Below are 56,280 nucleotides of genomic sequence, written 5' to 3' on the forward strand. Positions count from 1 at the left end.
CGCGCTCGGCGAGGTCAAGGCCCTGGAGGACTGGCTGAAGCAGCCCGACGTGGGAGTGGCCCTCGACCCCGAGTGGGACATGGGCTCCGGCCAGACCCCGGGGGAGACCTACGGCCGCACCAGCGGCGGCGAGATCAACGACGTCGCCGACTACTTGTCGGAGATCGTCGACGAGCACGATCTGCCGGACAAGCCGCTCGTCTTCCACCAGGTCTCCACGTCCGTCGTCAGCGACGAGAAGAAGCTGCGGTCCGCGGACGGCGTCCCGCTGATCATGAGCGCGGACGGCATAGGGTCGCCCGGGCTCAAGCGCGGCACGTGGCGGCAGCTCGTCGAGGACCTCCCGGACGGGCTGCACACGGGCTTCAAGCTCTTCTACGAGGAGGACACCGAGAACTCCCGCCTGATGAAGCCGCCGGAGGTGCTGAAGCTGCGTCCCGAACCGGAGTACGTGATGTACGAGTAGGCGGCAGGTACGCGGGCCCGGCAGGCGGGAGCGGCCGGGCCCCGCTGCCGGGCCCGCCGTGCCGCCGGGAGAAGCGCGTCGTGCTCCCGTCCGGGGGCGTGGCGGGCCGCCCGCGCCGGGCCGTACCGTCTGCACATGCCGATGAACCGAGCGCACCGCAGATTGTGCAGTTCCGAGAAGTGGGCGCAGGGCGTGCGCGACCGTCTGCTGCCCTGGGCGCTGGAGGGCGTCGAACTGGGCGACGAGGTACTGGAACTCGGCCCCGGCTACGGCGCCAACCTCCGCGTACTGGTGGAGCAGGTTCCCGTCCTCACCGCCGTGGAGATCGACGAGGACACCACGAGGCTGCTTCAGAAGGGCTGGGGCGACCGCGCCCGCATCATCCACGGCGACGCGTCCGAACTGCCGTTTCCGGACCGGGACTTCTCGTCCGTGGTCTGCTTCACGATGCTCCACCACGTGCCGACGGCCGAGGCACAGGACCGGATCTTCCGTGAGGCGTTCCGGGTGCTGCGGCCCGGCGGGGTCTTCGCCGGCAGTGACAGCCAGCCCAACTTCCGCTTCCGGCTGCTGCACATCGGCGACACGATGAACACTCTGCCTCCGAAGACCCTTCCGGGACGGCTGGAGGCGGCGGGTTTCACCGATGTCGTGGTCGACCGGTATCCGGAGAGAGGCGGCGGCGTGCGCTTCCGCGGCCGCCGTCCCGAGTGAGCCCCGGTCCGCTCCGGGCCCGGTCCGGCGCCGTCCGGTCCGGGACCGCTCGGTCCGGTGACGGAGGCGCCGCCCGCTTCCGTGACGGAGGTACCTCGCTCCCGTGACGGAGGCAGCGCTCGCTCCGGCGACGGAAGGGCGCCCTGGCCTCCCCCAGGGGAGAGTCGCCTCGGCCGGGGCGGGCCGGAGGCGGCCAGGGCGCCGCGTGGCTCTCGCGCGTTCCCGGGCCGCGGAGCCCGGGTGCGAGCGCTCCACCAGCGTCTCCGCGCGCCGCGCACGGGTCAAAGCGAACCTCCCTATGCCGGATAGGCGGCGCCTATGACTCCAGGTGGGCGCTGAGCAGTTCGTCCAGCGAGTCCCGGACGCGCGCACCTTCCGCCACCTCCAGCAGTGCTCGCACCATCGCCGGCCGCGGCTCGTGCGCCGCGAAGACCAGTCCGACGCGGGGCCTGCTGACGCCGCCGTCGTCGTGCAGCCGCACCACGCGCATGCCTGCGGGGATGCCGAACATGTGCAGCCAGGCGTGGGAGATCACGCTCGACCACCGTCCCGAGGCGAGGTGCGCGTACAGGCCGTCCACCGTGTCGGACTCGACGGCGGGGGAGGCCGTGGCGCCGTCCGCTGCGAACAGCCCGTCGAGGATGCGGCGGTTGCGCATGCGCGGCGAGAGCAGGCACAGCGGGAGCCGCGCGGCCCGCGACCAGCTCACCGCCCCGGCGTCGCCGTTCGGGCCGCCGGCTGCGTCGCCGTCGGTTGCGTCGCCGTCGCGTCCGGCCCCGTGGACGGGTTCGTCCTCGGGAGTGAGCAGGACGTAGCGCTCCTCGTACAGCGGCAGCCTGTGCACGCCCTGCAGCGTCTCGTCGTCCAGGTACGTCAGGGCGGCGTCGATCTCGAACTCGGCCAGCCGGCGCATGATTTCGCGCGACGAGAGGGACTCCAGGCGCACGCCCGCCCCGGGGTGGCGCTCGCAGAAGGGCGTCGTCAGCAGCGAGGTGACGGTGAGTGCGGTGGGGATGGCGCCCAGGCGCAGCGTGCCGGTGAGACGCCCGTGCATCGCGGCGATCTCCTGCTGGAGGGCGTCGCGGTCGCCGAGTATGCGGTGCGCCCACAGCAGGACGCGCTCGCCCTCGGGCGTCAGGCCCTGGAAGCGCGCGCCGTGCTGGACGATCGGTATGTCCAGCTCGCGTTCCAGCTTGCGTATGCCCGCGGAGAGCGACGGCTGCGACACGAAGCATGCGGCCGCCGCACGCGCGAAGTGACGTTCCCTGGCAAGGGCGACCAGGTATTCCAACTGGCGAAGCAGCATGCCCCACCATGACCCGGCGCCCCGGGAACGGTCCACTCCCCGCTCGCGGCTGCGCCGGGCCGGGGGCCCGGCTCACCCCTCCCTGGGCAGGACCGTCATCGGGAGGCTGTCGGGGTGGGCGACGGCCGAGGCGACCTCCTTCACGGTGTGGCCCGGAACCCGCTGGAAGCGCCAGCGCCGCAGGACGGTCGCCAGGGTGATGACGATCTCCGTCCAGGCGAAGCCGTCGCCGATGCACTTGCGGTTGCCCGCGCCGAACGGGATGTAGCCCTCGCGCGGCACCTTCGAGCCCTGTTCCGGAAGCCAGCGGTCCGGGTCGAAGCGCTCGGGGTCCTCGTACAGTCGCGCGTCGCGGTGGAGGGCGTAGAGGCTGAAGGCGAGCTCCGTGCCCACGGGCAGCTGCGCTCCGCCGAGTTCGACGGGGGCGGTGGCCTGGCGCATCAGCAGCGGAACCGAGTGCATGCGGGAGATCTCGCGCAGCACCCGGTCCATGTATTCGAGCTTGGGGACGTCCTCGAAGGTGACGGGGCGGTCCCCGAGCACCGACTCGATCTCGGCCAGCAGCGCCTCCTCGACCTCGGGGTGCGTGGCCAGTTCGTGGAAGGTCCAGGCGAGCGTGGAGGCCGTCGTCTCGGTTCCGGCGAACATGATCGCGACGAGCTCGTCGCGCACCTCGCGGTCGCTGAGCCTGTCGCCGGTGTCGGCGTCACGCGCGGCCATCAACAGGGAGAGCAGGTCCTCGTTGTCCTCCTCGCCCTGCTGGTGGGAGAGCGCGATGACGTCGTCGATGACCTTGCGCAGCCGGGCGGCCGCGGTGTCGAAGCGCCGGTTGGCGGGGATCGGCATGCGGTCCATGAGCCGGGGCGTCACGGCCCGCACGAGTGCGTTCTTCAGCAGGATCGGCACATCGCGGATGACGGCCTCCGCGGCGGGGCGGCTGATCTCCGCGGAGAACATCGTCTCGGCGAGCGTCGCCACGGAGAACTGCGCCAGTTCCTCGTCGACGGCGACGGTCTGCCCCGGTTTCCACGACTCGGCCATGGCCTGTGCGCGGGTGGCCATGACGTTCGCGTACCCGGCGATGCGGGCGTGGTGGAACATCGGCTGCATCAGCCTGCGGTGCCGTTTGTGGATGTCGGAGGGGGCGGTGGGAAGCGCGTCGCCGACGAGGGTGCGTGCTCGTATGAAGAAGCGGCCCTTGTCGAAGTTGCGCGCCTTGGTGACCAGCAGCTCGTGGGTGAGCTCCGCGCTGGTGACGAAGTAGATCGGGAGGGTGCCGACGTCGACGCGCACCAGGTCGCCGGTCTCCCGCAGCGACTTCATGAAGTCGAGGGGCTGCCGTAGCAGGGTGAGGGCGTGGCCGATCAGCGGGAGTCGGTTCGGGGCCAGGGGTACGGCCTTCAGTGCGGCACTCACGTTCGCAGCTCCTTCGGGCAAGAGGTGGGGACCGGGGTGGAGGTGCAGCCGATGTGGTTTTCGGTGGTACGTGACGAGGGCGGGCGGGAGTCGAAGGCGTGCGGGCGCACGGGGCCCTCGGCGCCTGTGGGCGCGTCGGCCCCCGGGTGCCGGCGTTGCCGGGCGTGCTGGGGCGTGCTTCGGACTGTTCCGGGCGTGCTCCGGAGGTGCGGCGCTGCGTCCGGTGGGGTGCCTGGTCGGGTTCCTGGTCGGGCTCTGGGTCGGTTTCTGGGTCGGGTCATGGCCGGGCCGGGGCAGGGGGTGCGGCAGTGGAGGGGCCGTGCTCGGTCGGTGCTCCGTGCCCGGCCCCTGTGTGGTGTCGGCATCACCCCGGTCCGGGCCCCCGTGTGACCTCGTCCGCGGTTCCGCTCGGGCTCAGACCGTCGCGGACGTACGGAACTCGCCAGGTGACGGCTGAAACGTTTCCCTCTCGGGAAGCACGTCCCACCACCACGCGACGGCAGGGATGTCGAGGGCCTCGTGGCTGTCGTCGGTGGGGGTGTCGCGGAACGTCGAGGGCAGGTCCGCGGGGTCCTCGGGCGTCGTGTAGCGGTGCGAACTGATGCCCCAGTCCTGGGCGCCGCGGATGAACGTCCCCAGATTCTCCAGGTATTGGCGAAGCTGCGGGCTCCCCGTGGTGGCGAGTTCGTCCCGCACCCGCAGGAACAGGCACATCACGCGGTCGCGTTGGGCCACCGCGAGGGACAACGCCTGGGCGGGGGTGAGCTGTTGCTCGTGCTCCAGCACCCGCAGCACGTTGAGGTAGTACTGGTCGGCGCGGCTCTCCTTGTGGTACGAGAAGAGGTCGTTGTCCCAGGTGATGATGAAGTACGCCATCTCCGCCGCGGCGCGAACCGCCGTGCTGTCGCGCTCGTTCGGGTGCAGTTCGTACCCGTGGCCCATCTCCAGCAGCGGCAGGACGACGGACGTCGCGCCGTCGTAGAGGCGCATCAGCGTGTAGTCGTTGAGGTCGGGGACCGTCTCGTGGCTGCGGTGGGACGCCTCCCACACCACGGACAGGAAGTACTCGCGCAGCGCGTCGACCCAGCGTGCCTCCTGGCCGGGGGTCGCGTACCGCGAGACGCGACGGCGCAGATCCCTCAGCCCCGCCGCGAGGGGGTTGCGGGAGAGCATCGGCACGTCCGGGTTCTGCGCGATGCGGAGCATCCTGGAGAGCTCGCCGACCAGCTCCGAGGGATCCTTGCCGAGTTCCCCCTCCTCGCAGAGGCCGTCGTCGACCCCGAAGAGCCAGATGATGAAGTCGGCGAGTATCGAGACGACTTCCTCGCGGCCCTCGGGCAGGACCCGGGCGGCGAAGGTGCCGATGTCGTGGGCGACCAGCTTCTCCCGCAGCTGCGGGGATCCGATGGCGAAGGCGTTCGCCCAGGCGGTGGTCCGCTCGTTGATCGCTTCGTGACGGGGGTGTATCGCGGGTGGGATGGGAGAAAAAACGGGCGGCACGATCAAGCCGTGCTCCACTGTCGATCACCTCAGTAATCCGGCGGCTCTCGCCGCCTTCCACTCAACCTCTCGGCAGTTGGCCTCTCCATGGCCCCCTGCACCCGGGTAGAACCGGCCAAACCAAGTTCTGCCTGCGGAGACGACGCCCTCCCGCACTGCGGGAGACCGCTCCGTCACCGTCTGCTACATGGACATCACCGCTTCATCAAGGGGCTATCCGGTCGCAGGAAAGCAGGCGGATTCTCTGCCGACCCGGCACGGCCACAGGAAGGCTTCCCCCTGGTCACCCGCGATTACACGTTCAACTAGCGCCGCCGCACGGCGAGTTGACGCCAGTGGCCGAATAAGGCCGGGCATTGCCGACATCCCGGGCGCGCGTGGTCCCTGCCGCCGCGTCACCGCCCCTGCATCTTCTGCTTCAGCCTCGTCCACCAGGAGGCGGGCTCGGGCGGCGGTGCCACCGGAGGCATCGGCACGGACGCCGGCTCCCGCGGTTGCAGCGGCGGAAGTTCGACGGAGGGGACGCCCGGGCCCTGGCGCGGCGCGGCGTTCTTGCGGCGCGCGGCGAACTCCACGGGCAGGGCCACCAGACGGCGTGACATCAGAGCGGTTTCCCACGTCAGGCGCTCCTCCGGGACGGCCAGCCGCAGATCCGGCAGGCGTGTGAGGAGCGTGTCGATGCCGGTGTCCACGATGGCCCTGCCGAGGTCCTGTCCCGGGCACTCGTGGGGGCCGCCGCTGAACGCGAGATGCGAGCGGTTGCCGTGCATGGGCGTGGACTTGTCGGGCCGGATCTGCGGATCGGCGTTGCCGGCGGCGAGGCCGAGCAGCAGCATGTCTCCGGCCTTGATCGTCTTGCCCGCGAGCTGTGCGTCGCCCGTCGCCCACCGGCCGATATTCGTCGTCATCGGCGGCTCGTCCCACAGCACCTGCTCCAGCGCGTCGGGCAGTGTCATATGCCCTCCGGCCAGAGTTGCACGGAAGCGCTGGTCGGTCAGGACGAGACGGAGCGTGTTCGCGATCAGGTTGACGGTCGGCTCGTTCGCGGACACGAGCACGACCCGCAGGTGTTCGCGGACCTCGTCGTTCGTGAGCCGGGCGGGGTGCTCGATCAGCTTGGACGCCACGTCGTGTCCCGGCGAGGCGCGCTTGCGGTCCACGAGTTCCTGCAGGGCCTCGGTGATGTAGTCGTTGCTCGCGACGGCGGTCTCCGAGCCGCGGATCATGTCCTTGGCCGCGTCGATCAGCCGGGGCCCGTGGTGTTCGGGCATGCCGAAGAGCTGGGTGATCACACGCAGCGGCAGCTGGTCGGCGAACTGCTCGACCAGATCCGCGCGCCCCTCCGGTTCGAACTCGTCGATCAGCTGGTGCGCGAAGCGCGTCACGTACCGGCGGATGCCGCGTGCCTCGAAGCGCGAGAGGCTCTCGGTGACGGCCCTGCGCAGCCGCTCGTGCTCCTCGCCCTCGGCGAAGACGCACAGCGGCTGCCACATCGTCAGCGGCGCCAGCGGATGGTCCGGCGGCACCTTGCCCTCCTGCATGTCGCGCCACAGGCGGGAGTCCCGGGAGAAGAGGGACGGCGTGCGCGAGACCTCCAGGTTCTCCCGGTGCCCCAGCACCAGCCACGCCTCCCGGTCCCCGGGCAGCAACACGGGGGCCAGGGCCCCGTGTTCGCGGCGCAGCCGCTCGTACAGCGCGATGGGGTCGGCGTCCGCCTCCGGCCCGTACAGGCGGCGCAGCCCGCCCGGTCCGAGACCGTGGGCGGGGCAGCCGGGCGGCGGCATGGCGGAGGGATCGAACCCGTCGAAGCCGGAGCCTGCGACGGGCCCGCCGGGTGTGGGCGCGGAGGACGTCCCGCGGCCGGGGGCCGCAGCGGCGGGGCCGGGGCCGTCCGGGCGGCCGGGGGCGTCCCGGTCGGGTGGTGGAGAGGTCACTTCGCCTCCGGGGTCAGTGCAAGGGAGCGCAGGTAGTGCATCAGCTGCAACAGGACGTCCTGGCTGGAGGAACGCTGCCGTGCGTCGCACACGACGATCGGGACCCTCGGGTCCAGATCCAGGGCGCTGCGCAGCTCCTCCACGGGATAGGCCGGGGCCTCCGGGAAGGCATTGACGGCGACGACGAACGGGACGGCGGACTCCTCCAGCCGGCCGATCACGTCGAAGCTCACCTCGAGACGGCGCGTGTCGACGAGGACCACGGCACCCAGAGCACCGTCGAACAGCCCGTTCCAGAGGAACCAGAAGCGCTGCTGTCCCGGCGTGCCGAACAGGTACAGCACCAGTTCCTCGTTGAGGCTGATGCGTCCGAAGTCCATGGCGACGGTCGTCGCCGTCTTGCGTTCGACGCCGGCGGTGTCGTCGACGTTCTCGCTCGCCTGCGTCATCGTCTCTTCCGTCGTGAGCGGACGGATCTCGCTGACGGAACGGACGAGGGTCGTCTTGCCGACCCCGAAACCGCCGACGATGACGATTTTCACGGCGGTGCTGGCGGAGGAGGGCAGTCTGTCTTCGCTCCTGGGCCCCGCGGCTGTGTCAGAGATTCCGGAGTCCATGGATCACCGCCTCAATCAGTTCGATGTCGGGAAGAGCCGGGACGGGCGAACGCGCCTCGACCCGCTCCTCGGTCAGCAGGTCTGCCAGCAGGACGGTGATCACGCTCACCGGCAGTCCCAGATAGGCGGAGATCTCCGCCACGGAGAGAGGGGAGCTGCACACGCGTAGAATCGACGCGTGCTCGGGCTGCATCCCCACCTGGGGATCCGTCCTGGCCACGATTAACGTGACGAGGTCGATTCCCGTCTGCTCGGCGGGGTCGCTGCGTCCGCCGGTGATCACATAGAGCCGTTCGGGCCCGATGTCGTCGTCCCATCCCGGAATCCGGCTCATACGGCCAATCCGCCGTCGCGCGGGGGGCTGGTGAGGTGCTCGCCGATGCGGGCCACCAGGTCCCTCATGCGCCCGCCGACGAGCCCGGCGTCGACGCCCTCGTCGGCGAGCACGGCCAGGTGCGCTCCGGCTCCCGCCGCCATCAAGTACATGAAGCCGCCGTTGACTTCGATGACGACCATGCGCATCCGCCCGTCACTGTGCGGGAATTCGGCCGCCACGGCGGAGGACAGGCTCTGCAGGCCCGAACCGATCGCGGCCAGCCGGTCGGCGGTGTCGGGGTCGGTGCCGTGCTTGGCCATGCACAGACCGTCGGAGGACAGCACGATCACGTGGCGGGTCTGGGGGACGGTCTCCGCCAGATCCTTCAGCATCCAGTCCATGTCGGCACGTCGTTCCATCGTTCACTCACCCTTATCCGACGACGTGTCTTTGTTGCGGTCCGTGGTGGAGCTCTCGTCCGCTGTGCCCGACAGTCCGCTCTGCAGGTCTGCCATCCACAGTCCCGGCGCCGGTTCGTCCGGTGCGGGCTGTGCGGGAGGCTGCGGTCTTCCGGAGCTCCGGCCGGCGACGCCCCCCGGGGACGCGTTCGCGTTCGGGGTGCGGCGGCGGCGCTGCGGCAGCCCGTTGGCGTTGCGCTCGACCACTGGCGGTGTCTCGTCCTGCACTTCGTCTTCCTGCCGTGCGGGGCCGGTTTCCGGAAGCCAGGGGTCGTGACGCGGCGGCATCCGGTGCCCGGCGGCAGGCGCTTCCGCCGCCGGTGCCGAGGGCGCGCCGGAGAACGGCGTGCCCGCGGACGGCGTGCGGGGCGCTTCCTCCCCCGCGGACCGCGGCGAGGACGGGATCCCCGCGCCGCGCGACGCGACGGATGCCGGCGCCCCGCCGGACGAGGGCGCGTCGAACGAGGCCGCGCCGTGCCCCGCGGCCGGGGCTCCGGCGGCCGGAGCGGCGGCCGCGGGGGCTTCCCGGCGGGTGGCTTCCTGGCGGGGGGTCTCCTGGCCGGGGCCGGCGCCGATGCCGTGGGCACGTCCCGTTGCGGGCGCCGTGGTGACCAGCTTCTTCGGTACGACGAGGACGGCACGCACGCCGCCGTACGCGGAGGGCGGCAGCGAGACCTGGAAGTCGTAGGCCTGGGCGAGCCGGCCGACCACGGCGAGGCCGAGGCGCGGCGACTCCCCGAGGTCGTTGAGGTCGATGCCCGCCTGGGCCTCCTTGAGCCTCAACTCGGCACGCTTACGGGCCTCTTCACTCAGACCCACACCGCCGTCCTCGATCTCGATTGCGATGCCGGCGTGCACTTCGCCCGCGGTCAGATGGACGCGTGCCTTCGGCGGCGAGTAGCGGGTGGCGTTGTCGAGAAGCTCCGCGAGCGCGTGGATGAGCGGTTCCACCGCCGGGCCGACGATCGCGACGTCCGCGACGGAGTGCAGCTCGACGCGCTGGTAGTCCAGCACGCGCGACATCGCGCCGCGCAGCACGCTGTAGACCGGGACGGCCTTGCTCCACTGCCTGCCCGGGCGGGCGCCGCCGAGCACGGCGATGCTGTCGGCGAGACGGCCGATGAGGGCGGTGCCGTGGTCGAGCCTCAGCAGGTCGGCGAAGAAGTCCGGCTGCTGGCCGTGCCGGTCCTCCATGCCCCGCAGGTCGGTCGCCTGCCTGTGGACGATGGCCTGCACACGGCGTGCGATGTTGACGACGCCCCGCTGTGCCGAGTCACGCAGGGTCTCCTCCGCCTGCACGGCCTCGACGACGGAGCGCAGCAACTCCTGGTGTGCGGCCTGGAATTCGCTGCTCAGTCCCTCGGCGCGGGGCATGGACTGCAGCACGTCCTCGGCGAACTCGCCCTCCTGGAGGCGCTCCACCGCCTCGGGCAGCCACTCCTTGGCCAACTGCACCGTCACGCGCTCCTGTTGGTGGAGGCGGGACTGCAGCACCGAAAGCTGCGCGGCGTGTTCGGCCCGGAGCGAGGCCAGTGCGCGTCCGCGGCGTGCGACTTCGGCCGCCACGACGGCGACGGCCAGCGTCGCGACGAGTCCGCACACGGCGACCGCGATACGGGCACCTTCCGGCACGAGGGGGACTGCGATGCCTGTGGCCGCCGCCGTCAGCACGGCGGGCAGCAGCCAGACGAGTACCGGGCCGGACCCTTGGTCTCCGGGTGACGATCCAGCACGAACCATCAGGATCCTCAAATCAATCGAAAAGCTGGTGAGCTGGCGGTGCGCGGCTGCAGTGGCAGGCACGAGGGGGCACCAGGACCGCACATCCGGTCTCAATTCGGCGGCAGGGCAAGGGGGTTGGTCCGGTCCACTGAGCCTCGCGCAGCATAGCCGGAACCGATCACTTGTGACGCAGCGTCTTCGAGTGCATGCCCTTTGCGGCTCATTTCAGTGTCGAAACTGAGCAGGTCAGGACAGTAGGCTCCCGAGCCTCACAAATGCGATCAAGACAGACAGGTGCCTGCGGCATCCAAAAGCGGAATGCGACGGCGGGGTCGAGTTGGCCAGAAAGAGCCAACTCGCCGGAACTGACCGGGAGAAGCCCTATTGGGCTCCGGTCCGTGGTGCGAGCCTCCGCTTCCGGAGCGCGGCCGATCGGGATCCAGCAGAACTAACCCGCGAGTAGCGAAGGATATGTGAAGGTCTCGTGTAAAAGGCGTGTGCTCGTCCGTGACTGACTCAGAGTCACCGCGTCGCCGGAGCCGCGGTCGCCCACAAGCGCCGAACGCCGCTTGTGTAAGTTTTGCGGTGGTGCACCGGAAACCGGCCGGCCGACAGGCCCGGCGAGGTAACCGGACGGGGGCCCCGGCCAACGGGGCGCAGCTTGTTCGTGTCGTGCTTTGCGCGGATCCCGAGGCCCGGAGTCCCGGGTCGTCAGTCGCACCGGTGCTTCGCTCGGTCTGCGGAGCACCGCGTCCGGCCGGCACGGACTCGGCACGGGCACGGGCTCAAGCACCGGCACGGGCACGGACTCAAGTACCGGTACCGGTACCGGCATCCGCCGGGCAGCACCGACGGACGGCATGCGAACAGGGGGAACGGCGTGAGCCAGAGCGTAAGAAGGGCCGCCAGGGCGGTCTCGGAGAACCCCGAGCTGCGTGAAGCAGCCGAGGGCGAGCTACGGCGCCGGGGCGGCACCGTGGTGCGGCAGCGTTCGGAGGACGGACGCGGCGACGGCGGTCCGGACGGACCGCGCGGTGACGACGGGCTCGACCCCGCCGACTTTCCCGCCGCCCGCGAACAGGGCGGCGGCATCGACACGGTGATGACGCAGCGGACCGTGTCCATGGACGAGGCGCGGGAGGTGCTCAACCGCAGCGAACAGCGCCGCGAGGAGGGCCGGAAGGTCCACGCCATCTGTCCGATGGCACTGCCCCGCGGGCGCTCCTTCATGAGCATGCTGCCCGTACTGCTGCTGCTGGTGCTGGGAGCGGTGGGCAGCGCCTTCGCCGCGGCTGCCGGCAGCTCGCTCCTCACCCATCCCGTCTTCGGCGTCCATTACTGGGTGCTGTCGCTGCTCGCCGTCGGCTTCGTGTGGTGGCGGCAGGGCATGGTCATGGTGCCGGACGGCTGCCAGGCGCTGATCACGCGCTTCGGGAAGCTGGAGGACGTGGTCGGTCCCGGCAGGGTCGTCCTGCTGAACCCGTGGAAGCGGGTGTCGTACATCATCAACACCACGCGCGAATACCCGTTCAACGCACCGGTGCGGGAGGCCCCCACCAAGGGCGGCGTGAAGGCGTCCATCGACCTGTTCATCCAGTTCCGCATCAGCGACCCGGTGGAGTTCGTCTACACGCTCGGTGCCGTGCGGGGATTCGAGGAGAAGCTCAGCAACGCGGTCAGCGAGACCATCCGCAGCCTCATCTACGAAAAGGAGGCCGCCGGGATCTACGACATGGTCGGCGAGGACACCGGGCGCCTCCTGGAGCAGCTCAACCAGCAGTTCCGTCCCGCGGTCGAGCTGACCAACGCCAACATCACCCACGCCGAGCCGGCCGACCGCGAGTACCGGATGGACCTGGCGTCGCCGGAGATGGTGCGCGTCGCGAAGGACGCCTACACCCACGAGTACGCACTGCACCTCCGCAAGGAACAGGACGAGGGCGACCTGACGAAGGAGCTGGCCTCCCGCCAGGAGACCCTCTCGGCGATCATGGCGGACATCGCGCAGTACCAGGCCCAGATGGACACCGCGGTGGAGCGCGAGACCAACCGCGCCCAGGCCACGGCCCGTCAGCGCTACGTGCAGGCCGAGTCCGAGGCCAAGGCCAACGCGGCACTGCTGGAGGCGCAGGCCCTGGACATCCGCGCCGTCACCGCCGCCGAGGCCCCGGAGATCCTCCAGTACCGCTACCAGCAGAAGGTCCTCGACACGCTCGAGGAGGTCGCGGACCACCTTCCGCGGCTGCTGCGCATCGGCGGCGGCACGGACTCCGACGGCGGCGTAGGCGTCGACTTCCTCGCGCTCGCAAAGGAGTTGGTGGGCGAGCGGAGCACGGAGCTGTTCTCCGAGGACGACATGGCGGCGGTGCGCGCCCGCCTCGAAGAGGTCTCCGAGCGCATCCGTTCGCGCGAGCAGGAGATCGAGGCTCTGCTGGAGGCGGAGCGTCCGACCGTTCCGGCGGCCGCCGAGCCGGTGGACCCGTCCGCGCCGGCGGCCGGGGCTGCACCCGGAGCGCCCCACGAGGGCGGTTCCGGCAGCGCGACCGGAGAGGCACCCGCCGAGACCGCATCCGAGGAGGCCGCAGAATGAGCGCCACACGAAACCGCCGGTCGGTCATCTCCGAAGAGGTCGCCCCCTGGAGCGAGATCCGTCAACTGCTGCGCGGCGGCGAGACGGACAAGCTGATCCCCGTCATCATTCCCCGGCACACCCGCAGGCTGTGGTGGCTGCTGCTGATCTGGCTGGGCGTCTTCGCCCTGCTGACCGGCGTGATGTTCTCGCTCGGCGCGTCGGGAGACGGCGGGGCGGGCGACATGGCCTACGGGGCGCTCGCCGCCGTGAGCTGGTTCGCCGGAGCCTTCTTCGTACTGGCGGGCATGCTGTGGTGGTGGCGGTCCTCCATCGCGGAGATCGAGCAGGGCACCGCGGGCGTCCTGACCCGCTACGGAGCGGTCACCCGCACCCTCGAACCGGGACGGCACTACCTCTGGCACCCCTGGTCACGCGTCGACTTCGTGGTCGACACCGCCACCGAAATCCCGTACTCGGCCCCGGTGATGGCCTGCCCGACCCGGGAGAACGTGCCGCTGCGCTCGATCGAGTTCTTCCTGAAGTTCCGCATCAGCGACGCCGTCCTGTTCGTACGGACCATCGGCGCGGGCAACTTCGACCTGGTGCTCTCCCAGGCCGTGCAGGACGCCATCCGCCAGCGCGCCCGCCTGGTGCAGACGGAACGCGCCTACGACCTGCGCGGCTCCGACGTCGCCGACATGCAGGAACTGCTCAACCGCCAGCTGTCCCGCTACGGGGTGCGCATCACCGGCTCCAACATTCCCGACGTGCAGCTGCCCGCCCAGTACCAGCAGCACCTGGCCACGCGGGAGCGCGTCGCCAAGGAACGCACCGCGTACGAACAGGAATGGGGCCTGACGCGCAAGCGCCGCATCGACAGCCTCCAGATGGACATCGAGCGGGCGAAGAAGGTGCGCGACGCACGCATCGTGGAGGTGAAGGCCGCCCTCAACAAGGCACGTGAGGACGTGGCGCAGCTCCTGGAGGAGCAGGAGACGAACGCGCAGAAGGTGCGCTTCGAGATCGAGACACGCGGCCGCAGCGGCCTCATCTCCGCGGAGAACGAGGCCCGCGCGCAGCGCCGCCTGGCTCAGGCCTACCGTGACAACCGCGCGGTGCTCCAGTACGAACTGGCCCGCAGGCGGCTGGAGGTGGGCGCGATCCTCGCCGGCCGCGCACCGCAGCCGGTGGTCGTGCGCACCGACGGCGACAGCGGAGACACCTCCGCGCTCTCGACGCTGCTCACGGCGCAACTGCTGCCGAAGCTCAACGGCGGACTGCAGCCGCTGGAAGGGGTCCGCCGGGCGGACCGCGAGGGCTGAGGCGGGCCGCTGCCGCCGCTCGTCGCGGCAGTGACCGACATGGCACCACGGGGCCCGCGCCACCGCCTCCCGGGCGGGGTGCGGGTCCCGCGTCGTGCCGTGTGTCAGTGGACTTCGCGGCGCCCACGCTCCCGCCGGGGTCGCCGGGGCCGCCGCCGGGGTTGCCGGGGGGCACGGGTGTTCGTACCGTCGTGGGATGGTGCGAGTTGCCGCCGGCTCGGCCGGCTCGGCCGGTTCACGCAAGGCCGTGGGCGTGCTCGCGGCCCTGCTCCTCGCGGCCGTCGCGGCGTGCTCAGGAGGGCCCGCCGAGGAGGGCCCGCGGGAGAGCAGCCCCGGCGCCGGTGCCGAACGCGACGCCGGCGGCCCGCAGAAGGGCCCCTACAAGGTGCGAACCCAGACGGTCTCGCCCGGCGACACGGGCGGCGACTTCGGCAGCGGAACCGTTTACTACCCGGACGACGACAGCCGACGGTACGGAGTGATCGCGGCGTCCCCGGGGCTCGGCGCGGACGAGTCCATGGTCACCCCCTACGGCGAACTGCTCGCGTCGCACGGGTTCGTGGTCATCACCTTCAACACGAAGACGACGGAGGACTCGCCCCCGCAGCGGGGCCGCCAACTGCTGGACGCCCTCGACCACGCGACCAGGCGCAGCGCCGCCGCCGACCGCGCCGACCCGGAACGACTCGGCGTGCTGGGCCACTCCATGGGCGGCGGCGGGGCCCTGTACGCGGCCGAGCGCAACCCGAAGGTCAAGGCGGCCGTGCCGCTGACCCCGTACGCCGAGCGGGGCGAGTGGCGGCGCGTCAAGGCGCCGACCCTCGTCATAGGCGGCAGCGACGACGAGGTCGCCCCCACGTCGGAGCACGCGGAAGTCTTCTACGAGGGCCTGAGCGGCGCGCGGGAGAAGGCATATCTGGAGCTGGACGGCGACCACTTCGCCGCCACCCCGCCCGACGGGCTGGTCGCCCGTCAAGTGGTCGCCTGGTTCAGGTACTTCGTCGCGGGCGACACCGACTCGGCCGGTCGTCTCTGCCCGCCGCCCCGCACGGCGGGGGTCACGGACTCCCGTGACACCTGCCCCCTCGGCTGACGGGGACGCAGGGTACGAAGGGTACGCAGCGCCCGAAGTACGCCTCGAATGCGCCCGGTTGGGGACATCGGTCGTTTTGGGTGGCCGGTCACACGACCCGCGCATCACCGGCCTCCGAATGGCAGACTGCCGCCGCACGGCGGTGAGTTAGCATCGCGTGACGGTCGACACAGCAAGGGGGCGTGGGGACATGGCAGACGTTGACGACGGTGCCGACGAGTCCCGGGGCGACCCTCTGATCGTCGGGCGCGACGTCCCGCCACTCGCCGGCGACGTCCCGCACTCGGCGCGCATGTGGGACTTCTGGCTGGGCGGCAAGGACCACTACGCCGTCGACCGCCGGGCGGGCGAGACCGCCCGCGAGGCGTACCCGGGCATCGTGGACATCGCCCGCACCAGCCGCGCGTTGCTGGGCCGCGTGGTGCACCACCTCGTCGACGAGGCAGGCATCCGTCAGTTCCTCGACGTCGGCACCGGGCTGCCGACCGCCGACAACACCCACCAGATCGCTCAGCGGGCCGCGCCCGAGAGCCGCATCGTGTACGTGGACAACGACCCGCTCGTGCTCACCCACGCCCGCACGCTGCTGACCGGGACACCGGAGGGCGCGACCGACTACCTCCACGCCGACATGCACGACCCCGGGACGATTCTGGAGGGGGCCGCCCGCACCCTCGACCTTTCCCGCCCAGTGGGGCTGATCATGTTCGGCATCGTCGGACATGTCGCCGAGCATGCCGAGGCCCTGTCGATCGTGCGCAGCCTGATGGGAGGACTGTCCTCCGGCAGCCACCTGGCGATCTACACCGGCACCGACGGCGACCCCGCCCTGGTGGAGGCCGAGCGCCTCGTCGGCGAGCACGGCGGCACCCCCTACCGGCTCTCGAACCGTGCCCAGGTGGAGGAGCTCTTCTCGGGCCTGGAGCTCGTCGACCCCGGTGTGGTGCCGGGCACGCGATGGCGCCCGGCGGGCACCGTCACCGACTCCCCCGCGGACATCGCCTCCCTCTGCGGCCTCGCACGCAAGCCGTGAGTGGCACTGCCACTGCCATTGCCACTGCCGACTCAGGACTGACGACTCAAGGCTGACAACTCAGGACTGGGAACCGGCGACCGGCGAGACCGGCGACAGATGACTCCTGACGCCGGAAGACGTCCAGGCTGAACACTGCCCCCGGCTGACACGGCAGCGGCAGGTCTCCGCCACAGAAGCGGGCAGAGGCACCCCCTCCCGCCCTTGGTTGCGCGCGGATAGGGTCCGGCCGTGGCGGTCGACTTCAACTCCCAATACCACGCACTGCTGTTGAAGCAGGTACCGGTCGGTGCCCGGAGGGCCCTCGACGTCGGATGCGGGACGGGGCGGTTCGCGCGTCTGCTCGCCGAACGCGGACTGGACGTCGAGGGGATCGACGGCAACGCGGAGGTCATCGAGGCGGCGCGCGCGGCGGGCGGCGGCCCCCACTACCGCAACGCCGACATACGCGAGCATCAACTGCCCGACGCCCGCTACGACTTCATCTCCTGCATCGCCAGTCTCCACCACATGCCGTTCGAGACGGTGCTGACGCTGCGGAAGGCCCTCGCCCCCGAAGGCGTCCTGGCGGTGGTGGGGCTCTACCCGGCCAGGACCCCGGCCGACTTCGTCTGCGCACTCCCCGCACTGACGCTTCTCAAGGCGGACCGGCTGCTGAGCAGGCGACGCGCCGCCCCGTCCGTGCAGGTCCCCGTCGTCTGGCCGCCGCCGCTGACGTACGCGGAGACCCGCGCCGAAGCCGCCCGCCTGCTGCCGGGCTCGACCCTGCGCCGTCTGCTCCTGTGGCGGTATCTGCTGCTGTACCGGGCCTGAGACGCGCGCCGACGGGTGACATCCCGGCTTCCGCCGTGGCTCGGCCCCGGGGTGCCGGTCCCCGGGTCCCGGAGCGCTTAGGTTCTGTGGACAGGCAGTGGACAGTGAAATGTGACGGGACGTTGCCGGTGTGAGGGGCGGGGACACCGCGGCGCGGCTCGTGCCTTCGGAAGGACCTCCATGAGATTCCCCGCTTTCCCCAGACCCTGCACGATCGGCGCCGTACTGCTGCTCTGCGCGTCCCTCGCCGTCGAGGGTTCCGCTGCGGCAGCGGCCGGCCCCGGCGGTGGTGCACCTCTCACCGTCGAAGAGCGCCGGGTGTTCCGGCCCGTGCCTCAGGAGATCCTGCGGCGCAGCGGATTCGAGACCGTGGCACCCCGCTTCGAGCGGGCCCTGGACGGCGTACGCACGTACCGCCAGGCCACTCGGCTCGTCAGCGGCTCCGGTACGGATCTCTGGCAGCGCGCCGTGGACCGGGCGCAGGGACGCGGGCCGAAGGGCGGGGACCTGAGCCGCAGCGACGACCGCCCCCTGTACTGGGCGCGGCTCGCAATGAGCAGCGTACTGAGGGAGTGGCGTCCGGCCTTCGAGCTGTCCGAGGAGCGCCGCGGGGCCCTGCTCGCCCGGCTGGAGCGGGCCTCGCGGGGGCAGGACTCCATCGACCTGCCCCCGGGCCGGCGCATCAAGCGGGTCGTGGTGACGGGCTTCGACCCGTTCCAGCTCGACGCGGACATCCGCCGGAGCAACCCGTCGGGCACCTCCGCGCTCTCCCTCGACGGCAGAACGATCCGCACCGCCTCCGGACCTGCCCGCGTCGAGACGGCCGTCTTCCCCGTCCGCTGGGCGGACTTCACCCACGGGACGCTCGAGCGGACGCTGCTGCCGCATCTCAGGAAGGGGCCGCGCCGTGCCGATGTGGTCGTCGACGTCAGCGAGGGGCAGGGGGGCCGGTTCGACGTGGACCGCTACAACGGCGCCTGGCGCGGCGGCGCTTTGGACAACGACAACGTCTCGCGGACGGGAGTGGTGCCGATCCCGCGTTGGTCGCCCACGGTGCGGCCGCAGCCGCAGTGGACGACGACGACCCTGCCGTACCGGGACATCGTCGCTGCCCGGACGGGAGACTTCCCCGTCCGCGACAACACCGCCGTCACCGAGATCCCCGCGGGCGCGTCGGAGCCGGTCCAGCGCCCGGACGGGCCGACTCCCGGTTCCACGGCCCGCGCGGGCGGCGCGGGCAACTTCCTGGCCAACGAGATCGCCTACCGCACCACCCTGCTGCGCGACGGCCTGCGGCTCGGCATTCCCGCCGGGAACGTGCACACGCCGCTGCTGAGTTTCGGCCCGGACGACACCGACCCGGCCACCGGCCGCATCACCGATCCCTTCCTCGTCCGCGAACGTCTGGCGATCACGCGCCAGACGCGCGCCATCATCGAAGTCGCCGCCGGTTCTGCCACGTCGCATCCCTAGACGCCACCGGCGCTGCCCGCCCCGGCGCGGGTGCCGTTCCCGGGGGCGACTCGTCCGGCCGGGTGCCGGCCTCGAAGGCGCCGGCACCCGGCAGGCCGCGGCCCGTTGGGCTGCGAACGGCGGGCTTCAGGACTCGGCCGCCTCCAGGAACCGTTCGAGTTCGGCACGGGTGTCGGGCCCGCACGGCTGGAAGACGATCTCCGTGACGCCCTTCTCCGCGAACTCGTCCAGCCGCCGCCGGATCTGGTCACGTGTGCCGCTGACCGTCACGTCGCGCAGCATCTGGTGACCGCCGGCCTTCCACGCGGCCTCGTCGGCCTGGTTGAGCTCCACGCAGTGACCCTCGTGGACCGCGAGGTGCTGCTGCCCCTCGGGCGCCCGCTCCACGACGTCCATCCACTCCGCCCCGCCGGGCAGCTCACGCACCGCGGAGGGGCCGCCGAACTCGTAGGCCCCGTGGTAGGCCAGGGCCCAGCCCGGTCCTCCGGCCAGGCGGGCGTGCTCGGAGTCGTCGGCCTCGTCCTCGTCGAGCACCGTCCCCCACACCAGGTACGGCACCCACGAGTACTCCTTCATGAACTCCGGCAACTGGAGCGTGACGTAGAGCCCGTCGCCGATCTCCTTGGTCACCCCGTGTCCCTTGGGCCCCAGGGCGCTTACGAGAACGGGCACGTCGACCGGGCGGGCGGGAGCGTGCCCGTCGGGGTGGAGCATCTGCATCCGCGCCCCTTCCCACTCGACGACCTCGCCCCGGAGCAGGGCCTTGTAGGTGCGGATGTAGGAGTCCATGTACGACCAGGTGATCGCGCGGTACCCCATGGCGCGGCGGCCGGTGAACCCGGTGCCGAAGGCCACCGCGACGCGTCCGGGGGCCAGTTCGGCGAGGGTGGCGGTCGCGGCGGCATTGACCATCGGGTGACGCAGACTGGGAATCAGCACACCCGGACCGAGGCCGATCCGCTCGGTCCGCTCGGCGGCCAGGGCGAGGGTCATCCACACGTCCGGGCTCTGCTGGGGCGTGTCGTAGACCCACGCTCGCGCGTATCCCAGTCGTTCGGCCAGAGCTATGTTGTCCGGCGAGTCCAGGGCGGTCGGGAAGGCACAGGACACCTCCATGGCCCCTCCGTTTCAGGTGTCGTCTCGGATGGATCGGGCGGGTGGCCGCAGCGCCGGCGGCGTGCGGCCGGGCGGGCGGCGTGCGGCCGGGCGGGGGCGGACTCGGGGAAGACGGCGTGGTGCTGCCGGGCGGGGTGCGGGGCTCAGGGCAGACCGGCGTGCGGCACCTCGACGCGCACCGCGAGCAGTTGGGCCTCGCGCACCGGACGGCGCTCGTGCTCCGGGAAGGACGGCGCGGCGCACAGGTACAGGGTGCGGCCGTCGTCACCGCCGAGCATGCAGGCGAAGACGCCGGTGCCGGCGGGGATCTCGTCCAGGATCTCGCCGCCCTCCGCGACCCGCATGACGCGCTGGTGCAGTGCGTCGGCGACCCAGATCGCTCCGTCCGCATCCGCGCAGATCCCGTCCGGGCCGACCTGGAGCAGTTCCACGGCCTCCCCGACGTCCTCGGTTCCGGGGGGCTCACCGAACTGGGCCCATACGCGACGGTTGCTCAACTCGCCGTCCTCGCCGATGTCGAAGGCGGTCAGCCGCGCGGCGAAGGTCTCCGCGACGACGAGCACTCCGCCGGGCAGGATCACCATGCCGTTGGGGAAGCCGAGGTCGTCGGCGGCGGTGGTCACCGTTCCGTCCGTGTCGACCCGGGTGATCGTGGTGTGGCGAAGCGGCTCTCCGCCCATGAGGTCGAACCCGAAGTTGCCCACGTAGGCGCGTCCTTGTTCGTCCACGACCATGTCGTTGAGCATCCCGGAGACGGCGCCGGAGAGGTCGGCGTGCTCGCTCAGCGCTCCCGCCGCGTCCCGCACGAGGACACGGTGGTCACGCATCGACACGATGAGCGCCCGTCCGTCGGGCAGGAATCCGAGCCCGGACGGCTGGTTGGGCACCTCCGCCACGACCTCGGCGCCGCCCCGGCTGTCGGCCGCCACGACCTTGTTGGTGTAGAAGTCCGAGACCCACAACCGGCCGTCGTGCCAACGCGGGCACTCCAGGTAGGAGTATCCGTCCAGTACGACCCTCAACTCCCGGGCCGTCGGCTGTCCTTCCTCCATCGTGACCTCGTTCCGTGCGTCGTCGTCGGCCGTTCGGAAGGCCTTGCTCACAGGCGCTCCGTGGAGCGACCAGGTCCGGTCCCGCGATGCGAGAGCTGCACCCAGGCAACCGTCGAACGCGGTGACTAAGCGCATAGTCATTCCGGCTGCGCCCGGCGTCAAGGGGTGGGAAGCGGGTATCGAGGGCCGCACGGCGGACGGGTCCACGAAGCCCGCACGGCGGACGGGTCCACGGCGAACTGGAAGACGGCGGACGGGCGGAGGGTGCCGCGCAGCCCGCAACCCGCGCCGACGCCCCGTCCGGGAGACCGGCCTTCCCCACGGACGCCTGAACGCGTGGTCAGCCCCCGTGGTACACAGTTCGAGGCCCTCGTGACGCGGCGAGCCTCACCGGGCAGCATTCGCAGGCGAGGCGGCATCTGCATCGGCATCCGCATCCGCACACGAGACGGCAACCGCACGCGAACCGGAACCGAGTCGGCAGCGCAGCCGGGACCCGGACCGGAAGCGCAGGAAGGGGCGAGTCGGCATGGCCAAACGTCAGGCCCGCTTCACACCACAGGAGATGGAGGACGACCCGCGCCTTCTGGACCAGTCACCGGACCTGTGGAGCGAGGAGTTCGGCGAGGTGGCGCGAGGACTGCTCGCCTCCGCGGTGCGCTGTTTCGCCGCCAACGGCTTTCACGCCACGACCACACGGGACATATCGGCCGGGGTCGGGCTCAGTCCGGCCGCGCTCTACGTGCACTTCCCGTCCAAGGAACTCGTGCTCCACGAGATCATGCGGATCGGTCACGAGCGCGCGCTCGCCCACATACAGGTGCCCGAAGTGGAGGCCGCCGGCAGTGCGGAGGACCGGCTGCGTCTGCTGATGAAGCGTTACACCGCCTGGCACGCACGTCACCACGTGGCTGCCAGGGTCTGCCAGTACGAACTCAACGCACTGACCCCGGACCACTACGACGAGATCCGGGAACTGCGTCGCCGCACCAACGAGGTCTTCCGCACCACCGTCGCCCGCGGCGTCGCCGACGGGACCTTCACGCAGGTCGACGTCAACAGGGTTGTGCGCGGCATGCTTTCGCTCGGCATCGACCTGGTCCGCTGGTACCGGCTGGACGGTGCCGACTCCCCCGACGAACTGGGGGAGTTCTACGCAGGTCTCGCGCTGAGGATGGTGACGGAGACAGCGCCGGGCCGGGAGCCCGGATCGGAGTCACCGACTGCGTCCGGATCGGAGTCACCGACTGCGTCCGGACGGGAGCCCGCCCGTTCCCGCAAGGCCGCCTCCCCCAAGGCCTCCTCCCGCAACGGCCGGAAGGAGAGCAGCCCCTCCGTCCGGGGCTCCGACGCGTCCTGACGGCGCGGGCAGCACCGTCCGGCTCGCCGGTGCGGCCCGGCCACGGCCGCCGGCCGGGCGAGCGGACGCAAGCCTCCGCGCCCACCCCCGGTCAGGACAGCACCCTGCGGCGGAAGTTCCGCAGCCCCAGCGCGAGGAAGAGCACGCAGGCCACCACCAGCACCGGATAGACGACGTACAGCGGCATGTGCGACAGGTCGGTGAAGCCGGCCCGCATCCCCTCGCAGATGTAGATCAGCGGATTGACCAGGACCAGCGCCTGAAGCCAGTGGAAACCGCCCACCTGCACGGACCCGAGCTTGGTCCACTGGTAGTACGTGCCGCCGAGGAACACCAGCGGCAGGACGATGAACCCGAACATCAGGCCGATGTTGCGGGGTTCGAAGGCCGTGCCCAGCACCAGCCCCAGAGAGGTCATGGCGATGCACGCCAGCGGGATCAGCGTGAGCACGATCCACCACTTGATCCGCAGGTCCGGGTTCACCCCCGGCGCGTGCACGACCGCCGCGATCGGCAGCACGATGACCGCCGAGATCAGGCCCTGCACCGCCCCGGACAGCACCCGCGACACGGCGACGAGCCAGATCGGGCACGGAGCCTGCACCCGGTCCTCGATCTCCCTCGTGTACCCGAACTCCTGGGACATCTGGATGGCGACCGACTGGATCCCCTGGAACATGATCGCGACGGCGACCACCCCCGGCACCAGCACGGTCGCGAACGCCGACTGCCCGGCCCCGCCGGAGCCCGCCCCGATGCCCTGCCCGATGCTCGGGAAGACGTAGAGGAAGACGAAGACGAGCAGGAACGGCTGCATCACCGTCCGTCCGACGAACTCGCCGAAATTCTTCCGCAGCACCGTCACGTCCCGCAGTACCAGGGCGGCAAGCGCCGACCGGCTCGCCGCCGCCGCGGAACGCCGCGGACGCACGCTGATCGGTGCGCCGGCCGGACCGGTCCGCGGACGGGGTGCGTGGGACGAAGCGGTCACTCCCGCAGCTCCTTACCGGTGAGGTTGATGAAGACGGTCTCCAGCGTGCTTTCGGTCAGCGAGAGATCGACCAGGGAGAACCCCCCGGACTCGGCGCTGGTCATCACCCTGGGCAGCAGCCGGTCCGCGCCCTTGACCTGGAGTTCGACTCCGCCGTCGACAGCGCGGGTACGGACCACTCCCTCGATGTCCGCGTTCAGCCGCTCCGCGAGCGCCTCCGGATCGCCGTCGGTGACGACCCGTACGACGGTGTCCGCCCCGAGGCTCCGCTTGAGCGCTTCCGGGGTGTCCAGGGCGAGGATGCGGCCGTGGTCGATGATCGCCACGCGGTCGCAGAGACGGTCCGCCTCGTCCATGTTGTGCGTGGTGATGAGGATGGTCTGGCCTTCCGCGATGAGGCGCTCCAGGACCTCCCAAAGGGCTCGCCGGCCCTGCGGGTCCAGCCCCGCGGTCGGCTCGTCGAGGAAGAGGACCGCCGGACGGTGAAAGATCGCACGGGCCACGAGCAGCCGCTGCGCCATCCCGCCGGAGAGTTCGTAAGGCGACGCCTTGCCCCAGCGCGACAGGGAGAACCGGTCGAGGAGCTCGTCCGCGGTGCGTCGCGCCTCGCGTCGCGGAACGCCGAACAGGAGCCCGTGGAAGTACAGGTTCTCCCGGACCGTCAGCGCGCGGTCCAGGGTGTTCTGCTGCGTCACGACGGCGATGACCTGCTTGGCCAGCGTCGGATGCCTGATCACGTCGATGTCCCCGACGTACGCGGAGCCCGACGTGGGCACCACACGGGCCGTCAGCATCCCGACGGTGGTGGTTTTTCCCGCGCCGTTCGGCCCGAGCAGCCCGAAGATCTCCCCCTGCTCCACCTGAAGGTCGACTCCGTCCACCGCCGCGAAGTCCGCCCTCGGATAGACCTTCCGCAGCCCGGCCGTCCGGATCACGGCCCCCGGTCCGCCGGGCGGCGCCGTCACCGGCGTACGGCCCGCGGACGGGAGCCGGACACACGCACAACGGTGCGGGCCGCCGCGGAGGCGGGGCAGCGGACCCCGGTACGCGGTCCGGCGATGCGTCCCGGTGAGAAGGTCGCCCACACTACGGTCTCCCAGCATCGGCGCGATCGGCCTCGCCGGCGGCCGGCAGCCGGCGCGTGGGCGCCCCGGAGCCGCCACGAGGCGGGCGTACGGTTCTTCACCGATGGTGCGCCGCACACCGCGGCGCGGCATCCGAAGCGCGTGCAGCCGGGCGGCACCCGTCAGGCGTCCGGGCCTTTCCGTCAGGCGTCCGGGCGTCTCTCGTCCTCCCGCCGTCGACGGCGACGCTGAAGCAGCATCAGGCCCAGCGCCGCGCCCCAGCCGACCGGCTGGAGCGCCCAGTAGTTCAGCACGCGGTAGAGAATCGTGACCGCGATCGCCTGCCCCGCGTCCAGGCCGTACAGGCTGAGCAGCACGGCGAGGCTCGTCTCGACCACGCCCAGACCGCCGGGAGTGAGCCGCAGCGCCCCCGCCGCCTGGGTCAGCGCGTACACCACGAGAAGCCCGTGCCAGGGCAGGCGGATGCCGAGACTCCACGCGCACGCGACGAGACACGCCAGGTCGAGGACCCAGTTGAGCAGTGCCAGGGCGAACGGCCCCAGCCACGGAAGCACTCCCGGGCGGACGGCCCGAAGGCGGCTGACGAGGCCCGCGAGCGCCTGCTCGACGCTCTGCACCCGGCGCGAACGCATGCCGGCCCTCACCCACGCCCGCCGGACGCGCCGCCGCACGGCGCGGAACCGCGAGAGGCCGTACGCCACGCCCACCGCCACCACGGCGAACACCGCCAGCCCCACGACCTCCGGCAGCACCCGCGCCCCGGGGCCGGACGATCCGCCGGCCAGCACACCGGCCAGCAGCAGGACGAAGAGGCCCAGCCCGGAAAACGCCCCCGCGATCGCCAGGACGGCGGCGGCCGGCGCCTGCCCCACGCCACGCAAGCGGAACTGCCGGTATGCCCACGCCACCGCGAACGCGGCACCGCCGGGCAGCGCCCCCGCGATGGCGTTGCCGGCCAGCACGACGGCCGCGACGGTTCCGAACCGGATGCCCGACCCTCCGACCCCCAGCAGCCACCGCTGCAGCGCGATCAGGCACACCAGCGACGCGGCCTCGAGGACGGCCGCCAGCAGCAGGCGTGGGGGGTCCACATGAGTGATCAGGCCGACCGCGGCCACCAGTTCGCGCCGGCGGGTGACGGCGAGGATCACCGCGGCGGTCAGCAGGACACCCGACACCGCCCACCACAACGGCCGCACCGCCGCAGGCGATGGACGGGCGGAAGGCTCCTGCTGGTCGCCGCGGTCATTTTCCATGGGCCTCCACTGTGCTCCGCCCGGTGCCGTCACGCCGCGCAGGACGGAGGCGGCCGTACCGCGTGGCGCGCTCGCGCGGCCGGGCCTCTCAGCCCGGGCGTCCCGGCGTCGTGGGCATCCCGGCGTCCGGGTGTGCCCCGCAAACGCCGGGGGAGGCCGAGCCGGGCTCCGGGGGAGGGCCGCGTGCCGCCTGCCACGGGAGTCGAGCGTCCTGGGCCTCCGTTGCCGGCCGTCGCCTGTCGGTGTCAGCCGGCGATGCCGCAGGCGAACGGCATCGTCCTCCACCGGTCGATGGCCGGGTTCAGGTAGTCCGGCAACGGGGGCAGTTGAGGCGTGAGCGTGAGGGTGGAGACGACCCGCAGCATCCCGACGGCGTTCACGAAGCTCATGACGTCCTCGTTCAACGGCCTCATGCCGTTGCGCTGCGCGCCCCGGTTGTAGGCGGATCCGAGGACGGGCCCGAGGGTGGCCAGGTCCCATTCGACCGGGCCCAAGGTGACCAGTTCGAAGTCGGCCCAGAGCTTCCCGTCCACCCCGGAGAAGATGTTCGCGGGTGGGCAGTCGCCGTGGACGGGTTGGAGGTCGATCCCCGGGAATGCCCTCTCGAACGCCGCGCGTGAGCGCACGAGCGGTTCCAGGATCTGCCACTCGCGCCGTGCGCGGTCCAGATCGTCCGGGCCGAGGAGGTCGGGGCGTTCCTCGAGCAGAGCAAGGCTGTCTGTGATGACCTGCGGTTCGGCCGCGGACAGAAACGACAGCCGGCCGGGGAATTCGCGCAGCACGGCGTGCAGGTCGGCAACGAGCTCGGCGTTCGCCTCGTAATCGGGCTCATTGCCCCGGTCTTCCTCGACGAACTGCCAAAACGTCATCGACAACCCGTCGCGCTGAACGGGCTCCCGTGGCACGAGGGGACTGGGAGGGATCACGGGGGTTCCCCGGTCCGCGAGCCACCTCGTCACGTCCAGTTCCGTCTGCTGGCGCACTGCCAGGGAGCCGAGGTCCGCGGAGCGCGGCAGGACGGTGGGAATCCGGGCGACAACCGGTGAGGGCGCAAGGTGGACGACTACGGAGAACAAGTCATGGAGCACCTCGGCATCAGTCACGGTGAGCCCGAGAGCGCGCCCCGCTCCCACGGCCGCGTCCACCGCGGCGGAGGTGCGCTGAGCAATCCGTTGTCGCCGCCGACTGTCGCCGGGGTCGCTGCGGCCGTCGTCCGGACGAGGCATCGTGCTCCTGCGGTGTGTGAGCGGAACCGGTACCCGTGGCAGTGTAGTTGCCGGGTTGCGGCCGTCACGGGTTATTTGTCGGCAGGCAGCCGGGGCGGCGACTCGGACAACGGGGCGGCCGACGGGAACGCCGTGCCGCCCACCGCCGTATGAGGAGGAATTCTGTGTCATCGCCCTGCGACCCCCTGCACGCTCCCGCCGGCGATGTGGGCGGGGCGCTCATGATGATCGACTCTCGGCTCAAGGGCATCTACGACGGCAAGACCGGGACCGACGCCGAACAACAGGCGCTGACCGGCCAGTTCGCCGCATCGTTGGGGCCCGGTGGAGTCGATGACCTGCTGGACGGTGTGTGCACGCTCATCTACATGTTCATGCGGTGGCTGCGGATGGCCTACGAGGACCACGGGGAGGACGTCATCGAGAGCGTGGTCCCCAACATCGTTGCCACGATGCGCATGATGCCCAAAAGCATCCGTCCCGAGGTCGTCCCCACCATGGCCGGGCTGCTCGTCGCTGCCGGTACCGGACTGAGCCCCAGTCTGTGGCGGAAGCAGTACGGATCCTGGACCAAGGACGAGATGAACTCCCTGGAAGCGACCGCCTTCCTGCTCGCGGAACACATCAACCGCCTCACCGACGACCGCGACTTCGCCACCCGCGTGATCACCGAGGCTCTGTCCAGTGCGGAAGAGGCCTGACGTACGGCGGATGAGGCCTGACGTACGGCTGTCCACCCCGTCGACTTCGGTGGCGAACGGTCAGGGTGCCGTGACACGGACGTTGTGTCCCAGGAAGGCCGAGCGTTCTCACCGAAGGTCGAACGGTCCCGGTGCCGGCAGGCGTTGTCGGCTCCGGCGGCGAACGGCAGGGCGGCCGTTTGCAAAGACTCCCATGCCCCTCCCGCGGACCGCCGGGATGTCAGTGGCCGACAGCGCGCCGGGGCAGCGGGGAGGAGAAGACGACGCTGGTCGTGACGGAGCCGAGGCCGCCGATTCGGCCTGAGATCTCTTCCAGGTGGCGCATGGAACGCGCTGCGACCTTGATGATGAAGCAGTCGTCGCCTGTCACGTGATGGGCTTCCAGGATCTCCGGCATCACCTTGACCAGGTCATGGAAGGGCTTGTAGTTGCTGTTCGGGTAGCGCAGCCGCACGAACGCCATGATCGTCAGCCCGACCTTGTCCGGGTCCACGACCGCCGCGTAGCCGCTGATGACCCCAGCCTCCTCCAGCCGGCGCACGCGCTCGGTGACCGCGCTGGCTGACATGGAGACGGCACGCGCGAGGTCGGCGAAGCTGGCGCGCCCGTCGAGCTGGAGGGCGTCGAGGATGCGCCAGTCGACGGCGTCCAGGGATATCGCGGTCATGCCGGAGAAATAGCATGGATTCCACGGTCGTGGCAATCAAAGGCCGTGGACAGCGCCTTCGAAGTGCCGCTGCCTGCTCGTAGATTCGAGGCCGTGGAAACAGCAGCCGGGCCGTGTCGCCCGCATTCAGGAAGGCGCCGCTTCATGACCGTGACTGTTCCGAACCTCGTTGTCCCGAACCCCGTTCTGCGCGTCGCTTTCGCGGAACCCGCCGAGGCGACCGCCCACTTCCGCGCCTCGCTGCGCTTCCACGCCGATGTGTCCGACGTCGCCACTGCGCTCACGATCGACGGCGCCCCGGAATTCGCGATCGTCGACTCACGGTCCGCCGAATGCTGGGACCAGGGGCACATCCCCGGCGCGGTCCACCTGCCCACCGCACTCATCCCCGAACGGGCCGCGGACCTGCTCGACAAGTCGGTGCCCGTCGTGACGTACTGCTGGGGGCCGGGCTGCAACGGCGCCACGCGTGCCGCCCTCGCCCTCGCCGAACTCGGCTACCAGGTCAAGGAGATGCTCGGCGGGTTCGAGTACTGGGTGCGCGAGGGCTTCGCATACGAAACCCGGCAGGGCCCGGAGCGCCGCGACGCCGATCCCCTGACCGCCCCGGTCGCGGACGCCTGCGGCTGCTGACGCCACCCGCCACCATCGGGGCCGGTGCCACATCCCGTTCCGGGCGACGGTGGATGCGGGGGTCCGGATTCACCGTCGCCGACTGCCACTTGATCCACCGGCGGCGAAGAGGAACTGAACGGACGCGCGGCACCGCTGCGGTCAGGCGCGGGACAGTTCGGCTGCTCCGAAGGAGACGTCGAAGCGGTCGCACCAGATGGTCACGCTGCTGTAGTCGTCCAGGTCCGCCCCCGCGGGCAGCGTGTAGTTCTGGCTCCCCTTGTTGCCCTTGAGCGCGCCCAGACTGAGGTGTGCGCCGTCGTCGAAGACGTGCCAGCCGGCCTTGCCCGGCTTCACCTTCGCATCGGTGATCCAGACCTTCAGATCGGGACCGTTGCTCGTGTTCAGGTCCTGCAGGCGCAGGACCCGGGATCCGTTCTCGAGCTCGACGACTTTCGCACGCCCGGTCGTCTCGTGCTCATGGGTGATGAACTCGCCCGAGGCCAGCGTCGTCGGCCCGGCCGGCTTCTCGGGCTCGCCCGGTGCGGCGGAGTCACCGGACTTCCCGGGCTCCGGCTGTCCGTCCGCCCTCTCGGGTGCGGCAGCGCCGGGAAGCGCCTCGTCGACCTTCTCGTCCGTCCACAGCTTCCACGGCTGGAACAGGTACAGCCCCACGGCGACCGCCGCCAGGCCGACCACCAACACCCCTGCGAACAGCGGTTTCCGCACCCGTACCGACGTCCTGCGCACTGTGGCCTCCCTGTGTGCTCTGCCTTGTAGCCGGGATTCCACACCACGCAAGGTCCTCCTGTCCCCGTCGAAAGGGACGTGAGGTCCTTACGATTCGCGAACCTCCAACCGGCCGCAGCCCGCCGGGGCCGGCGCACTCCCGTGCGCATGACGCTCGATGCGGTGGCGGCCAGTGCCCGATCCCTGAAGGACGAGAGGTTTCGCCGGACTGGGCCCATGTGTCAGCAACCGGCGTCGGAGCCCGCGGCGTCGATCAAGGCATGACCATTATCCCGACCGAGCCTCCCCCGTACCCGCACTGCGGCCGCGGGGCCGACGCGGACGACCCGGTGGGGTGCCGGGGCAGACGCGTCGCGCGCATGCGCCCGGAATCCCATGAGGCCGGGCCGGACTCGTACGAAACCTGTCTGGCACACCTCGACGGCATCGACCGCCACCATCACCTGTCGTCCCTCCACCCCGGCACAGACCTCGACCACCGCGGCACGATCTTCAACGCTGCTCTGCTGGGACACCTGTTGGACGCTGTCCGCGATCCGACCGACGGTCGGCCACACTTCGGAGCCGTCCGGTTCGACGGGGCGACGTTCGAGGGCGACGCCGGGTTTCGCGGGGTGCGGTTCGGGGGCGACGCCGGGTTCGGCGGGGCGATGTTCCAGGGCAACATCCTGTTCGGCGAAGTGACGTTCGAGGGCAGCGCCGAATTCCGCGGGGCGACGTTCCAAGGTGATGCCGGGTTCGGTGGCGCCACGTTCGGGGGCAGTGCCGGGTTCGGCGGGGCGACGTTCGTGGGCGACGCCGGGTTCCGCGGGGCGTCGTTCCAGGGGGATGCCGGCTTCGGCCGGGCGTCCTTCGAGGGCACCGCCGGGTTCGGCAGAGCGACGTTCGCGCGCAGCGCTGGGTTCCGCGAGGCGTCATTCCAGGACGACGCCGGGTTCGGCGCGGTTACGTTCCGGCGCGAGGCCGGGTTCGGCCGGGCTTCGTTCCAGGGGGACGCCGGGTTCGGCGGGGCGACGTTCCAGGGCGGCGCGGGGTTCCGCCGGGCGCGGTTCGGGGGCGACGCGGTGTTCCGCGGGGCGACGTTCCACGGCAGCGCCGGGTTCAACAGCGCGACGTTCGGGGGCTCCGCGGCATTCCGCAAGGCGACGTTCCAGGACGGCGCCGGATTCGATCTCGCCACGTTCGAGGGCGATGCCGGATTCGAGCAGGCGTCATTCGAGGGCAGCGCCGGGTTCCGCGGGGCGACGTTCCAGGGGCGCACAAGGTTCAACAGCGCAACGTTCGAGAACGACGCCCTGTTCGGCGGCGTGACGTTCGAGAGAGCTTCGCAGCTCGGACCGCTGGCGTGCCGAGGGACGGTGAACCTCTCGGCGGCGGTGTTCTCTTCTGCGGTGACTCTGGAGCTCGCAGCGGGCGGAGTTGACTGCGTACGTACGCGATGGGCCTCCACGGCGGCGCTGCGGCTGCGGCATGCAGTGCTGGATCTCAGCGACGCGGTGCTCGAGTTCCCGGTGAGTGTTGCTGCCCACCCCCCGTTCATCGCCCTTGAGGAGCCCGGAACCGAAGAGCCCGGGCTTGTCGAGGCGCCGGTCCGTGTGGCGTCCCTGCACGGTGTGGATGCCTCCCATCTCGTCCTGACCGACGTCGATCTGACCAACTGCCGCTTCGCCGGCACGATCCATCTCGACCAACTGCGCCTGCACGGTCGCTGCACATTGCCCACCGCGCCCGCCGGCCTGCACCGCCGGGGCCTGGTGCCGGTGCGGTGTACGTCGCGTCAGACCCTGGCCGAGGAACAACATTGGCGAGCCGCCCGTGGACAGGCGGGGGCCGGGTGGACAGCGCAACAGGAGGGGCAGCCCCCATTGGAGCCCGCAGCGTTGGCGCCGATCTACCGGGAGCTTCGCAAAGGCTTCGAGGACGCCAAGAACGAGCCGGGTGCGGCCGACTTCTACTACGGCGAGATGGAGATGCGCCGCCATGACTCACACGGTCCGGCCGCCGAGCGGGCGCTGCTCTGGATGTACTGGGCTGCCTCCGGCTACGGCTTGCGCGCCTCTCGCGCCCTGGGCTGGCTGCTGTGCGCCATGACCATCACCGTGCTGCTCATGGTGGGCTTTGGACTGCCGGACACCCCCGCCAAGCCCTACCCGCCCGGCGCCGGCGTCATCGGTAACCAGAACCCCCAGGTCCACGCCGACTTCCCCGACCGCTTCACCACAGCCCGTGCCCAAAAAGCGGCGGACGTGGTCATCAACTCCGTGGTGTTCCGCTCCAGCGGCCAGTCCCTGACCACGGCCGGCCGCTACACCGAGATGGCCTCCCGGTTCACCGAACCCGTTCTGCTGGCCCTGGCGCTCCTCGCCGTCCGAGGCCGCGTGAAACGGTAGCGCCGGCCGGCGCCGAGCGCGGTTGAGAGGTGCAGAGAAGTCTCTGCACCTCGGCGCGGATTCGCGACCTTCGCCAGGCTTTCGCCGAACGCTCTCCGGAGTCGCTCCGAACACACGCCAGGGCCGGTGTCGACTGCCTCGACACCGGCCCTGACCTGCAATCTCTTCTGTCGGGGTGGCGGGATTTGAACCCACGACCTCTTCGTCCCGAATAATGTGCGGAAAGATCGCTCACCAGGATCTTCGGGTATATGTGCAGGTCAGGACCTTGGTCTTCGTTGGCCAGGATGAGTACACCGCGGCGCGCTTTTCTTGATCCACTCCCCGTTCACTCCCCAATGCTTGCCTGAAGCTAGTAGCCGCGCCCCATCCGGTCCGCGGCTCGGTCGGCTCTGTCTGCTGCTGCTTGAAGGAGTTGGGCGCTATGTGGGAGACCCTCAAGGCTGTCCACTAACCGAGTAGCTACTCGATCGGCTCTGAGCGCGGCCTGATGGAGCGTTGAGGCGTCGTCTGCGAGCCCCACCAGATCCTGGGCCGCATCAGCGAGGGTGCTTGCAGTGTCCTGCAGGTGCAACAGCCTCTGAGACGCCTCAAACAGTAGAAAGGCGGTGTCCTGGAGATGGAGGAGGCGGTCCGAGGAGCGGCTCAGCGATCTGATCTCGTCCTCGGACAGTCCGAATCCGTGGATGCGGGGATCCGATAGTTCTTTGAGAGTGACCTTCAGCAGCGACCCGAGCTCCGGTGCCGCCTTCGCGAACTCTTCCAACGCAGGCTCGATGCGGGTCACTAGTGCCGTTTGAGCTTCACTGATCATCTCGCCGAGCCGCTGTTCTGTCAGGTCGCCCAAGCCCGCCAGAGCGCTGAGTCCATCAGCCTCGCGCTCGTGCTTCCAGCGCTCCAAGAGTTCTACCGGGTACTGATCGCTGTTCGTCCCGTCAATCTCGGAGTGATGCGGGTGGCACAGCAGAATGAGGTTTGCGAAGCTGTTCCGCTCGCTGACTGACCAGTCCGGGTCGTAGCGCTTGCCGCCCTCCTCGAACGCCCGGACGTGCGCGATTTCCAGGTTGAGGCGTGGCGCGCCGTTGATCATTCGAACAGTCGGCACGCCGCAGTCCGGCCAGTAACACCCGCCTCGAGCGAGAGTCATTAGGCCGGCGATCGTTGCGTTGCTGTAGCTGCGTCGCGGCGTGGTGGCCAAGAGCCCCCCTCAGGTTGATGACCAGCAGCGACCGTCCCATGAGGACACTCAGCGCGCAGGAGGAGTTCCGGCCATTCGCTTGGCCGGCCGCGCTCGGCCTGTTGAACTGGCCGTCCTTTGGGTAGAGCCGCACGACCATCAGCCCAAGGCACCGCACTTTCCAGACGTTGTCCACCCAGCCCAGTAGAACGCTGAAAGGTTGGGCAGGCTGGCTGGCGGAGAGGCGCCGTCTTGTGCCACATGACGTTGAACTGGGGGAACTTGTGATCGTCCGCCGATATCTAGACGAAGATGACGAGCTGGCACAGCACCTGACTCAGCAATTGAACACCCCATTAGGCTGGCCAGAGGATGGAGGACTGACCACTGGGCATGTCGCGAACATTGCTTCCGCAGCAGCCTGCGACGTCTCGTACAACCATGCAGCCAACGGCCATCTAGTCGACCTCTTCGCAGTGCTCCCGTTGCCAGGTACCCCCGAGGGACGTGAGTTTTGGGATTCGTTGAGGCACGCGGGCGGTCAAGCCACCATGAACGTCGATCCGGCCAACGCGGGTGGCCCCTTCTTCGACTACCTGATCAACGGGAACGAGGGCGGTATTGCTGATCGCGTCCTCAGCTTTCTGGAAGAGCTGGATGCACAGCAGCGTGACGCCGTGGCGGAAGTGATCGGCGGCGCCCTGGACCAAAACGTGTTCGTGGGGGGTAGCAGGTACCACGGCAACTTGTGGTTGCGTGACGCCGAGACCACCGCCTGGCACGTCCTGCTCGCTCGCCGCCGGAGGCGCGAGACAGAGGAGGACCGCAAGCGATTCCTTGAAGCTTGGAGTAACGCCTAAGCGGCATCGCCCGCGCTGCATTGATGGCCAGGTCACAAGGCATGTGACCTGGCCATCGAACGGGCTGCCTGGATCCCTCCTGAGGTTGGCCCGCGTAAGACGGCACCCCGGACCGACGCCTCTGGTTGCCGCTCGCATGCTGGGTCACGGAGCCCACTCGTACCAGCGGCCATCCGGAAGGCTGACCGTGCGGCCGTCCTGTATCAATTGTCAGCCGGGCGTGCAACGATGAGGTCATGGAGGACAACGACACGGCGAAGGCGGTCAGGGTCCCGCTACTGTGGGTAGGACTAGATGACCTACCGGTACTCAGCACCAATCAAGTGATCACACAAGTTGATAGTGACCAAGTCTTCCTAGGTTTCGGTACCGCGACACCCCCGCTGCTCATGGGAAACGATGAAGAGATCCGTAACCAAGCTGAGCGCCTGAGTTACGTTCCTGTGCGTGGCGTTTCGCGTCTCGCAATCTCACGCCGACACCTCGGAGAGCTGATCGAGGTGCTCCAGAGAACAGCCGAGCAATTCGATGCGCAGGGGAGAGAATGATGGCTTCAACGTATGCAGTCGCACTGGAATCGACGCTGAGTACGAGCAATGACACAGTGCCCGTCTCGGGTGCGAACGCGTCTATCAACCCTCGCGCGCATCTAATTGCCGTATTGCCGGAAGTGGTCGAAGTTGATTACACAGAGGGAGCGGAGATTCTAGATCGCGCAGCACGTAGGAACCTGGGTATCTCCGGGGAAGAGTTCATCTCCCTTTGGGACGCGGGGCACTACGATGGGCCGATCGAGAACGTTAAGGCTCAAGAGGTAGCCGAACTCCTTCCCTTCGTACGTCCAACGCGGGACAATGCCCGGTAGGACCCCACATCAGGCAGTCAACGCATTTCTGGAACCGCTACGCGCGTCCTCTTCGTGTATAACGCGCTCTCAATGGGTATGTAGCCCAATCCGGGGACAATCATGGGGGGATATCCACTCGGTAACGCTGAACAGGGGTGATCCCGTATCGTTCAGAGTGTTAGATCGAAGGATTTCCTTAGAAGCGAGCATTAAGTTCACTGTCATTGAGCAGGAAACCGACGTATACGGCCACCCGGTCGGAACCAGTGATCGTTACAAGGTTTCGACTCGGGGCTACAAGTACACAGTCAGGGCTGGTGATGATGAAGAACAAATCGCCTGGCACTGGCACCCGGGCGGTAAGAGTGACGTCGAGTTTCCACATGCCCATATTGGCACAGCAGCTCTGAAGCCAGAAGCGCTAATGACGAGGAAGGATCACATTCGAACGGGGCGAATGTCCTTCGAGAGCGTAGTCTTCAATATGTTGCAATGGGGGGTCGTTCCGCGCAACTTGAATTACGACGAGATTCTAGGGGCGAATCAGTCAGTCTTCGATAAATGGAAATCGTGGGGCTGAGCGGCCAACCTCTACGCACCGTTACTTTCCGGTTCCCGCCGAGAGAAATGCGGGGAGCTGCGTGGTCTGCTGTTTGTTGGCGCATGCAACGGGCCCCGGTTTGCTCTTTACCAGGTCCATGAGGTGGTGAGATACTCCTACGTTGCGCATGGGGGATCGCTCTCAACCAGTCGAAGTCTGTTCCAGCTCGCAGAACCTCTGCGGCGAGAGCTGGCCAGCTGGGTCTCCCCAAAGAGGCGGTAGAAGTCCGTGACGTAGAGGTCGAACTTCGCCGGCCTACTGTCTCCGGATATGAGGAGTCACCTGCTCGGGCGTTGCCACGCAACGGAACCCGGTGTCGTCGTCATGCATCATGTCGCTGGCGTCGTTGGCAGCGGCAGGGGCTCCCCGGAACAGGGGACTCGTGAAGGCACTGCCCCGAAGTTCGTAGCGGCCTGGCGTGGTTCCAGTTGCGAGCCATTCCCACACGTTGCCCACCATGTCGTAGACGCCGTAGGGGGAGACGCCGCTGTGGTATCGGGATACGGACGTCGTGCGTTCTACCCCGGTCTCTCGGACGTTGCACTTTGCGGCAGTCTTCTGGTTCCCCCAAGGGAAGGTACGGCCGGCGGTACCGCGCGCCGCTTTCTCCCACTGTTCGGCTGTCGGCAGCGACTTTCCAGCCCACGTGGCGTAAGCGTCTGCGTCTCGCCACGTCACGTGCACAACAGGGTGGTCGTACAGATCACGAGGGCACCTGCCGTTCTCCCAGTGCTCAGGCACGGCGTGCCGAGTCGCCGCGCAGAACCGCGCATAGTCAGCGTTGCTCGTCGGGAAGGTGTCGATGTAGAACTCGTCGACAAACACGGGATCGTCGTTCTCGCCGGATAGGAATATCCCTTCCGGGACGTGCGCCATGAGCTTGCCGTCACCGGGATGCTTCAGGTATTCGCCGCTGCTCGTCTGGTCGTCGTCGGGCTCGATGACTGCGTGAGTGGGAACATCATCAGCCGACAGAATGCCGACGAAGCGGCCTTGGGCATCCTGGTCTGCCTTGGCGAGCAGGGTGTCCAAGGCCGCCTGATTCACCATGCGCAGGGATGCTTGTTCGCCGTCCCCCTCCCAGCGAGAGACGATGCGATCGGACACCCCCAGCTTCTCGGCGAACTCCAAGAGGCTCATTCGTACGGCTTCACGTAGCGCCTTAACTTCACGTCCGGTCCATTTCGTAACGAGTGGCATTGGCTACCTCGGTCGTGAATCACTGCCCTGGAGGCGGTGACACGCGTCTACAGGCGGTCGCCGGGGATGTCGGCGTAGGCGTTTCGCAGTGCGGCGAGCACGGGGTGGTCCGTCGGGAACTGCACGTCGTCGAGCGCGCTCACGGCACGCACGCCAATCGTGGTGTTCGTGGCGAAGGCCGCGGCCATGTTCGGGAGGTCTGGAAGCCGCACCGGCTCGGTGACCTGCTTGGGTGCGTCGAGGCCGCGCAGCAGGAGCATTGTCGTGCCGGGAAGCACGGGGGCGTCGGGCCAGATGACCGTCCCGTCCTGGTCGACAAAGCCAAGATTCCACGTGCCACCCTCGGAGACCCTGCCGTCCGGCTCGACGAAGACGGCATCGTCGAATCCGGCGAGTTGTGCGTCACGGCGAAGTCGGAGCTGCGGGTGAAGGCCGATGTGCTTCACCTCCGCGTTGTCGCGGGTGAAGGTGAAGGTCTTGGCCGTGAGGGGCGGCGGCGGCATGGCACCCGCAGGGCGCAGGTTCACCAGAACATGCGGGTCCTTGCCGTCGCTGGGGCGTCCCATATCGAGCGCTGGATCGAACACGGTGACACGGAGGCCGGCAACTCCGGTGACCCCATGGGCCGCCTTGCGGATGTAGTGGAGAGTCTGCTCGCGGTCCAAGTCGACGCCGAAGACGATGCGGCAGTCCCGCACCAAGCGATCCAGATGAAGCGACAGCCCCCGGATGGTGCCGTTCTCCATCCGCATGGACGTGAAGTGCCCGTAGTTCGTGAGGGCAAGGGCCTGGAGGTCCTCGAGGGTGACGGGATTCCCGTTCAGTTCGGCCATAGTGGACAGTCTCGCAGCCAGAAGTGCGGCGACAACACCCCGTCAAGCAAGCAAAGTTCGCTTTAGTTCGGTGCAGGGGCGGCAGGAGTGCGTACCGATGGTGCGCCTGCCAGGACACGCTTAAAGCATGAAGACGGACGCACCGCGAGAGACGCTAAGCGCCAGGGTCCTCCTCAATGGGGCTCACAGCCGCCTCAAGCTGCTTGACGCGCTCGGCAACATCGGTCAGTTCGGCCGACAGTCGGGCAACTTCACCTTGGAGGTCCGTCAGGCGTTGAGCCGACTCGCGGGGCCCGTGCTCACCGGGAACGGCATCCCGCACGTACGTGCCACTCCCCGCCACGCCTTCAACCAGCCCCTCTTCCCGGAGCTGTGTGTAGGCGTTCTGCACCGTCATCAGCGATACACCGAGCTTCTTGGCGTAAGCCCGACCGCCCGGGAGGCGATCCCCAGGACCGAATGTTCCCGCGGCGATCTCGTCTCTCATCCGGGCGGCGATCTCGCGGGCGTTGGGCTTCCTCTTCGGCTGTGAGTCCACCCCAGAAGCGTACTTGACCTAGGTAGCTCGACTTCAGAGCGCGGGAGCGCTTGACGATTCACAACTGACCTAGGTAGCTTTCACGACAACGGCAAGCGACCTAGGTCACTTCACTCCGTGAGGTCTTGACCTGGAGCGATGCCCTTGCTCGACGTGCCTACGGCGGCACGGAGGGCGCCAGAACGACAGCACGAATGCACAGGGCGGGGACGCTGCAATCCCGCTAAAGGCCAGGTGGAACAGGGCTGCGGCCCGTACTGGCGAGGTGGCCCGGTGACCGCGAGCAACGGCCGGAGAGTGGGGACGAGGTCCCCCTTGCAGTGCAAGCCCATGTGAAGGCGTCGAGAGGAGCTACGCACATCCACGATCTTCCGTAGCCGTTGCGCTGCGGCCGGTTGCCTCCCCTGCTCGTCTCGCACGAGCAGGGCTGAGGGGAGCCGGGAGTCCCTGGTTTCAATCACGAGCGGTCCCCCGGGGTGCCACCCGAGGGACCGCGAAACAGGCACCTGATCTGGAGGAACCTGTGATCGCCAGCATGACACGCGCCGTCTTACCGGCGCAGCCCACCGATTCCGATCCCGACATGGATGAGGCCCTGCGTCGCGTCCGGCCCGGTGGTGGTTCTCGGTGACGCCGGCAGAGGAGATGGAGGCCGCCCGTCAGCAGGCGGCGGCCGATCTGGCCGCAGCGCAGGAAGCCGCGGCCCGGCTCGCCGAAGCGGCAGCCGCCGCCGGGCAGCAGGGCGGTGGCCAGTGAGCGAGGAGCCCGAGCCCCAGCACGAACGTGTGCCGGACGGCCAGGAGGAGAAGGCACCGCCGGACCAGCGCACTCCCGGCGGCTCGCTGTAGCCCCGTCCACCCGTTGCGGTCCGCCCCCGGTCCTTTGGCAGGGGGCGGGCCGCCCGACTCCCGGGCCCTGCTCTGTGTCTGACGTTCCGTCCTTGAGCCGCGCCCGTGCCGCACAGCACGCCGCCGCGCGGTCCATCCGCATCCGCGGACTGCACCACCCGGCCACCGCCGTACTGCTGACCGCCGCTGCCCACGCGGCCGGCGCCGCCTACGCCGCTGGCCACCACGTACGCGACATCCACCCCACCACTTGGAAGGACCCCACCCGCCATGCCCACCTCACGAACCCTGCTCTCCGTGGTCCCCGACGAGGACGAGCAGGAGCCCACAGACGCTGAACTGGACGCCATCGAAGCCACGTTGCCGATCGTGCAGGCCGAAGTCGAAGTGCTCGATGTCGAGATCAGCCTCATGGACCGCCCCGCCACACCGTGGTCCGAACGCCGCCGGCGCCGCGCCCACCGCGAACTGCTGACCGCACGCCTGAGGGTGGCCAACCAGGCTCGTCTTCGCAGGCTCGCCACGAGCGCCCCGGAGGTGGCCTGATGGCGAAGACCCACACAGCCCAGATCTCCCCGGCCCGCGGCCCGTGGGTGCTGTACGTGGTGCTGCTGAACGCTCCTGGCGTTCCGTGGCCCGAGTACGAGTTCGCCCCGGGCGAGACGGTGCCGACGTTGGCGGAGCGTTCACGGGCGTTGAACGCGCTCGGCTACGTGTTCACGGACGGCACCGAATGGCGGTGGAACGAGGTCACCGTCACGCCCGGTGACCCGACTTCTGCGGTGCGCCTGTTCGCCTCCATCGAGGTTGAGGAGGCGAGCGGATGAACAGCGTTCATGTGCGTTCAGCGGAGCGCGCGTTGTCGGTCGGGACGTGGCTGATCGTCTTCGGGGCGATGCTCTACTCCATCCTCACCGTCACCCCGCTCATGGCGAAACACACGCCTGAGAAGTGGGACTGGACCGCGCCGATCCTGCCCCTGGTGGTGGATGCGGCCGTCGTCATCGTCGTCCGCCTCGATGCCGTCCTGGCGCGGTTGGGCGGGCACGGCGGGCGGTGGCCGATCGTGCTGCGGTGGATGACAGGCGCCATGACCTTGGCGCTGAACATTGCCGACTCCGCACTGAAGAAGGACCTGGTCGGAGTCGCAGTGCACGCCGTCGCGCCGCTTCTGCTCATCGTCACCGCAGAGACGGGACTGGCCTACCGGCGCGCAATCACCGCCGCCCTGGAAGACCTGGAGGCCAAGGACCTGGCACGCCGCGAGGCGGCTCGCCAGGAGGCCCGGGAGCGCCAGGAGGGCGCCATTCGGCAGCGTCGTGAGGAGCGTGAGCACGCGGCGCAGTTGGCGCGTGAACAGCGTGAGCACGAAGCCGACTTGGCGCGTGAGCAGACCGAGCGGGAAGAGCGTCGGCGCCGCGAGGAACGCGAAGCCATCGAGGCCCGGGAGCGGGCTGAGCAGGTGGAGCGTGAACGCCGTGAACGCGAGCGTGAACAGCAGCAGCGTGAGCGTGAACAGCGTGAGCGTCAGGCGGCCGAACAGCGCGAGCGAGAGCGCCGCGAACGGGCGGAGCGTGAACGCCGCGAGGCGCAGGAGCGTGCCGAGCGGATCGAGCGTGAACGCCGCGAACTGCTCTCTGCGGGACCGGCTGTCGAGAAGCTCCCGGAGGAGCGCGCCCGGCAGATCGTCGCCGCTGCCTACGGCGCCAGCGTCCCGGTGCGTACGGCTGCCGAGCTGTGTGGCTGGTCCGTGGGCTGGGTCTCAACCCGCTACCAGGAACTGCGCGATCACACCCACCCCAACGGCGCCCCGGCGCCCTCTGTAGTGCAAGGAGCCCACTGGTGAAGCTCTCCCCGAACCACAACCCGACCGAGCCGTCTGACCTGCTCATCCGCATGCACAACCAGGTCGGCGCCGCCGTGGATGTCACTGGCGGGACCGTCGGTGAAGCCTCGCGGTGGAACTGCCACGGCTGCGGTGACCGGTCCTCCTTCACCGATCACCTCGGCACCATCCGCCTGCGCGCCGGTCAGCACGCGGAGTTCTGCAGGGCCGCCTACCAGCGCATTCGGTGATGGGATCCGTCCCGGTCTACCCGTGGCGCCTGGCGCCGGACGGACTGGCGACATACCGGCAGCTGCGCGCCAAGGGGTTACGTCCTGGTGGTTCCAGCGTGGTCGCCCAGCTCGAACGCCCCCGTCGCAGGCGGGAGCCGCTGGTCGCCTACCTCTACAGCCTCGACGCAGCCAAGCCGGTCCGGCCCATGACGCCCGCGAAATGGGCGGCACTGGCCAAGGCCAACGCCGCCCGCCGCATCTGCCCGACCTGCGGGCACGACCGCGGCTACGTCATCCCCACCTCTCTCGGCCAGTGCGTGCGCTGCGCAGATTCGCGCGCGCTGGCCGCCTGAATTCGCAAAGGAGTTGCTCATGTCTCCCAAGGTCAAGCGGTTCTTGGCCACGTGGTCCCCGGTCGTCGCGACGGGCGCGTTTGCAGCCTGGGAGTCCGTGCGGCTGCACGCCTACGACGTGCCGTTCTCGCTGCTGCTGGCCTGCGGACTGGCCCTGTGGTCTTCCCTGCTGGTCCTGTGCAGCCGCATCGCGGAAGCCGCGAAGACGACCACCCACCGCTGCGCTGCACCGGACTGCGGTTTCACCGTCCGCCTGCGCCGCACCAGCCCGGTGGAGAACCGCCGGTGGCAGGAGATGGCCGCTGCCCACCCCGAACACCGCCTCTGAGCAGAGAAGAGCCCGGACGTGGCCGTCCAAAGCAACGCGTCCGGGCTCCCCGATCTCCTCGAAAGGAGCGCACACCAGCATGACGGACACGACGATGACGCCGGTAGAGGCCCCCGAGGCACCGCCGGCAACCGACGCTTCCCTTCCGCCAACCGACACGGCACCGGCCGCCGACGCAACAGCAGTGGAGCACACACCGGGCGGCTGGCCGGTGGTGCCGCTCGCGCTGACCGGCACGAACGCCACCGCGTCGCTGCTGGGTTCGGCCGCGCTGGTCGGCGGACCGGCCGCGCTGGCGGTCGCCGCGACCGGCGCCGCCGTCCTCGGCACCGCGGCCGCGACACGCGCCCGCCGCACCCGCAAGAGGACATCGGCCGGTGCCCGGAAGAGGGCTGGCGGGCGCGCTGGTGGGCGCGTGCCACGCCAGCGCACCGGCTCCACGCTCGGTACGTCCGGCCGCCGGGCGGGCGGGGGCCGGGGGAACGTCGCTGGTGGGCGGGGCAAGTCCCCGCGCACCTCGGCGGGTTCGGGCAAGTCGCGGGGTCGTGTGGGGCAGGTCAAGGCCCTGCGGGACGCTCAGCGGGAGAACGCGCCGACGCGTGCTCAGCGCCGCGCGGACACCAATGCGGCCCGCCGTTCTGCAGCGGACGCCCGGCGCGACGCCAAGTCCCGCGCCAGGAACGCGTCCCTGGCCGGGCGGGGGCCGATCGGCCGCGGCCTGGGCAAGGGACTGCGCGGGGCGGGGAAGGCCCGCAGCGCGGCCGTGGACAAGGCGCGCAAGGACCGGGACCGGCGCAACGCGGGGAAGGTCGCCGACCAGCGCGCGAACGTGCGCAAGGCCCCGGCCCGCAAGCGTGCGAGGCGAGCGCTGTGGCGCTCCGCCGCCCGCTACCAGGGCCGCCGTCTGGTGGCCGCGCTGCTGGCCAGCGCGCTGGGCATCGTCGGCATGCTCACCACCCCGCTCGGGCGGAAGCTCGGCTGGCGCTGGCTGCAATACCCCGGCCGACGCCTCTACTGGCGCCTGACCGACTCCGCCCAGCAGCAGCGCACGCAGCGCGATGACCAGATCCGCGCTGACCAGGCCGATGAGGAAGCCGCTGCCGATGCTCAGGCGGCCGACGACGGAACCGACGGCATCGGCGACAAGGCCGAACGCCCGGCCGGACTCGTGCCGGCCACACCCGACCCCACCACGGAAGGAGAGCACGTGTCCGGTTTCAGGTTCGAGGACCACGCGGCGGAGATGGAGTCCGCCGCGAACAGCTACGACCCGGAGAACGCCATGGAGATCCTCGCCATGGTCGAAGGCATCCCCGCCGCGCTGACCAGCGTGGCGAACGTGATGCGGATCCTCGCCGAGCGCGCCGATTCGGAGTTTCCGCTGGAGAAGGAGGTCGCGGACGGCTTCAACGACATCTTCGGCGCCATGATGTCCGCCGTCGCGGTCGCTGAAGACATGGGTCCGCTCTTCCGCCAGGCCCACGAGCAGGACATCTCCCGCCACGAGGACCCCCGCAACGGCCCGGAAGCCGAGAAGGGCTGGAACGTCTGAGATGAGTGCACCCACCGTGAACCTCAACAAGCCGAAGAAGACCAGCAGGTCGAAGAAGGCTGACGGTGGGCCGGTGTGGGACTGGGCGGCCGGGCACGGACCCGTGACCGGCGCCCTGTCCGCCACCACCGGCGCCTTCGCCGTCGCCACCACCGGCGCCGCCACCGGCATGCCCCCCGCCTGGGCACTCGCGGTCGGCGCCGCCGGCGCCATCGGCCACACCATCACCACACTCCGCGACAAGCTCTCCGCCCGCACCACCTGCATGCGCGCCGCCTCCTGGCTCCTGGGAGCCGGATGGACCACCTGGGCCATGACCACCGGCCCGCTCTCGTGGACCGCACTCGGCTCACTGGCCACCCTCGGGGTGGGCATCGGGGCGTCGGCACGGGCGACGCTGCTGCACGAGGAAGCCCGGGAGCTGGAGGCCCTCGCCGCCGCCGAACGCCAGGTCGCCCGTGAACTGTCCGCCGAACGCCGCCAGATCGCGGCGGAGTGGGTGGAGCGCATCCAGCGTGTCTGTGGCGTGAGCGTCCATGTGAAGGCGGTGGAGATGTGGCCCACTGGCACCGGCTTCACCATCGACGCCGAACTCCCCACAGGAGGCGTCACCTACGACAAGATCGCACGCGAGTCCGCCCGCCTGTCAGGGGACGCGAAGCTGCCGCACGGCTGCACCGCTTCGGCCTCCCCGGGCATCCACCAGGGCCGCGTCCTGATCGACGTGACCACGGTCAACGTGCTGGTGGAGGAGCGCACTTACCCCACCGACTACAGCCCGCTCAGCGTGATGTCGGGACTGCCCTGGGGGCTGCGCACGAACGGTGAGGAGGTGCGCGTCTACCTGCGCGAGCAGTGCGCGCTGGTCGTCGGTCCTACCGGTTCGGGGAAGACGAACATGGTCCACACGATCCTCGCCGGGTTCGCCCGCGCCACGGACGTGCTGACCTGGGTAATCGACCTCAACGCCGGATCCGCCGGCCTCCCCTGGGTGGGCCCCGCACTCGCGGACGACGGGTCGTTCGTGGACGGCATGCGCCCCGGTGTGGACTGGCTCGCCTCCACCCACGAAGAGGCCGTGCGCATGCTCGATACAGCGATCGCGGTGATGAAGGAGCGCAAGCGCGCCTACCAGGACCTGCTCAGCAAGGCCAACACGGACCTGCTGCCGATCAGTTCACGGATCCCGCAGATCGAGCTGGTCGTGGACGAGGGCGCGGAGATCCTGGTCAGCAACGACCGGGCCACCCGCAAGCTCGCCGAGAAGATCCTGGAGTTCATCCGCATCGCCCGCGCCATGGGCGGCCGCACCGTGCTGACCGCCCTCGGTGCCACCGGCTCCGTCCTGGGGAACCTGATGATCCGCCGGGAGGCGAAGGTCCGCGCCGCGCTCACCGGCGGGGAGACCGAGGGCATGGACCTGTCCAAGATGTTCCCCGGCTCCCGCGGCCTGCGCGTGGACCAAGCGCCGTACAAGGGCGCCGGGTTCATGGGCACCCCGGAATCCCCGGCCGGGCTGTTCAAGGCGTGGCGGATCCTGCCCAACCAGATCCGCGACATCGTCGCTGCCACCGCCAACCTGCACCCCACCCTCGACGGCAAGTCAGCCCGCGCCGCGGGCGAGGCGTATGCCGGCCGCTGGGATGCGGAGCGCACCGCGTGGATGCGCGACGCCGCCCCCGGTCCGGCATCCGCCCACGGTGACGAGCTGGGCCGCGGGGGAGGCCTGAACCTTTCCGCCCTGCGGGGCGAGCCCTCGCCTCGTGGTGGTGGGGAGTCGGCTGAGGACGTGCTGCTGCGGAAGTTCCGCGAGCAGATCGACGCCCAGTTCGGCACCGCACCCGGACGCGGTGACGAGCCGCCGGCGGATCAACCGCCGTCGTCCTCGGGTGGGTTGAACCTGTCCGCGAACGAGGACAACCCCGCCCGCGACGCCGCGCTCGCGCTGCTCCTGGCAGCCGGGCCGGAAGGCACCGGCGCCTCTGCCATCGCCCGCGGGCTCGCGGAGGAGTACGGCACCACCCGGCAAACCGTCGTCGGCTGGCTGAAGTCCTGGACCGATGACGGCACCGCCGTACGGGTCGGCACCGGCACCAAGGCCCGCTACGTCCACCACCGCCACGCACCCCGCGGGGATGCACACGGCTGAGCGCTTGTCGCTTGTCGCCCACAGGTTCGAGGAGGCCCCTGTACGACTCTCAGAAGGCCGGGGAGGGGCTTTGACCTGGAAGGCGACAAGCGACAAGACAAGACAAGCGACAAGCCGCACGACAAGCGACACGACAAGCCAGACGACGGGCAGCACCCACGAAACCGGGGCGCTGCCCGTCGCTCGTGAAGGGAGCAACTTGTGCACCCCGACACCACATACGAGATCACCACCCACCGCACCGACGCCCGCGTGCTCCACCCCGAACCACTCACCCGACCGACGATGGCACCGCACGAGATCCCGCCCGGAGTCGAGCTGGTCACCCTCCCCGGCGGAGTCCGCACCCTCGCCTACACCCAACCCCCAGCACCGGCAGCCCCCGTGGCACCGACCGCGCAGCCGGTCCCCGCGTGGGCCAAAACCACCGCGCTCCTCGCGCCGACCATCGGCGCCGGCATCGGCGCGGGTGGCTTCGGCCTCCACTACGCCGCACCAGGAGTCATCGCCATGACCGACGCCCTGTGGGCCGCCGTCGCCCTGGTCGCCGCCAGCTGCGGAGGCGCCGCCTACCTCCTGACTCGCTGGCGGCACCGGGCGCCCGCCCAGATCACCCAAAACGTCACCGCCACCGGCCTCTTCGGCCGCGCCAACGGAACCATCAACCAGTAAGGAGCCCCGTGGTCATCTCCCTCAGCGCCGTCGTCCTCTTCGGCGCCATCCTCCTCATCCTCATCCGCCACCGCGCCATGCACATATCCGGCGCTCTCACGGCGGTGCTCTTCGGCTTCTTCCTCGCCTCCACCGGCATCGCCCCCGTCATCAACGAGCTGCTCAACAGCGCACAGCACGCCCTCACCAACCTCTGACCCGACAACCCGAAGGAGATCCCCATGGCCATGGGCGAGACCCCCATCACCGTCATCGGCAACCTCACCTCCGACCCCGAGCTGAAGTTCACCCCGTCCGGGGCAGCGCTGGCGAAGTTCACCGTCGCCTCCACACCCCGCCACTTCGACCGCGATGCAGGCCAGTACAAGGACGGCACCGCGATGTTCATGCGCTGCTCCGCCTGGCGCGGCCTCGCCGAGCACGTCACCGAATCCCTCACCAAGGGCTCTCGCGTCATCGTCTCCGGACGCCTGCGCCAGTTCGACTGGCAGACCGACCAGGGCGAGAACCGCTCCATGCTCGCCCTCGAAGTCGACGACATCGGCCCCTCGCTGAAGTTCGCCACCGCCACCAGCACCAAGGCTCAGCCCAGCAACAACGGTGGCGGGCGCACGGTGCCGGATCCCAACAACGGGGAGCCCTGGAACGTCGCCGCCGCCAAGGCCGGCGGCGACGAGCCGCCGTTCTGACAACGCCCGGGGCGACCGCTCGCTCTCGCCAAAGAAGTCGCGGTCGCCCCGGCTCTCCTCATCCCTGCAACGAGACCAAGGAGGTCTCCCCAGCATGACCCAACTCCACCGATCCGCGCTGCTGCACGCCGCGCTCGACACTGCCCAGCGCGGCTGGTACGTCCATCCACTGCGTCCCGGCGGCAAGGCCCCCGCCCTGCACGGCGAATCCGCCTGCCCGCGTATCGGCGACTGCGCCGACGGGCACCGGAAGTGGGAGCAGCGCGCCACTCTCGATGCCGGCCGTATCCGTCGCGCGTGGTCGGGGCGTCCGTTCAACGTCGGGATCGCCACGGGGCCTTCCGGGCTGGTCGTTGTCGACCTCGACGTGCCCAAGGAGGGCGCGAAGGACGCGCCTTGCGGCGCGGCGACCTTCCGTGCGCTCTGCGAGCGCGCCGGACAGCCGATTCCTGAGACCTTCACGGTGCGGACCGCGGGCGGGGGCTGGCACCTGTACTTCACCGCTCCGGAGGGTGTGCGGCTGCGCAACACCTCCCGCACCCTGGGCCCGGGCATCGACACCCGCGCGTGGGGCGGCTACGTCGTCGCCCCCGGAAGCAGCATCGACGGTCGCCTGTACGTGTTCGCCGCCGGGGTGCGGCCGGAACCACTGCCGACGTGGCTCCTCGAAGCGATCACCGCCACGACGGGACCGGCCGCGCCGCGCACGATCGCGCCCGCGCGGAACGCGAGTCGGTGCGCGCAGGTCGCCCTGGAGCGTGAGGGCAACGCCGTGGCGAACGCGGTGAAGGGAGAGCGCGAGGCCACCCTGTTCAAGGCCGCACGAGCGATGGGCCGCTTTGTCGCCTGGGGCGACATCCCGCGAGACGAAGTCGAAGAGGCTTTTCAGGTAGTGGGAGAGGCGTGCGGACTGAAACCGCATGAGTGCCGCTCCACCCTGCGAAGCGCGCTGAACTGGTCCATCCGCACCGCGAAACCGCGAGGTGCGGCATGAACCCCCGCCCCGATCCGCCACTGAAAAGCCCTCCCACATCTGATCGGTCAGGGCTCGCCGCCGCTCCGCTCGAGCACGGCAGCAGCCAGCGGCTGAGCGGCCGGCCGAAGGCCGTTCCTCTCAGCCCACCCACACTCGGCCAACTCCCGCAGCTGGGAGGCGATGTGAGCGATACCCCCGAGCGGCCCTTCGTGGGCCTGCACGTCATCGCTCCACCCGACTGGCGCGCCATCCCATCAGCCACTGCCCGGTGCAAATGCGGCCGCTCCTGGCACGCCCGCGGCCGAGAGCGGGTGCAGGTCCTCATCGAGACCTACACCGCCCACCACGACAACTGCACCGGCCAACCCGAGACTCCTGAGACCACCCGGAGCGCAGCATGACACCACCCGACAAGAACCCACCCGATCCGATCGACGGTGCCGCACTACTGGAGGAAGTCGAAGCGTTTCACCGCCGGTTCAACATCTTCCCCATGGAGGCCGCCTATGTCGCGACCGTGCTGTGGGATGCCCACGCGCACCTCATCGACGCCTTCGACGGCACCGCCCGCATCGCCTTCCTCTCACCCGAGCCCGGCTCCGGGAAGAGCAGGGCCCTGGAGATCATCGAAACCCTCACCCCTCGCGCCATGACGACGGTCAATGCCTCACCCAACGCGCTCTTCAGGCTCGTCGAGGCCGACGACGGGCCGCCCACGCTGCTCTTCGATGAGATCGACACTGTCTTCGGTCCCAAGGCCGGCGACAACGAACCCGTCCGCGGATTCCTCAACTCCGGCTACCGCCGCGGCGGCAAGTCGCTCCGCTGCGTCGGAGAGGGCGCCAACCAGACCGCGGCATGGTTCTCCAGCTTCTGCGCCGTGGCCATGGCAGGACTCGGCTCACTGCCCGACACGATCCTGACCCGCTCGGTCATCATCCGCATGCGCAAGCGCGCTCCCAACGAAAGCGTCGAGGGCTATCGCCGACGCACGCACGAGAAGGAAGGTCACGCCCTACGTGATCGCCTCGGGAAGTGGGCCGACCAAGTGCGTGAGCAAGTCGCCGAAGCCTGGCCCGAGATGCCCGAGGGCATCTCTGACCGGCCCGCCGACGTGTGGGAGCCCCTGCTTGCCGTCGCGGACGCGGCTGGCGGCGCCTGGCCGGAGCGGGCACGCGCCGCCTGCGTGGAGCTGGTTCACGCCGCTCACGACAATGACGAAGCATCCCTCGGGATCCGGCTGTTGACCGATCTCCGCGACAAGGTCTTCTGCGGAGCGGACCGGATGCCCACGGCCGTAATTCTCGAATGCCTCTTGGGCATGGAAGAGGCTCCCTGGGGCGACCTGGATGACAAGCCGATCAGCTCTCGCACCTTGGCGAAGCTGCTCGGGCAGTACGTCACCGCGTCCAACAAGCCGATCAAGCCGCGTGGTATCCGCACCCCCTCGGGTACGCCAAAGGGCTACTACGCAGAAGACCTCCAGGACGCGTGGGAGCGGTACTGCCCCCCACCCCCCGGAAAGTCCGCAACAGCCGCAACAGCCGCCACACCGCAGGTCACAGGTGGTGAAAGTGTGGCGGATCCCGCTCCCGGCATCCGCCACACGCCCGCGGAAAGCGCCACGCGCCCGCTCAGGGTCGTGACCTGACCAGCACGGATCTGAAGGTGCCACCACGCGCTCGCGTGGCGGCACCTATCCGCAACACAACGGGCATCCGCCACAAATCCAAGCCGCTGACCAGCAATGTTGCGGCGTGGCGGATGTTGCGGATTCCCCAGAGGCCAGAGAGGAGTCACGAAGGTGCCGAAGGACACTGGACTTCCCCCGAGCTATTCGGCGGCGGACGTCGCAGCATCCCTTGGGTGCTCGGAATGGTGGGTCAAGGAGCAAGCTCGCCGCCGGCGCATCCCCTTCATGAAGAGCGGTGGCGGTTACCGCTTTACCAGCGAGCACGTGCGAGAGATCTTTCTCATCCTTGAGGAGCGGCCCCGGCCTGCGGCAAGCGCTGCCGATGGCGAAGCCGTACCCCGTCGCCGGACCAAGGCACCGACGACAGGGCCCGTGGTGAGTCTTCGAGCACGCCGTCCGCGCCGCGCACGAAACGCCGCTTGATAGAAAACCGATCGCGAGGGGTGGAAGCCATTCACGGCTTCCACCCCTCGCTTGTCTTGAGAGGCATCCATGGGCTACGGCGAGAAGCGCGCCGACTACTACCGGGGGCGGTACTGGATCGCACCCGGCGTCCTTCGCACTGTGGTGGATGCGAACGGGGCCACGATCCGATTCGCCACCAAGCGTGAGGCAGCAAAGGCAGCGAACGATGCGGAGGCCAAGGTCAGGGAGGTCGGCTATCGCGACCCCAAGGCCGGGAAAGAGACCTTCGGCGAGTACGTGAACCGCTGGTACGCGGCACAGGAATTGGCCGCGTCCACTATGCAGAACTACAAGCGACACATCGAGGAGCACCTCCTTCCTGCTTTCGAAGACAAGGCCATCGCGGACATCCAACCCACGGACGTCGGCGCCTGGGAGAAGAAGGAACGGAAGCTTTACGCCGCATCGAGCGTGAAGACCTGGCATGGCACGCTGCACCTCATCCTGGCGGACGCCGTTGACGAAGGACTTCGCGACTCCAACCCGGCAACCAAGCGGCGCGGTCGCGGCAAGCGTGCAGGCCGATCCCGAAACCGGGGACCGGAGAAGGTGGTGACCGACGCTCTCGGCATCCTGCTGACAGCCGAGCGAGCCTCGCTGTTGTCCGGCCGTGACGACGAATTCGTGGCTGTGGTCCTGAAGGGCTACACCGGCATGCGATGGGGTGAAATCGTCGGCCTGGAGCGCGAGTTCGTCCGCTCCACCTCAGTGCGGGTGGAGTGGCAGCTCTACGAACTCGACTCGGGAGAGTTCGAGCGCTGCCCACCGAAGGACGACTCCTACCGGACCGTGGACCTCCCGAAGTGGCTGGCTGGCTTGGTCTCGAGCCATATCACCCGCACCGAATCGACACCCTGTCCGTGCCACGAGCACGTTTACGTGTTCCGTGGCCACGGTCCTGCCAATGGGGCGGCACGGCACGTCGGCGCGAAGCTGGTCGACGTCGCTCGTCGTGCCGATGTCTCCCCGGCAACAGTCTCGAACGTGCTGAACCGGCCGGATGCTGTTGCGGAGCGGACGCGGACCAGGGTCGAGTCGGCGGTCGCGGAACTCGGGTACGTCCGGGCGGGCCAGTCGGGAGAGACAGCTGCGCACTGGCGCCGTACCGGGTTCGCGACCTGGCTGTTCCATCCGGCCACGACGGGGTGGTACCCGAAGAAGGCCCCACAGGAGGCGCGCCCGGTACCCGTGTTGGCGCACCCCTGGCCAGGAGTGCCGGCACGGGGCCGGAATGCCTCTGGCCGTGCTGACGCATGCTGGCTGCCGATCGCACGGGGCCTCACTCCGCACGGGCTCAGGCACTCCCACAAGACGGTCATGGAGGAGCTTGGGACCCCGCCCAAGCTGATGGATGAGCGCATGGGCCACGAGGACGGCTCAGTGCAGGCGCGCTACTCGCACATCACGGCGCGAATGAGGAATCGGCTCATGGACGAACTGACCGAACAGTGGGAGGAAGCGTTGACGGCGCGGTTGGCCATGCATCCGCGGTCCCCGGTGCGTGCGCTCGATGCCTTGCTGAGAGGGCGTCAGGGGTGACGATTGGGGAGTGAATTTCCTTGATCCACTCCCCGTTTACTCCCCAGAGGCCCGCGGTAACGAGTCAGGGCCAGTCTTCCGTGAAGGGAGACTGGCCCTGAGCTGCGATTTCATCTGTCGGGGTGGCGGGATTTGAACCCACGACCTCTTCGTCCCGAACGAAGCGCGCTGCCAAGCTGCGCCACACCCCGAAGCAACGCGCACCACTCTAGCCCAGCCGAAGGCAGAGGTGAAATCGGGATTTCGTGGGGCCCGCCCGCTCAGTCGCGGGCTGTGAGCGTCAGCAACGTCGCCTCGGGCGGGCACGCGAAGCGCACAGGTGTGTAGCGGTTGGCGCCGCAGCCCGCCGAGACGTGGAGGTACGAGCGGTTGCCGCCGGCCTCGTGGGCGGAGAGGCCTTTGACGCGCTCCGTGTCCAGGTCGCAGTTGGTCACGAGGGCACCGTAGAAGGGCACGCACAGCTGCCCCCCGTGGGTGTGCCCGGCGAGGATCAGCGGGTAGCCGTCCGCGGTGAAGGCGTCCAGGGAGCGCAGGTAGGGGGCGTGGACGAGCGCGAGTGAGAGGTCCGCGTCCCGCTCGGGGCCGCCGATGACGGCGCTGTAGCGGTCCCGCTTGATGTGCGGGTCGTCCAGGCCGGTGAGGGCGATCTCCTGGCCGCCGTCGAGCTTGAGACGTCCGCGGGTGTTGCTGAGGCCGACCCAGCCTGCCGAGTCGAAGGCGTCGCGCATCCCTTCCCACGGGTTGTGCACGGCGCCGACGGCCGGGGCGTTCCCGTTGAGACCGTGGCGCCCGCTGGCCTTCTCCATCAGGTAGCGGGCGGGGTTGCGCAGTTTCGGGCCGTAGTAGTCGTTGGAGCCGAAGACGTACGCGCCGGGGAGTTCCATGAGCGGGCCCAGTGCGTCCAGGACCTCGGGCACCGCATCCGGGTCCGAGAGGTTGTCCCCCGTGTTGATCACGAAGTCGGGGCGCAGGCCCGCGAGTGACTGAAGCCAGCGCTGCTTCTTGCGCTGCCCGCCGACCATGTGGATGTCGGAGACATGCAGGACGCGCAGCGACTGCATGCCGGGCGGCAGCACGGGGACCGTCACGCGTCGCAGGCGGAAGGAGCGGGGCTCGACGAGCGTCGCATAGCCCACGCAGGCCGCTCCGAGTGCCGTCAGGGTGAGGGGGACTCCGTATCGCGCACGCATCGCACCATGGTCGCAGACCTGCCGTTCCGCTCGCACGCCGTGCCCGTGTGCGCACCCGCTGCTCCTTTCCGGAGGAAGCGGTCGGCGGAGGGCACGCGCGGACGTTCCGCCGCGGGCGCAGCGACGACGTCCGGAGCGCTCCCGGCGCCGCGTGCGGGATGATGGGGCCAGGATTCCCAGGAGGACATGAAAACGCTATGACTACGCTCAAGTCCCGGCTTCAGAACGACCTGACGGCAGCGATCAAGGAGCGCGACGAACTGCGCTCCGCGACCCTCCGCATGACCCTCGCCGCGATCTCGAAGGAGGAGGTCGCCGGAAAGTCCGCACGCGCGCTGTCGGACGACGAGGTCCAGAAGGTGATCACGCGCGAGGCGAAGAAGCGCCGCGAGGCGGCGGAGGCGTTCGCGGACGGCGGCCGCGGGGAGCAGGCCGAACGGGAGCGCGCCGAGGGGGAGGTGCTCGCCGACTACCTGCCGAAGCAGCTGACGGACGAGGAGCTGGACGCGCTGGTCGCCGAGGCCGTCGCGGAGGCGCAGGCCGGTGGGGCCGAGGGGCCGCGCGCCATGGGCGCCGTCATGAAGATCGTCAACCCGAAGGTGCAGGGACGGGCCGAGGGCGGTCGGGTGGCGGCGGCGGTCAAGAAGCGGCTCGCCTCGGGCTGACCCCCGAAGCACACACGCACGCGAAGGGGGCGCTCCCCTTGCCCAGGCCGGAGCGCCCCCTCTCGCGCGTACGGACCGGGGGTCACGAGCAGCGGGACGTCCCATGCTGCCGGGTCGAGCCCACCGGGCGGGCCACCGCGTCACCCCCCGGGACGCGCGGGCCGGCCTCCCCGGGCCCCCGGGCCCTTCACAACCGAGCGCTCCTTGAGCCGCTGGGCGCCCCGGATGCCGGAGACCGTTCCGGATGCCGGGGACCGTTCCGGAAGCCTGCGCTCCGCCGGCCGGCGAACCTGCGTTCCTCGGCCGGAACCTGCGCTCCGCCGACCCGAAGCCGATCCTCGGCCGGCTGACAGGGCCTAGAAGCCGCCGGTCCCGCCGGAGCGGCCGCCCGTGCCGCCGCCGCGCCCGCCGAACGGGTCGCCACTGCCGCCGTTCTGGCCCCCGGTGCCCCCGGTCCCTCCGGTGTCGGCACCGCCGTTGCCCCCGCCGCCGATGAAGTCCGGCGGAAGCGTGATGTCCGGCCACGGTGAGTCGTCGGGCGGCTTGGGCTTGTCGCGGCCTTTGCCGTCGCCCTTGCCCTTGTCGTCGTCGATGGGAATGAGGTTGAACTTCGGGGCGGGCTTGCCCTCCAGGGCACCTGCCATGGCGTCGCGCCAGATGGGGCCGGGCACTTCGCCGCCGAAGACCTTGTCGTAGTAGTTCCCGCCGATCGAGATGTTCGTCATCTGCGTCTTGTGCGCCGGGTCCCCCACCCACACGGCGCCCGACATGTTGGGTGTGTAGCCCACGAACCAGGCCGCGTAGCGCTGGTCAGTGGTGCCGGTCTTGCCCGCGCTGTCGCGTCCGCTCAGCCCGGCCTTCTTTCCCGTGCCGTCCTCGACGACGCCTCGCAGGAGCGAGTTGACGGTGTCGGCGGTCCGCGTGCTCATCGCGCGCTCGCACGAGGTCTTCGGCACCGGGAGCTTCCTGCCGCGTGCGTCGGTGATCGACTCGATCGCCACGGGTGTGCAGTGCACGCCCCGGTTGGCGAAGGTGGCGTATCCCTCGGCCATCGTCAGCGGCGACATCTCCTGCGTGCCCAGGGTGATGGAGGGGACCTGGTCGATCTCCTTGCCGTCGGCCCGCTCGATGCCCATCTTCCCGGCCATCTCCGTGACGGGGCAGACGCCGGTTTCGCTGATGAGGGAGACGAAGTAGGTGTTCACCGACTTGGCGGTGGCCTCCTTCATCTCGTACGGGCCCACCTCGCTCTTGTTCTCGTTCTCGACGGGGGCGCTGCCGTTCCACTGGCCTCCGCACGTCTGCACCGGCGAGGGGTACTGCATCTTGTACGGCGAGGGGTACTTCTTGTACACGCTCATGCCGCGCTCCAGCGCAGCCGCCGCGATCACCGGCTTGAAGGTGGAGCCCGGCTGGTAGCCGGCGCCGCCGCCCATGTCGTCGTCCACGGAGAGGTTGATCTGCGTCTCGTTCTCTCCGAAGCCGTAGGGCCGTGACTGGCCCATCGCGAGGATCTTGCCGGTGCCCGGCTCCACTATGGAGGCGGCGGTCGCCACCTTGTCCGACTTGTTCACATGGTTCTTGACCGATGCCTCGACGGACTTCTGCGCCTTCGGGTCGAGCGTGGTCCTGATCGTCAGGCCGCCCTGGTTCCACCGCTTGGCGCGTGCCTTCTCCGTCTTGCCGAACGCCGGGTCCTTCAGGACCACTTCGCGTACGTAGTCGCAGAAGAAGCCGGCTCCGTGCGAAGCGGTGATGCAGCCGTTGCGGGGCTTGCTGATGTCGAGGCCGAGGGGCTTGTCCTTCGCCTCGCGCGCCTCATCGGCGGAGATGTGGCCGAGGGCCTGCATGCGTGAAATCACGGTGTCGCGCCGCTTCTTGGCCGCGTCCTCGTTCTGCACCGGGTCGTACCGGGCGGGGGACTGCACGAGCCCGGCCAGCAGGGCCGACTCGGGCACGTCGAGGTCCTTGGCGGGCTTGGAGAAGTACCGCTGCGCGGCTGCCTCGACCCCGTACGCCTGCTGCCCGAAGAAGGTGATGTTGAGGTAGTTCTCGAGGATCTTCTTCTTGCCGAGGCTCTCCTCGACCTGGATCGCGTACTTGAGTTCCTTGATCTTCCGGCCGATCGTCTGCTGGGTGGCCCGGGCGACCTTGTCGGGGTCGTCGCCGGCTTCCTCCACGAAGACGTTCTTCACGTACTGCTGCGTGAGCGAGGAGGCGCCCTCTTCGACCTCGCCGTTCTGGGCGTTGCGGTTGAGCGCGCGCAGGATGCCCTTCAGGTCGACGGCGCCGTGCTTGTAGAAGCGTGCGTCCTCGATGGCGATGATCGCCTTGCGCATGGTCGGTGAGATCTCGGAAAGGCGGACGACTGTGCGGTCCCGCGAGTAGATCTTGGCGATCTCGCCGCCCTCGGAGTCGAGGACGGTGGTGCGCTGACTCAGCGGCGGACGCTTGAGGTTCGCGGGGAGTTCGTCGAAGCCCTGGACCGTGTTCTTGGTGACGAGCCCGAGGCTGCCGACCGCCGGAAGCGCCAGACCTGCGAGCACCGCGCCCGCCAGCACGCTGACGCCGAGGAACTTGGCGCCCTGCTGGAACGCGGACTCACCACCGCCGGCACTCATCTTCACCATGGCCCTCAGCCTACGTTCTCAATTGCCGGACAGGGGAGCCTCAGTTCGCCTAAGCTGGCGTACGCATCGAACCTCACACCGTCACTGTGGCCTCGCTCCACTGCGGCCTATCCGCTCACTCCTGTGAGTGATGAGGCTTGTCCGGAACAGCGCCAAGTGCCGTGATGTGTCCGGCAAGTTCCTCTCCGCCGCACCGCCGTGAACTCCTGTGTTGTCCCGAAAGCTCGGCTTTGAGCGCAAGCGGGCGTCAAGTACCCCGATTTGAGCTCAAGTTGAGTCCAGGTTGTTACCGGCTCACTCCGGTGGGTTACTTGTTGCGCACGCATAGTCCGTTCGGGCCATTCAAGATTGGGCCCGCTGGGGGTGTTGCGCCCTGCCCACCTTCCGTAACGTCACCAACAGGCAACGGCGAATATGCCGCTTGCCGCCGTGGGGGAGCCTCGATTCGGGAGAGGA

At 69.5% G+C, this 56,280-nt stretch carries 53 protein-coding genes and 1 tRNA gene (1 of these 54 running past the window's edge); 31 read left to right on the forward strand and 23 right to left on the reverse strand.

Annotated elements, in window-relative coordinates:
- Positions 1-466, forward strand: partial view of a hypothetical protein gene (locus H180DRAFT_RS20770; RefSeq protein WP_254666106.1) — the 3' portion only. The gene continues 452 nt to the left of window position 1, outside the view; 466 of the gene's 918 nt are visible here — the last part of the coding sequence; the start codon falls outside the window, past its left edge; the stop codon is at positions 464-466.
- A 135-nt stretch (positions 467-601) separates the two neighbouring features.
- Entirely contained in the window at positions 602-1,180 is a 579-nt protein-coding gene (locus H180DRAFT_RS20775; RefSeq protein ID WP_055487627.1) for a class I SAM-dependent methyltransferase, read from the forward strand.
- Positions 1,181-1,496: 316 nt separating this feature from the next.
- Here the strand turns inward: H180DRAFT_RS20775 and H180DRAFT_RS20780 are convergent, their stop codons facing one another.
- From H180DRAFT_RS20780 to H180DRAFT_RS20815, 8 genes are all read right to left on the reverse strand, one after another.
- The gene (locus tag H180DRAFT_RS20780; protein WP_055487628.1) at positions 1,497-2,486 is read right to left on the reverse strand and encodes a LysR family transcriptional regulator; all 990 of its coding nucleotides are present in this window, start codon (positions 2,484-2,486) and stop codon (positions 1,497-1,499) included.
- 72 nt (positions 2,487-2,558) lie between these two features.
- Positions 2,559-3,902 (reverse strand): cytochrome P450, encoded by a 1,344-nt coding sequence (locus H180DRAFT_RS20785; protein ID WP_254666107.1) that lies wholly within the window; start codon positions 3,900-3,902, stop codon positions 2,559-2,561.
- 414 nt (positions 3,903-4,316) lie between these two features.
- Positions 4,317-5,420, reverse strand: coding sequence for a selina-4(15),7(11)-diene synthase (locus tag H180DRAFT_RS20790; RefSeq protein ID WP_055487629.1), 1,104 nt, complete (start codon positions 5,418-5,420; stop codon positions 4,317-4,319).
- Positions 5,421-5,797: 377 nt separating this feature from the next.
- Entirely contained in the window at positions 5,798-7,186 is a 1,389-nt protein-coding gene (locus tag H180DRAFT_RS20795; RefSeq protein WP_254666118.1) for a cytochrome P450, read from the reverse strand.
- A 146-nt stretch (positions 7,187-7,332) separates the two neighbouring features.
- Entirely contained in the window at positions 7,333-7,953 is a 621-nt protein-coding gene (locus H180DRAFT_RS20800; protein ID WP_055487630.1) for a GTP-binding protein, read from the reverse strand.
- Positions 7,934-8,287, reverse strand: coding sequence for a DUF742 domain-containing protein (locus H180DRAFT_RS20805; RefSeq protein WP_055487631.1), 354 nt, complete (start codon positions 8,285-8,287; stop codon positions 7,934-7,936). Before H180DRAFT_RS20805 ends, H180DRAFT_RS20800 begins: the two co-directional genes overlap by 20 nt.
- Positions 8,284-8,688 carry a roadblock/LC7 domain-containing protein gene (locus H180DRAFT_RS20810; protein WP_254666108.1) on the reverse strand — a complete coding sequence of 135 codons (405 nt, stop codon included), beginning with the start codon at positions 8,686-8,688 and terminating at the stop codon, positions 8,284-8,286. Before H180DRAFT_RS20810 ends, H180DRAFT_RS20805 begins: the two co-directional genes overlap by 4 nt.
- Positions 8,689-8,691: 3 nt before the next feature.
- Positions 8,692-10,467, reverse strand: coding sequence for a sensor histidine kinase (locus H180DRAFT_RS20815; protein WP_254666109.1), 1,776 nt, complete (start codon positions 10,465-10,467; stop codon positions 8,692-8,694).
- 1,084 nt (positions 10,468-11,551) lie between these two features.
- Here H180DRAFT_RS20815 and H180DRAFT_RS20820 point away from each other — a divergent pair.
- From H180DRAFT_RS20820 to H180DRAFT_RS20845, 6 genes are all read left to right on the forward strand, one after another.
- Complete coding sequence (locus H180DRAFT_RS20820) at positions 11,552-13,039, forward strand: SPFH domain-containing protein (protein WP_254666119.1); 1,488 nt, start codon at positions 11,552-11,554, stop codon at positions 13,037-13,039.
- Positions 13,036-14,343 (forward strand): SPFH domain-containing protein, encoded by a 1,308-nt coding sequence (locus H180DRAFT_RS20825; RefSeq protein WP_055487633.1) that lies wholly within the window; start codon positions 13,036-13,038, stop codon positions 14,341-14,343. The genes H180DRAFT_RS20820 and H180DRAFT_RS20825 overlap by 4 nt, the downstream gene beginning before the upstream one ends.
- Positions 14,344-14,539: 196 nt before the next feature.
- Positions 14,540-15,436: an alpha/beta hydrolase family protein gene (locus H180DRAFT_RS20830; protein ID WP_055487634.1), complete on the forward strand. Its 897-nt coding sequence runs from the start codon at positions 14,540-14,542 to the stop codon at positions 15,434-15,436.
- A gap of 190 nt (positions 15,437-15,626) precedes the next feature.
- Positions 15,627-16,469: an SAM-dependent methyltransferase gene (locus tag H180DRAFT_RS20835; protein WP_079100275.1), complete on the forward strand. Its 843-nt coding sequence runs from the start codon at positions 15,627-15,629 to the stop codon at positions 16,467-16,469.
- Between the two features lie 231 nt (positions 16,470-16,700).
- Complete coding sequence (locus tag H180DRAFT_RS20840; RefSeq protein WP_055487635.1) at positions 16,701-17,282, forward strand: class I SAM-dependent methyltransferase; 582 nt, start codon at positions 16,701-16,703, stop codon at positions 17,280-17,282.
- A 180-nt stretch (positions 17,283-17,462) separates the two neighbouring features.
- On the forward strand, positions 17,463-18,755 hold the full coding sequence (locus H180DRAFT_RS20845; protein WP_055487636.1) for a pyroglutamyl-peptidase I: 1,293 nt from the start codon (positions 17,463-17,465) through the stop codon (positions 18,753-18,755).
- A gap of 126 nt (positions 18,756-18,881) precedes the next feature.
- On the opposite strand, the gene H180DRAFT_RS20850 is transcribed toward H180DRAFT_RS20845, so the two are convergent.
- Both H180DRAFT_RS20850 and H180DRAFT_RS20855 read right to left on the reverse strand, forming a co-directional pair.
- Positions 18,882-19,871 (reverse strand): LLM class flavin-dependent oxidoreductase, encoded by a 990-nt coding sequence (locus tag H180DRAFT_RS20850; protein WP_055487637.1) that lies wholly within the window; start codon positions 19,869-19,871, stop codon positions 18,882-18,884.
- 143 nt (positions 19,872-20,014) lie between these two features.
- The gene (locus H180DRAFT_RS20855) at positions 20,015-20,974 is read right to left on the reverse strand and encodes an SMP-30/gluconolactonase/LRE family protein (RefSeq protein ID WP_199822508.1); all 960 of its coding nucleotides are present in this window, start codon (positions 20,972-20,974) and stop codon (positions 20,015-20,017) included.
- 478 nt (positions 20,975-21,452) lie between these two features.
- On the opposite strand from H180DRAFT_RS20855, the gene H180DRAFT_RS20860 reads away from it, so the two are divergent.
- On the forward strand, positions 21,453-22,283 hold the full coding sequence (locus H180DRAFT_RS20860) for a TetR/AcrR family transcriptional regulator (protein WP_074466905.1): 831 nt from the start codon (positions 21,453-21,455) through the stop codon (positions 22,281-22,283).
- Positions 22,284-22,374: 91 nt separating this feature from the next.
- On the opposite strand, the gene H180DRAFT_RS20865 is transcribed toward H180DRAFT_RS20860, so the two are convergent.
- The 4 genes from H180DRAFT_RS20865 to H180DRAFT_RS20880 form a co-directional block, all read right to left on the reverse strand.
- On the reverse strand, positions 22,375-23,274 hold the full coding sequence (locus H180DRAFT_RS20865) for an ABC transporter permease (RefSeq protein WP_079100276.1): 900 nt from the start codon (positions 23,272-23,274) through the stop codon (positions 22,375-22,377).
- On the reverse strand, positions 23,271-24,209 hold the full coding sequence (locus H180DRAFT_RS20870; protein ID WP_254666110.1) for an ATP-binding cassette domain-containing protein: 939 nt from the start codon (positions 24,207-24,209) through the stop codon (positions 23,271-23,273). The genes H180DRAFT_RS20865 and H180DRAFT_RS20870 overlap by 4 nt, the downstream gene beginning before the upstream one ends.
- A gap of 332 nt (positions 24,210-24,541) precedes the next feature.
- The gene (locus tag H180DRAFT_RS20875; protein WP_254666111.1) at positions 24,542-25,615 is read right to left on the reverse strand and encodes a lysylphosphatidylglycerol synthase transmembrane domain-containing protein; all 1,074 of its coding nucleotides are present in this window, start codon (positions 25,613-25,615) and stop codon (positions 24,542-24,544) included.
- A 245-nt stretch (positions 25,616-25,860) separates the two neighbouring features.
- Positions 25,861-26,841, reverse strand: coding sequence for an aminoglycoside phosphotransferase family protein (locus tag H180DRAFT_RS20880; protein WP_055487639.1), 981 nt, complete (start codon positions 26,839-26,841; stop codon positions 25,861-25,863).
- Between the two features lie 164 nt (positions 26,842-27,005).
- Between H180DRAFT_RS20880 and H180DRAFT_RS20885 the strand changes: the two genes are divergently transcribed.
- Positions 27,006-27,542: a hypothetical protein gene (locus H180DRAFT_RS20885; protein ID WP_055487640.1), complete on the forward strand. Its 537-nt coding sequence runs from the start codon at positions 27,006-27,008 to the stop codon at positions 27,540-27,542.
- Positions 27,543-27,762: 220 nt separating this feature from the next.
- Here the strand turns inward: H180DRAFT_RS20885 and H180DRAFT_RS20890 are convergent, their stop codons facing one another.
- The gene (locus tag H180DRAFT_RS20890; RefSeq protein ID WP_055487641.1) at positions 27,763-28,209 is read right to left on the reverse strand and encodes an Lrp/AsnC family transcriptional regulator; all 447 of its coding nucleotides are present in this window, start codon (positions 28,207-28,209) and stop codon (positions 27,763-27,765) included.
- A gap of 144 nt (positions 28,210-28,353) precedes the next feature.
- Between H180DRAFT_RS20890 and H180DRAFT_RS20895 the strand changes: the two genes are divergently transcribed.
- Positions 28,354-28,842 carry a rhodanese-like domain-containing protein gene (locus H180DRAFT_RS20895; RefSeq protein ID WP_055487642.1) on the forward strand — a complete coding sequence of 163 codons (489 nt, stop codon included), beginning with the start codon at positions 28,354-28,356 and terminating at the stop codon, positions 28,840-28,842.
- A gap of 141 nt (positions 28,843-28,983) precedes the next feature.
- On the opposite strand, the gene H180DRAFT_RS20900 is transcribed toward H180DRAFT_RS20895, so the two are convergent.
- Positions 28,984-29,571 carry a DM13 domain-containing protein gene (locus H180DRAFT_RS20900; RefSeq protein ID WP_055487643.1) on the reverse strand — a complete coding sequence of 196 codons (588 nt, stop codon included), beginning with the start codon at positions 29,569-29,571 and terminating at the stop codon, positions 28,984-28,986.
- Between the two features lie 260 nt (positions 29,572-29,831).
- Between H180DRAFT_RS20900 and H180DRAFT_RS20905 the strand changes: the two genes are divergently transcribed.
- On the forward strand, positions 29,832-31,961 hold the full coding sequence (locus tag H180DRAFT_RS20905) for a pentapeptide repeat-containing protein (protein ID WP_254666113.1): 2,130 nt from the start codon (positions 29,832-29,834) through the stop codon (positions 31,959-31,961).
- Positions 31,962-32,313: 352 nt separating this feature from the next.
- Here the strand turns inward: H180DRAFT_RS20905 and H180DRAFT_RS20910 are convergent, their stop codons facing one another.
- Positions 32,314-33,051, reverse strand: a complete 738-nt coding sequence (locus H180DRAFT_RS20910) for a hypothetical protein (protein WP_074466906.1) — start codon at positions 33,049-33,051, stop codon at positions 32,314-32,316.
- A gap of 275 nt (positions 33,052-33,326) precedes the next feature.
- Between H180DRAFT_RS20910 and H180DRAFT_RS29545 the strand changes: the two genes are divergently transcribed.
- Complete coding sequence (locus H180DRAFT_RS29545) at positions 33,327-33,998, forward strand: hypothetical protein (RefSeq protein WP_139151417.1); 672 nt, start codon at positions 33,327-33,329, stop codon at positions 33,996-33,998.
- Positions 33,999-34,234: 236 nt separating this feature from the next.
- Positions 34,235-34,546, forward strand: coding sequence for a hypothetical protein (locus H180DRAFT_RS29550; protein WP_139151418.1), 312 nt, complete (start codon positions 34,235-34,237; stop codon positions 34,544-34,546).
- 1,155 nt (positions 34,547-35,701) lie between these two features.
- Here the strand turns inward: H180DRAFT_RS29550 and H180DRAFT_RS20920 are convergent.
- The 3 genes from H180DRAFT_RS20920 to H180DRAFT_RS20930 form a co-directional block, all read right to left on the reverse strand.
- Positions 35,702-36,586, reverse strand: a complete 885-nt coding sequence (locus tag H180DRAFT_RS20920; protein WP_107097716.1) for an SUMF1/EgtB/PvdO family nonheme iron enzyme — start codon at positions 36,584-36,586, stop codon at positions 35,702-35,704.
- Between the two features lie 107 nt (positions 36,587-36,693).
- Positions 36,694-37,479 carry an aminotransferase class IV family protein gene (locus H180DRAFT_RS20925; RefSeq protein WP_055487646.1) on the reverse strand — a complete coding sequence of 262 codons (786 nt, stop codon included), beginning with the start codon at positions 37,477-37,479 and terminating at the stop codon, positions 36,694-36,696.
- A 154-nt stretch (positions 37,480-37,633) separates the two neighbouring features.
- Positions 37,634-38,017 (reverse strand): GntR family transcriptional regulator, encoded by a 384-nt coding sequence (locus H180DRAFT_RS20930; RefSeq protein WP_254666114.1) that lies wholly within the window; start codon positions 38,015-38,017, stop codon positions 37,634-37,636.
- A 627-nt stretch (positions 38,018-38,644) separates the two neighbouring features.
- Here H180DRAFT_RS20930 and H180DRAFT_RS30815 point away from each other — a divergent pair.
- The 16 genes from H180DRAFT_RS30815 to H180DRAFT_RS21005 all read left to right on the forward strand — a co-directional run bounded on the left by H180DRAFT_RS30815 (position 38,645) and on the right by H180DRAFT_RS21005 (position 51,339).
- The gene (locus H180DRAFT_RS30815; protein ID WP_302622449.1) at positions 38,645-38,773 is read left to right on the forward strand and encodes a hypothetical protein; all 129 of its coding nucleotides are present in this window, start codon (positions 38,645-38,647) and stop codon (positions 38,771-38,773) included.
- A gap of 362 nt (positions 38,774-39,135) precedes the next feature.
- Positions 39,136-39,411, forward strand: coding sequence for a DUF6284 family protein (locus H180DRAFT_RS20935; RefSeq protein WP_055487648.1), 276 nt, complete (start codon positions 39,136-39,138; stop codon positions 39,409-39,411).
- Complete coding sequence (locus H180DRAFT_RS20940) at positions 39,411-39,692, forward strand: DUF6303 family protein (RefSeq protein ID WP_055487649.1); 282 nt, start codon at positions 39,411-39,413, stop codon at positions 39,690-39,692. Before H180DRAFT_RS20935 ends, H180DRAFT_RS20940 begins: the two co-directional genes overlap by 1 nt.
- A complete protein-coding gene (locus H180DRAFT_RS29245) occupies positions 39,689-40,711 on the forward strand; it encodes a DUF2637 domain-containing protein (protein ID WP_055487650.1) in 1,023 nt (340 codons plus the stop codon). Before H180DRAFT_RS20940 ends, H180DRAFT_RS29245 begins: the two co-directional genes overlap by 4 nt.
- Positions 40,708-40,941: a hypothetical protein gene (locus H180DRAFT_RS20950; protein WP_254666115.1), complete on the forward strand. Its 234-nt coding sequence runs from the start codon at positions 40,708-40,710 to the stop codon at positions 40,939-40,941. The genes H180DRAFT_RS29245 and H180DRAFT_RS20950 overlap by 4 nt, the downstream gene beginning before the upstream one ends.
- Positions 40,941-41,276 (forward strand): RRQRL motif-containing zinc-binding protein, encoded by a 336-nt coding sequence (locus H180DRAFT_RS20955; protein WP_055487651.1) that lies wholly within the window; start codon positions 40,941-40,943, stop codon positions 41,274-41,276. The genes H180DRAFT_RS20950 and H180DRAFT_RS20955 overlap by 1 nt, the downstream gene beginning before the upstream one ends.
- Before the next feature lie 19 nt (positions 41,277-41,295).
- Entirely contained in the window at positions 41,296-41,604 is a 309-nt protein-coding gene (locus H180DRAFT_RS20960) for a hypothetical protein (RefSeq protein WP_055487652.1), read from the forward strand.
- A gap of 79 nt (positions 41,605-41,683) precedes the next feature.
- Entirely contained in the window at positions 41,684-43,156 is a 1,473-nt protein-coding gene (locus H180DRAFT_RS29930) for a hypothetical protein (RefSeq protein ID WP_055487653.1), read from the forward strand.
- Between the two features lies 1 nt (position 43,157).
- The gene (locus H180DRAFT_RS20970; RefSeq protein WP_055487654.1) at positions 43,158-45,305 is read left to right on the forward strand and encodes a hypothetical protein; all 2,148 of its coding nucleotides are present in this window, start codon (positions 43,158-43,160) and stop codon (positions 45,303-45,305) included.
- 252 nt (positions 45,306-45,557) lie between these two features.
- Positions 45,558-45,977, forward strand: a complete 420-nt coding sequence (locus tag H180DRAFT_RS20975) for a hypothetical protein (protein ID WP_254666120.1) — start codon at positions 45,558-45,560, stop codon at positions 45,975-45,977.
- Positions 45,978-45,985: 8 nt separating this feature from the next.
- Positions 45,986-46,174 carry a hypothetical protein gene (locus H180DRAFT_RS20980; RefSeq protein WP_055487656.1) on the forward strand — a complete coding sequence of 63 codons (189 nt, stop codon included), beginning with the start codon at positions 45,986-45,988 and terminating at the stop codon, positions 46,172-46,174.
- Positions 46,175-46,198: 24 nt separating this feature from the next.
- The gene (locus tag H180DRAFT_RS20985; RefSeq protein WP_055487657.1) at positions 46,199-46,666 is read left to right on the forward strand and encodes a single-stranded DNA-binding protein; all 468 of its coding nucleotides are present in this window, start codon (positions 46,199-46,201) and stop codon (positions 46,664-46,666) included.
- 94 nt (positions 46,667-46,760) lie between these two features.
- Positions 46,761-47,660, forward strand: a complete 900-nt coding sequence (locus H180DRAFT_RS20990; RefSeq protein WP_055487658.1) for a bifunctional DNA primase/polymerase — start codon at positions 46,761-46,763, stop codon at positions 47,658-47,660.
- 164 nt (positions 47,661-47,824) lie between these two features.
- Entirely contained in the window at positions 47,825-48,043 is a 219-nt protein-coding gene (locus H180DRAFT_RS29555; RefSeq protein WP_139151419.1) for a hypothetical protein, read from the forward strand.
- Complete coding sequence (locus tag H180DRAFT_RS20995; protein ID WP_055487659.1) at positions 48,040-49,293, forward strand: DUF3631 domain-containing protein; 1,254 nt, start codon at positions 48,040-48,042, stop codon at positions 49,291-49,293. The genes H180DRAFT_RS29555 and H180DRAFT_RS20995 overlap by 4 nt, the downstream gene beginning before the upstream one ends.
- Positions 49,294-49,827: 534 nt before the next feature.
- Positions 49,828-51,339: a tyrosine-type recombinase/integrase gene (locus tag H180DRAFT_RS21005; RefSeq protein ID WP_055487660.1), complete on the forward strand. Its 1,512-nt coding sequence runs from the start codon at positions 49,828-49,830 to the stop codon at positions 51,337-51,339.
- A gap of 117 nt (positions 51,340-51,456) precedes the next feature.
- Here H180DRAFT_RS21005 and H180DRAFT_RS21010 read toward each other — a convergent pair.
- Positions 51,457-51,530 (reverse strand) — tRNA-Pro (locus H180DRAFT_RS21010).
- A 69-nt stretch (positions 51,531-51,599) separates the two neighbouring features.
- The gene (locus H180DRAFT_RS21015; RefSeq protein WP_055487661.1) at positions 51,600-52,529 is read right to left on the reverse strand and encodes a metallophosphoesterase; all 930 of its coding nucleotides are present in this window, start codon (positions 52,527-52,529) and stop codon (positions 51,600-51,602) included.
- A gap of 197 nt (positions 52,530-52,726) precedes the next feature.
- Here H180DRAFT_RS21015 and H180DRAFT_RS21020 point away from each other — a divergent pair, with 197 nt between their 5' ends.
- On the forward strand, positions 52,727-53,194 hold the full coding sequence (locus H180DRAFT_RS21020; RefSeq protein WP_055487662.1) for a GatB/YqeY domain-containing protein: 468 nt from the start codon (positions 52,727-52,729) through the stop codon (positions 53,192-53,194).
- Between the two features lie 356 nt (positions 53,195-53,550).
- Here H180DRAFT_RS21020 and H180DRAFT_RS21025 read toward each other — a convergent pair whose 3' ends face one another.
- Positions 53,551-55,824 carry a transglycosylase domain-containing protein gene (locus H180DRAFT_RS21025; RefSeq protein ID WP_055487663.1) on the reverse strand — a complete coding sequence of 758 codons (2,274 nt, stop codon included), beginning with the start codon at positions 55,822-55,824 and terminating at the stop codon, positions 53,551-53,553.
- Positions 55,825-56,280 lie beyond the last annotated feature (456 nt).

The sequence above is a fragment of the Streptomyces sp. WMMB 322 genome, assembly GCF_900090145.1.
Lineage (GTDB): Bacteria > Actinomycetota > Actinomycetes > Streptomycetales > Streptomycetaceae > Streptomyces.

Excerpts from the sequence above, each read along its gene's own strand:
- H180DRAFT_RS20775 (WP_055487627.1), top strand. The coding sequence starts at position 602 with ATGCCGATGAACCGAGCGCACCGCAGATTGTGCAGTTCCGAGAAGTGG.
- H180DRAFT_RS20780 (WP_055487628.1), bottom strand. The coding sequence starts at position 2,486 with ATGCTGCTTCGCCAGTTGGAATACCTGGTCGCCCTTGCCAGGGAACGT.
- H180DRAFT_RS20795 (WP_254666118.1), bottom strand. The coding sequence starts at position 7,186 with ATGCCGCCGCCCGGCTGCCCCGCCCACGGTCTCGGACCGGGCGGGCTG.
- H180DRAFT_RS20800 (WP_055487630.1), bottom strand. The coding sequence starts at position 7,953 with ATGGACTCCGGAATCTCTGACACAGCCGCGGGGCCCAGGAGCGAAGAC.
- H180DRAFT_RS20805 (WP_055487631.1), bottom strand. The coding sequence starts at position 8,287 with ATGAGCCGGATTCCGGGATGGGACGACGACATCGGGCCCGAACGGCTC.
- H180DRAFT_RS20810 (WP_254666108.1), bottom strand. The coding sequence starts at position 8,688 with ATGGAACGACGTGCCGACATGGACTGGATGCTGAAGGATCTGGCGGAG.
- H180DRAFT_RS20815 (WP_254666109.1), bottom strand. The coding sequence starts at position 10,467 with ATGGTTCGTGCTGGATCGTCACCCGGAGACCAAGGGTCCGGCCCGGTA.
- H180DRAFT_RS20820 (WP_254666119.1), top strand. The coding sequence starts at position 11,552 with ATGACGCAGCGGACCGTGTCCATGGACGAGGCGCGGGAGGTGCTCAAC.
- H180DRAFT_RS20825 (WP_055487633.1), top strand. The coding sequence starts at position 13,036 with ATGAGCGCCACACGAAACCGCCGGTCGGTCATCTCCGAAGAGGTCGCC.
- H180DRAFT_RS20830 (WP_055487634.1), top strand. The coding sequence starts at position 14,540 with ATGGTGCGAGTTGCCGCCGGCTCGGCCGGCTCGGCCGGTTCACGCAAG.
- H180DRAFT_RS20835 (WP_079100275.1), top strand. The coding sequence starts at position 15,627 with ATGGCAGACGTTGACGACGGTGCCGACGAGTCCCGGGGCGACCCTCTG.
- H180DRAFT_RS20845 (WP_055487636.1), top strand. The coding sequence starts at position 17,463 with ATGAGATTCCCCGCTTTCCCCAGACCCTGCACGATCGGCGCCGTACTG.
- H180DRAFT_RS20850 (WP_055487637.1), bottom strand. The coding sequence starts at position 19,871 with ATGGAGGTGTCCTGTGCCTTCCCGACCGCCCTGGACTCGCCGGACAAC.
- H180DRAFT_RS20860 (WP_074466905.1), top strand. The coding sequence starts at position 21,453 with ATGGCCAAACGTCAGGCCCGCTTCACACCACAGGAGATGGAGGACGAC.
- H180DRAFT_RS20875 (WP_254666111.1), bottom strand. The coding sequence starts at position 25,615 with ATGGAAAATGACCGCGGCGACCAGCAGGAGCCTTCCGCCCGTCCATCG.
- H180DRAFT_RS20880 (WP_055487639.1), bottom strand. The coding sequence starts at position 26,841 with ATGCCTCGTCCGGACGACGGCCGCAGCGACCCCGGCGACAGTCGGCGG.
- H180DRAFT_RS20890 (WP_055487641.1), bottom strand. The coding sequence starts at position 28,209 with ATGACCGCGATATCCCTGGACGCCGTCGACTGGCGCATCCTCGACGCC.
- H180DRAFT_RS20895 (WP_055487642.1), top strand. The coding sequence starts at position 28,354 with ATGACCGTGACTGTTCCGAACCTCGTTGTCCCGAACCCCGTTCTGCGC.
- H180DRAFT_RS20905 (WP_254666113.1), top strand. The coding sequence starts at position 29,832 with ATGACCATTATCCCGACCGAGCCTCCCCCGTACCCGCACTGCGGCCGC.
- H180DRAFT_RS20910 (WP_074466906.1), bottom strand. The coding sequence starts at position 33,051 with ATGATCAACGGCGCGCCACGCCTCAACCTGGAAATCGCGCACGTCCGG.
- H180DRAFT_RS29550 (WP_139151418.1), top strand. The coding sequence starts at position 34,235 with ATGGAGGACAACGACACGGCGAAGGCGGTCAGGGTCCCGCTACTGTGG.
- H180DRAFT_RS20920 (WP_107097716.1), bottom strand. The coding sequence starts at position 36,586 with ATGAGCCTCTTGGAGTTCGCCGAGAAGCTGGGGGTGTCCGATCGCATC.
- H180DRAFT_RS20925 (WP_055487646.1), bottom strand. The coding sequence starts at position 37,479 with ATGGCCGAACTGAACGGGAATCCCGTCACCCTCGAGGACCTCCAGGCC.
- H180DRAFT_RS20935 (WP_055487648.1), top strand. The coding sequence starts at position 39,136 with ATGCCCACCTCACGAACCCTGCTCTCCGTGGTCCCCGACGAGGACGAG.
- H180DRAFT_RS20940 (WP_055487649.1), top strand. The coding sequence starts at position 39,411 with ATGGCGAAGACCCACACAGCCCAGATCTCCCCGGCCCGCGGCCCGTGG.
- H180DRAFT_RS29245 (WP_055487650.1), top strand. The coding sequence starts at position 39,689 with ATGAACAGCGTTCATGTGCGTTCAGCGGAGCGCGCGTTGTCGGTCGGG.
- H180DRAFT_RS20955 (WP_055487651.1), top strand. The coding sequence starts at position 40,941 with ATGGGATCCGTCCCGGTCTACCCGTGGCGCCTGGCGCCGGACGGACTG.
- H180DRAFT_RS20960 (WP_055487652.1), top strand. The coding sequence starts at position 41,296 with ATGTCTCCCAAGGTCAAGCGGTTCTTGGCCACGTGGTCCCCGGTCGTC.
- H180DRAFT_RS29930 (WP_055487653.1), top strand. The coding sequence starts at position 41,684 with ATGACGGACACGACGATGACGCCGGTAGAGGCCCCCGAGGCACCGCCG.
- H180DRAFT_RS20970 (WP_055487654.1), top strand. The coding sequence starts at position 43,158 with ATGAGTGCACCCACCGTGAACCTCAACAAGCCGAAGAAGACCAGCAGG.
- H180DRAFT_RS20985 (WP_055487657.1), top strand. The coding sequence starts at position 46,199 with ATGGCCATGGGCGAGACCCCCATCACCGTCATCGGCAACCTCACCTCC.
- H180DRAFT_RS20990 (WP_055487658.1), top strand. The coding sequence starts at position 46,761 with ATGACCCAACTCCACCGATCCGCGCTGCTGCACGCCGCGCTCGACACT.
- H180DRAFT_RS20995 (WP_055487659.1), top strand. The coding sequence starts at position 48,040 with ATGACACCACCCGACAAGAACCCACCCGATCCGATCGACGGTGCCGCA.
- H180DRAFT_RS21005 (WP_055487660.1), top strand. The coding sequence starts at position 49,828 with ATGGGCTACGGCGAGAAGCGCGCCGACTACTACCGGGGGCGGTACTGG.
- H180DRAFT_RS21015 (WP_055487661.1), bottom strand. The coding sequence starts at position 52,529 with ATGCGTGCGCGATACGGAGTCCCCCTCACCCTGACGGCACTCGGAGCG.
- H180DRAFT_RS21020 (WP_055487662.1), top strand. The coding sequence starts at position 52,727 with ATGACTACGCTCAAGTCCCGGCTTCAGAACGACCTGACGGCAGCGATC.
- H180DRAFT_RS21025 (WP_055487663.1), bottom strand. The coding sequence starts at position 55,824 with ATGGTGAAGATGAGTGCCGGCGGTGGTGAGTCCGCGTTCCAGCAGGGC.